Genomic DNA, 56,608 nt, shown 5'->3' on the forward strand with positions numbered 1-56,608 from the left:
GCGCCGACCCGCGCCGAGGCGGAGCTGATCGACCAATACCTGGAGGCGGCCGACCTGCTGGGCCGCGTCAACCCGGGACGGCCCGGAGACACCTGCCGGGCCCTGAGGGCCGCCCAGGCGCTCGCCGGCAGGGCGGTGGAGCTGCGCGACGCCCTGGCGCTGGTGCACCGGCGGGACGAGACCGAGCTGCACACGGACGTTCTGGCCCGGGCCCTGCGGGTGCTGGACGGCGAGCGGCGCACGGCCCGTGTCACCCTTCCCCCCGACTGCGGAAGTTGACGTCGTCCACAGCCGCGGCCTTGGCGGGTGAAGGGACCCTTCTGTCTGGACACGGGGTGAAATCACCCCGAATGACCGACCGCCTTTCGGTGTAGGTTCAACTCCCTTTTCGAGACCGCCGCAGTCGCCCAACACGCCTCCCCGAATGGCGGAATGAGGTGCTCCGGTGCTGGTCCGGGGGTCGTCGCGGGCGGGGGCAGCCGTTCGATCGCGAGGGTGTCCACCCGAACGGGCGCGTGGTGAGTAACAACACAAACACGCGGTTCCATTGGGATTTTCGGACATCCGTAGGTGAAGATCCCTGTCTGACGACAAGCCCCCGCCACAACGGCGGGGCGGTCCGGGCGGACGCCGAGTCCTGCCGCCGCCAGGATGACCGGTCGACAGAAGTGGATCGGCAGGAGTGGAGGACCCAAGCACGACGGGTCGCCGGAACGGTCACGCCATGGCCGGTCCGAGCAGCCCTTGGGGTGAAGCCGCGACAACGCGGCCGGGCAACTTCGCCAGCCCGAATCCGACAGGTCATCCTTCACAGGCGGCTGACGAAGGGTTGCGCATGACTGCGCTCAATCGTGTCCCGTCGCTGATGGCCCGGGCCGGCACGGCCTCGGCCCTGACCCTGGCCGCCGTGGGCGGCTCGATCGTGGTCCCGGGTGTGGCCTCCGAGGCCTCGGCCGTGACGACCGCGAACACGGCACTGCGGATCGCGGCGTCCAAGCAGGGGTCGCCCTACCAGTGGGGCGCCACGGGGCCGCGGAGGTTCGACTGCTCCGGGCTCACGCTGTACTCGTTCAAGAGGGCGGGCAAGAAGCTCCCCCGCACGGCCGCACAGCAGTACAACAACAGCCGGCACATCTCCGCGAGCAGCCGCCGAGCCGGGGACCTGGTGTTCTTCCACTCGGGCTCGCACGTCTACCACGTGGGCATCTACGCCGGGAAGGGCAAGATCTGGCACGCTCCGAAGACCGGGGACGTGGTGAAGCTCCAGAAGATCTGGACGAAGAGCGTCTGGTACGGCCGGGTCAGCTGACCCGGCCGCAGTGCGGTGCCGTGCGGTGGCGGAGCTTCGACGTCGTCACCGCACGTTCCTACGGTTCCTGACCCGCGGCAGTCACCGGGCGGGCGGGAACCGTCCACGGAAGTTCGATGCAGACCGTCTTGCCGCCCTCCCGCGTCGGCCGCACGGTCAGTCTGCCGCCGCACTCGGCGGTGAGCCACCGGATGATCACCATGCCCCGGCCGTTGTCCTGCTGGACGGCGGCCGGCAGGCGTTTCGGGAACCGGGGGTGGCTGTCGGTGACCCCGATGCGCAGTCGTTCGTCACGCACGAGGACGAGGTCCACCGTGAAGGTGGGTGACTGCCCCAAAGTGTGCTGTACGGCGTTGGTGGCGAGTTCGGACACGATGAGCCGGACCGTCTCGGCGGTGTCCGCGGACGGCGGCAGGCCCCACTCCGCGAGCGTGCCGGCCACATAGGCACGGGCCGCGCAGACCGAGGCGGGATCGCTCGGCAGAGTGACGGATGCTTCCAGATGGTCTGCCATGGCGATGTCGTCCCTTTCCCACGGGGCCGGAGTCCGACACTTGGCGGATGGTTCGAGTACGGTCCCGCACTGGTGCTTCGCCGTCAGACTGCCATCACCTCTCCGGTCTCGGTGGCGATCCACCGAGATATGCATATATCTGTCGCTCGATGCGGTGAACTCTGCGACGGCAGACCGTATCCGGAGCGGGTCGCGTGGAGCGTTCAGAGGGAGCGAGGGAGTAGCCCATGCAGCACGGTCCCGAGGTGCGCCGCCGGAAGCTGGGCGCCGAACTGCGCGCGCTGCGCACCGGCGCGGGTCTCACCAGCGGTGAGGCGGCCCGCCTGGTCGGCTGGCACCAGTCGAAGGTCAGCCGGATCGAGACCGGCACCAGCGGGGTGAAACCGGCCGACGTGCGCTCGCTCCTGGACGCGTACGCGGTCCACGACGCCCAGCTGCGCGAGCTGCTCCTGGTGCTCGCGGGGCTGGACGACGGCGGCGACCGGCACCACTGGTGGCACGCCTATCGCGGAGTGCTGCCGCCGACCTACCGGGACTTCATCAGCCTGGAGTCGCAGGCGAGCGGGATGCGCACCCTGGAGACCTCGGTCGTCCCCGGACTGCTCCAGACACCCGAGTACGCCCGCGCGGTCACCCGGGCCGCCGTGGACGGGCTGGACGAGGACCGGCTGGACGCGCTGGTGGAGGTGCGGCTGGCCCGCCAGGACGTGCTGCGCTCGCGACCGCCGCTGGAGCTGGACGCGGTGCTGGACGAGGCGGTGCTGCGCAGGGAGGTGGGCGGGCCCGAGGTCATGAGGCGGCAGCTGGAGCGGCTGACGGAGGCGGCCCGGCTGCCCCAAGTACGGCTCCAGGTGTTGCCGTTCGCCGCCGGCGCGCACATCGGGATCACCGGCCCTTTCGTTATCTTCTCGTTTTCGAACGCTTCCGATCTGAACGTGGTGGTTCTCGACCACTTGACGAGTAGCCTCCACCTCGAGCGGAAAGAAGACCTAGAGGCCTACGCCGAGGCCTTCGACACCCTGCGGATCCACGCCCTCTCTCCCGAGGACTCGTTGGACTTCATCGCCGGGATACGCCAGACCCCCTGACGGCGCACAACCGCGTACCGCGTAAGGAGGCCCCATGTCCACTCCGCCTCGGCACGTACCTTCCAGTACCGATCTGCACGGCGTGCACTGGCTGCGCAGCAGCTACAGCACGGGAGCCAACAACTGCGTCGAGACGGCCCGGCCCGCCACGGGACCGTGGGCCGGGCTGCTCGCCGTGCGCGACTCCAAGACCCCGGCCGGGCCCGCGCTGCTCTTCTCCCCCGCGAGCTGGGCAGTCTTCACGGCCGCGGCACACCGCACCTGACGGACAATCCAGTCATATCCACACCCGGTGGCGCCCGGCCGTGTCACGCCGACTCATGGTCGTGTTCCACCGATCACCCCTACAGCGTGTTCGATCTGCGCCCCGGAGAGGTCCGCGCGGGCGGTCAGCCGCAGCCGTGAGATGCCGTCGGGCACGGAAGGAGGACGGAAGCAGCCCACGGCCAGCCCGGCCGCCCGGCAGTCGGCCGCCCATCGCACGGCCCGCTCCGGGGACGGAGCGCGCACCGAGACCACCGCGGCGTCCGGACGTACCGCCTCCAGGCCCGCGGCGGTCAGGCGTGCGTGGAGTTCGGCCGCCACCGCACGCGCGCGTGCCGCCCGCTCCGGCTCGCGGCGCAGCAGTCGCAGCGCCACGAGGGCGGCACCCGCGGCCGCGGGCGCGAGACCGGTGTCGAAGATGAACGTCCGGGCCGCGTTGACCAGGTGGTCGATCACCCGCGCGGGCCCGAGGACGACTCCGCCCTGACTGCCGAGCGACTTCGACAGCGTGGCCGTGACGACCACGTCGTCGGCGCCCGCCAGCCCGGCCGCGTGCGCGGCGCCGCGGCCGCCCTCGCCCAGGACGCCCAGCCCGTGGGCGTCGTCGACGACGAGACCGGCGCCGTGCTCCCGGCAGACCGCGGCGAACTCCGCCAGCGGGGCCGCGTCACCGTCGACCGAGAACACCGTGTCCGACACGAGCACGGCCGGGCCCTCGTGCGTTCCGAGGGCCTTGCGCACGGCGTCCGGGTCGGCGTGCGCGACGACCTGTGTCGTGCCCCGGGCCAGCCGGCAGCCGTCGATGAGCGAGGCGTGGTTGCCCGCGTCGGAGACGACGAGCGAGCCGTGCGGCGCGAGCGCGGTGACCGCGGCCAGGTTCGCTGCGTATCCGGAGGAGAAGACCAGCGCAGCCTCGAAGCCGCAGAATCCGGCCAGTTCGCGCTCCAGTTCGGCATGGAGTTCGGTGGTGCCGGTGACCAGCCGGGAGCCGGTGGAGCCGCCGCCCCAGGTACGCGCCGCGGCCGCGGCCCCCTCGGTCACCTCCGGATGGCGGGCCAGCCCCAGGTAGTCGTTGCCCGCGAGGTCGAGCAGCGGTGAGTCGGCGGGGCGGGGCCGCAGGGTCCGTACGAGTCCGGCCCGGCGGCGTGCGTCCACCTGCTCCTCGATCCAGCCGAACGCCATGGGTCCTCCGGGGCTTTTGTAGGCAGTGGACAGACCCTAGCGGCAGGGCCGGCCGCCCATGATGTGGCAATACCCACATGTCGATGCGCCCGTCGTTGTGCGGAGTCTCCTTGGCCGCGGACCGGGCCGTAGGACAGGATCAGCTCTCATGAACCTGCTGAACACGCTGGTGGACAAGGGGCTTCGGCGCGAGTCGCCGACCCGCGAGGAAGCTCTGGCCGTACTGGCCACCTCCGACGACGACCTGCTCGACGTGGTGGCCGCGGCAGGGAAGGTGCGCCGCCACTGGTTCGGCCGGCGGGTGAAACTCAACTATCTCGTCAACCTCAAGTCGGGCCTGTGCCCCGAGGACTGCTCCTACTGCTCCCAGCGCCTCGGCTCGAAGGCGGACATCCTCAAGTACACCTGGCTCAAGCCCGACGACGCCTCCAGGGCCGCCGCGGCGGGGCTGGCGGGCGGCGCGAAGCGGGTCTGCCTGGTGGCCAGCGGGCGCGGTCCGACCGACCGCGACGTGGACCGGGTCTCCGACACCATCAAGGCGATCAAGGAGCAGAACGAGGGCGTCGAGGTGTGCGCCTGCCTCGGTCTGCTCTCCGACGGCCAGGCCGAACGGCTGCGCGAGGCCGGGGCCGACGCCTACAACCACAACCTCAACACCTCCGAGGCGACGTACGGCGACATCACGACCACCCACACCTACGCCGACCGGGTGGACACGGTGCACAAGGCGCACGCGGCCGGGCTGTCCGCCTGCTCCGGGCTCATCGCCGGGATGGGCGAGAGCGACGAGGACCTGGTCGACGTGGTCTTCTCGCTGCGCGAGCTGGACCCGGACTCCGTCCCGGTGAACTTCCTGATCCCGTTCGAGGGCACACCGCTCGCCAAGGAGTGGAACCTGACCCCGCAGCGCTGCCTGCGGATCCTGGCGATGGTCCGGTTCGTCTGCCCCGACGTGGAGGTACGGATCGCGGGCGGCCGCGAGGTGCACCTGCGCACCATGCAGCCCCTCGCGCTGCACCTGGCCAACTCGATCTTCCTCGGCGACTACCTGACCAGCGAGGGACAGGCGGGCAGGGCCGACCTGGAGATGATCGCGGACGCCGGGTTCGAGGTGGAGGGCGCCGACCAGGTGACGCTGCCCGGGCACCGGGTGTCGGCCGGGGGCGGGTGCGGGTCCCACGACGGCACGGGGTGCGGGTCCCACGACGGCTCGGGATGCGGATCGCACGAGGGGACCGGGTGCGGGTCGCACCAGGATGGCGGGGTCTGCGGTTCCGCCGCGGCGCCGGCGGAGGAACCGGCATCAGCACCGGCCGCGACCGCGGCCGGCAACGAGCCGCGCACGGATCTCGTCTCCGTACGCCGCCGGGGCGCCGGAACGGACCTCGCGCCCAATGCCTGAACCGCGCGCCACGCCCGGACCGGGCGTGCCCGAGCTGCTGGAGCTCGACCGGCGGCACGTGTGGCACCCGTACGGGCCCATGCCCGGCCGCCACGAACCGCTCGTCGTGGAGTCGGCGAGCGGGGTACGGCTGCGGCTCGCGGACGGCTCGGGCGAACTCGTCGACGGCATGTCGTCGTGGTGGGCGGCGATCCACGGCTACAACCACCCGGTGCTGAACGAGGCCGCGCGGGAGCAGTTGGAGCGGATGAGCCACGTGATGTTCGGCGGGCTCACGCACGAGCCCGCCGTCCGGCTCGCGAAGCTCCTTGTCGACATGTCGCCAGAGGGCCTCGAGCATGTGTTCCTCGCCGACTCCGGTTCGGTGTCGGTGGAGGTCGCGGTCAAGATGTGCCTCCAGTACTGGCGCTCGCTCGGCCGCCCGGACAAGCGGCGGCTGCTGACCTGGCGGGGCGGCTACCACGGGGACACCTGGCAGCCGATGTCCGTGTGCGACCCCGAGGGCGGGATGCACGAGCTGTGGTCCGGTGTGCTGCCGCGTCAGGTCTTCGCGGACGCGCCACCGGCCGAGTACGAGGAGGCGTACGCCGACCATCTGCGGGAGACGGTCGAACGGCACGCCGGCGAACTGGCCGCCGTGATCGTCGAACCGGTGGTGCAGGGCGCGGGCGGGATGCGCTTCCACTCCCCCGCCTATCTGCGGGTGCTGCGCGAGGTGTGCGACGCGCACGGCGTGCTCCTGGTGTTCGACGAGATCGCGACCGGGTTCGGGCGCACCGGCGCCCTGTTCGCGGCGGAGCACGCCGCCGTCACGCCGGACGTGATGTGCGTGGGCAAGGCGCTGACCGGCGGCTATCTGACGATGGCGGCGACGCTGTGCACCGCTCGGGTGGCCGAGGGGATCTCACGCGGCGAGGTGCCGGTGCTCGCGCACGGCCCGACGTTCATGGCCAACCCGCTGGCGGCGGCCGTGGCCTGCGCGTCGATCGGGCTGCTGCTCGGCCAGGACTGGCGCACGGAGGTCAACCGGATCGAGGCGGGTCTGCGGGACGGGCTGGCTCCGGCCGCGGAGCTGCCGGGGGTGCGGGACGTACGGGTCCTGGGCGCCATCGGCGTGGTCCAGCTCGACCACGCGGTGGACATGGCGGCGGCCACCCGGGCGGCCGTGCGCGAGGGCGTGTGGCTGCGGCCGTTCCGTGACCTGGTGTACACGATGCCGCCGTACGTCACCGGTGACGTGGACGTGGCACGGATCGCGCGCGCGGTGTGCGCGGCGGCGCGGGAGGGTTGAGATGCCGGTACTGGTGATCACGGGCACGGGCACGGAGGTCGGCAAGACGGTGGCCACGGCCGCCGTCGCCGCGGCGGCCGTCGCGGCCGGTCGGTCGGTGGCCGTGCTGAAGCCCGCGCAGACCGGTGTGGGGCCGGACGAACGCGGGGACGCCGACGAGGTCGCTCGGCTGGCCGGTGCGGTGACCGCGCGCGAACTCGCCCGCTATCCCGAGCCGTTGGCGCCCGCGACGGCGGCCCTGCGGGCCGGGCGGGCGCCGGTGAGCCCGCACGAGGTCGCCGAGGCCGCCGCCAAACTGGCCACCGAGCACGATCTGGTGCTGGTGGAAGGCGCGGGCGGGCTGCTCGTCCGCTTCGACGCGGACGGCGGCACTCTGGCGGACGCGGCGAAGCTGCTGGGCGCCCCGGTGCTGGTCGTGGCCACGGCGGGTCTGGGCACGCTGAACACGACGGAGCTGACGGCCCGTGAACTGCGAGCCCGCGACCTGGATCTCCTCGGCGTGGTGATCGGCAGCTGGCCCGCCGAGCCCGACCTCGCCTGCCGCTGCAACGTCACCGACCTCCCCGAAGCGGCCGGCGCCCCCTTGCTCGGCGCCCTCCCCGAGGCCGCGGGCGCCCTGTCCCCGGGCACCTTCCGGTCCATGGCCCCCGAGTGGCTGGCCCCCTGTCTGAGCGGCAGGTGGAACGCGGAGGAGTTCACCACCCGGGAGGCACCCGCGCCGTTCGCACGGGGGGCCTGAGCGGGACGGGGCCCGGCCGCACCCGGGACAGCGGACGTACGGGCACCCGGCCCGGGTGCGCCCGTACGCCGCCCGTGTGCGGCCGGGCCTCGGGCGGGCCCCTACCCCGGCGGCCGGGTGACGGCCGCGGCGGACCCGTGCACGGCGGCCGGGGCTGAGCCGTCGGGCCAACCTGGACGAGCACACGGCCGACGACGCGGGCGAACGCACCGGGGACGGATGCGGCTTACGCCGTCCAACGCGGTCGACCGCGACGCCCACCCAACGCGCATCGGGCGGCCCCGGGCCCCGGCGGCAGCCGAGTGGCAGCCGCAGCCGGCCCGTGCGCGGCAGCCGGGCGCCGGACCATCACCCGTGCCGGCAGGCTCGTCAGGCCAACCCGGACACCCGGAATGTGCGCGCGGGGTTGGGGGTCGGCATCGGTGGGCGTGCGGTGGGTGGGCGCGGGGGACACTCACCGTAGGCCCGTCATGGTCGGGGAGGGTGCCATGTTCTTGCGGTCCGTCGGCTCCGGGAAGACGGCGCGGGATGCCGTGCGGCATCCGGTGTTCGCCCGTTACTACGCCCGCGCCAGCGTGGCCGCGGAGACCAGCATGGGCATGGCCGGGCTGCGCCGGCGGCTGCTGGCCGGGCTGTCCGGGCGGGTGATCGAGATCGGCGCGGGCAACGGGCTGAACTTCGCGCGCTATCCGGGCTCCGTCGCGGAGGTCGTCGCGATCGAACCGGAGCGGCTGCTCCGGCAGCGGGCGGTCGAGGCCGCCGTGCGCGCCGAGGTGCCGGTCGACGTGGTGCCGGGCCGCGCGGAGGCGCTGCCGGTCAAGAGCGAGGCGTTCGACGCGGTGGTGCTCGCGCAGGTGCTGTGCAGCGTGCGCGACGTGCCGCGCGCGCTCGCCGAGGCGCGGCGGGTGCTGAAGCCCGGCGGCGAGGTGCGGTTCTTCGAGCACGGCAGGGGCGGCGGCCGGGCGATGAACCTGACCCAGCGCGCCCTGGACCTCACCGTGTGGCCACTGCTGTGCGGCGGCTGCCACCTGTCCCGCGATCCGGTCTCCGCCCTGCGCGACGCCGGGTTCGAGCTCGGTCCCTATCGGCGGATGCTGGTTCCGGAGCAGGGTCCGGTCCAGCCCTCCTCGTACTGCGCGCTGGGCACCGCCTGGCGACCGGTCTCCACCGGCCTCGGTGACCGGCCGACCACCTGATCGGCCCATCAGGTGGTCACTCGCGCTTCCGCCGCGCGGGCACGGGCACGGCGTGGAGCCCACATGCCTCTGACACGGGCATCGGGGCCCCGTCCTGAAGGCGGAGACCGCTGCTGGGCCCAACGGAGGATACCGACTGTGGGCCCGATCACATTACGCTCGTCCGGGGACAAACCTGTCATGAGCCAGGACGTAACGGGTCGAAGGACCCCCAAGGAGGCCCCCGTGTCCACACCTGCTGCGCCGACGGCCCAGGCGTCGGTCGACGGGATCGCGGCCCGCGCCCGCGGACTGACCAAGACGTACGGATCGGGCGAGACCGCCGTGCTCGCGCTGGACTCGGTGGACGTCGACATCGAGCGCGGCCGTTTCACCACGGTCATGGGCCCCTCCGGCTCCGGGAAGTCCACACTGATGCACTGCCTGGCCGGGCTCGACACCGTCTCGGCCGGTCAGGTCTGGGTCGGCGACACCGAGATCACCGGACTGAAGGACCGCGAACTGACCCGGCTGCGCCGGGACCGGATCGGCTTCATGTTCCAGTCGTTCAACCTCATCCCCACCCTGAACGCGCTGGAGAACATCACCCTGCCGATGGACATCGCGGGCCGGAAACCCGACGAGAAGTGGCTGGACGAGGTCATCGACACGCTGGGGCTGCGCAACCGGCTGGGGCACCGGCCGTCCCAGTTGTCCGGCGGCCAGCAGCAGCGCGTGGCCTGCGCGCGGGCCCTGGCCTCCCGGCCGGAGCTGATCTTCGCCGACGAACCGACCGGCAATCTCGACTCACGGGCCGGTCTGGAGGTGCTCGGCTTCCTGCGCGACGCCGTCGACAGCCTCGGGCAGACCGTCGTCATGGTGACCCACGACCCGAACGCCGCCGCCCACTCCGACCTGGTGCTGTATCTCGCGGACGGCCGGATCGTGGACACGATGGAGCACCCGACCGCGGAGGCCGTGCTGGAGCGCATGCGCCTGTTCGCCGGAGGGATCGTCCCCAGCTCCGGGCCCACCCCCGACCTCACCCCCGGCCCCACCCCCGGCTTCGACATGGTGCACGGCCGGTTCGACGGGAACGGCGTCGCCGTCGAGGAGGCCTGACCCCGTGCTCAAGGCGACACTGCGCAGCTTCCTGGCCCACCGGGGGCGGCTGCTGCTCTCGGCCCTGGCCGTCATCCTGTCCGTGGCCTTCGTCACGGGCAGCCTGATCTTCTCCGACACCGTCGCCCGCACCTTCGACCGGCTCTTCGCCTCCACCGCCGCCGATGTGACGGTGGCCCCGAAGCAGGAGCTGAAGTCCGCCCTGCCCACCGGGGTCGTGCAGACCGTGCCGGCGTCCCTCGCCCAGCGGGTGGCCGCGGTCGACGGCGTCGCGGCGACGCACGTGGACGTGGCCGTCCAGAACGCCATGGTCGTCGACAGCCGCAACGAACCGGTCGGCCCGACCACGGGCGCCCCGACGATCGTCTCCAACTGGCAGGTCACCGACCGCAGCCCGGTGCAGCTGACCTCCGGCCACGCCCCACACGGCGCCGGCGAGGCCCTGCTGGACGCCGACACTGCCCGGCACGACGGCGTACGGATCGGCGACGTGCTCGCAATCCAGGCGCAGCCCGGCTCGTTCCGCGTCCGGGTCGTCGGCATCGCCACGTTCACCACCACCAACCCGGGCGCGGCCAGGCTCTTCCTGGACACCCCCACTGCCCAGGCCAGGCTGCTCGGCTCCACGGACCGCGCGACGAGCATCTCGGTCGACGCGGTCAGGGGTGTCACCGACGCCGAGCTCAAGCAGCGCGTCGGCCGGGCCGTCGGCACCACCGGCTACGACCTCAGGACGGCTGGTGAGCAGGCCAAGTCCGCCGCCGCCCGGCTCGGCGGATTCGTCAAGATCATCAAGTACGTCATGCTCGGATTCGCCGGGATCGCGGTCCTCGTCGGCGTCTTCCTGATCGTCAACACCTTCTCCATGCTGATCGCCCAGCGCACCCGCGAGCTGGGCCTGCTGCGCGCCCTGGGCGCCGACCGGCGGCAGGTTCGCCGCTCGGTGCTGGCCGAGGCGGTGCTGCTCGGCGTGGTCGGCTCCACGGTGGGGCTGGTGGCCGGGATCGGCCTCGCGGCCGGGCTGATCCGGCTGATGAGCGCCTTCGGCATGAACCTGACGACCGCGGCGATGGTCGTGCGGTGGATCACGCCCGTCGCCGCGTACGCCGTCGGTATCGGCGTCACTTTCCTGGCGGCCTACCTGCCGGCCCGTCGCGCCGCGAGCGTCTCACCCATGGCGGCCCTGGCGGACACCGAGGTGGCCGGGACGGGGCGGCCGCTGCGGGTGCGCGCGGTGGCGGGCGCGGGCGCGGGCGCGGCCGGGGCGGCCGCGCTCGCGGGCTGCGCCGCCGCGCACCGGACCGCGACCGCCGCCTCGCTGCTGGGCGTGGGCATCGTCCTCACCCTGGTCGCCGTCGTCGTCGCGGGGCCGCTGCTGGTGCGCCCGCTGATCCGGGTGCTGGGCGGAGCCTTCCCGGCGCTGTTCGGGTCCATCGGACGGATGAGCCAGCGCAACGCGCTGCGCAACCCGCGCCGGACCGGAGCCACGGCGGCCGCGCTGATGGTGGGCCTGGCCCTGGTGGGCGGGCTGTCCGTGGCCAGTGCCTCCATGACCCGCTCCCTGGACCGTCAGATCGACAGGGTGCTGGGCGCCGACTACGTGGTGCAGAACCGCAGCTTCCTGCCGTTCTCCGCGGAGGTCACGGACGCGGTGCGCGGCACCCGGGGCGCCGGCACCGTCGTACGGCAGCGGCTGGCCGCGGTCGCCATGAGACTGCCGGACGGCAAGCGCGTCGAGACCACCGCTTCCGGATACGATCCGCGGTTCGACTCGGTCGTCCGCATGTCGTACGTCCACGGCGACACCGCGGCGGCGCTCGCCGACGGACACCTCGCCATGGACGCCGGCTTCGCCAGGAAGCACGGGGTGCGGCCCGGGGACGTGCTGCCCGTCGAGTTCCAGGGCGGACGGCAGGCCCGGCTGACCGTGGGCGCACTCACCAACCAGAACCCGGCCGAGGGGTTCGGGGTCCAGGGCGGCGTGTACTTCGGGATCGGAACCGTGGAGAAGTACGTGCCGGGCACCCCGGACGCCGCGGTGTATGTGAACGCCGCTCCGGGCACGGGCACCGACCAGTTGCGCTCCCACCTGGAGAAGGCCCTCGCTCCGTACCCGAATGTGCAGGTGCGCGACCAGGCGGACTACAAGAAGCTGGTCCACGACCAGATCGCGGTACTGCTCTACCTCGTCTACGCGCTGCTCGGCCTCGCGATCGTCATCGCGGTTCTGGGCGTGGTCAACACGCTCGCCCTGTCGGTGGTGGAGCGCACCCGGGAGATCGGTCTGCTGCGGGCCATCGGGCTGGCCCGCCGGCAGCTGCGGCGGATGATCCGGCTGGAGTCGGTGGTGATCGCGGTCTTCGGCGCGGTCCTGGGGCTGGCACTGGGCCTGGTGTGGGGCCTGTGCACCCAGCGGGTGCTGGCGCTCCAGGGCATGAAGGTGCTGGCCATCCCCTGGAGCACGATCGTGGCGGTGGTGGTCGGCTCGGCGCTCGTGGGCGTCGTCGCGGCCCTGCTGCCCGCGCTGCGCGCCTCCCGGATGAACGTGCTGGCGGCGATCGCGCACGAGTGACGCGGTCGCGGCGGTGCGCGAGCGTCCGGATGCTGGAATTGGGCCCGGCGGGCGGCGGTGCGTGGTGTGATCACCGCATGAGCGATCTGCACATACGCGCCGCGACCGCCGACGACCTCGACACCGTGCTGGCCTTCTGGACGACGGCCGCGGAGGGCACCAGCATCAGCGACGACCGGGACGGCATGGCCCGCCTGCTCGCCCGCGATCCGGAGGCCCTGCTGCTGGCGGAGCAGGACGGCGAACTGGCCGGCACGGTCATCGCGGGCTTCGACGGCTGGCGCTGCCACCTGTACCGGCTGGCCGTGCACCCGGACCGGCGGCGCCGGGGCATCGGCTCGGCCCTGCTGGCGGCCGCGGAGGAACGGTTCGTGCGGCTCGGCGGGCGACGCGGGGACGCCATGGTGCTCACCCGCAACGAGAGCGCGCACCACGCCTGGCGGGCGGCGGGCTACGCGCCCGAGGAGCGCTGGCGGCGTTGGGTGAAGCCCCTGGCGGACTGAACCATGGGCCCTGACGGACCGGCCTCGAACTCTTCTTTGCCCTTCCTTTACTCTTGGAGGACACCCGGTCCTTCATGAAAGGTTGTGAGCGTCCGCCCATGGGCGAGCCTCCTCGAGCGCGACATAGCGCGCCTGTCCCTGTCCTGCCCGACCATGGGTCGGGGGTGACCCGATGACCGAAGTGCTCCTGTTGCTGGTCGCGGTGCTGCTGAGCCTCGCCTGCGGCGCCTTCGTCGCGGCCGAGTTCTCGCTGACGACCGTCGAGCGCGGTGCCCTGGAGCGGGCGGCCGAGCGCGGTGAGCGCGGCGCGGCCGGCGCGCTGAAGGCCGTACGGAACCTGACCTTCCAGCTCTCCGGCGCGCAGCTCGGCATCACCGTCACCAATCTGGTGGTCGGCATGCTCGCCGAACCGTCGATCGCCAAGCTGATCGCGGGTCCCGTCCAGGCGCTCGGCCTGTCCCGGTCCGCCGCGACCACGGTGGCGCTGGTCCTCGGTACGGCCCTGTCCACCGTGTTCCTGATGGTCGTCGGCGAGCTGGTGCCCAAGAACTGGGCGATCTCCTCGCCGCTCGCCGTGGCCAAGCGGGTGGGCAATCCGCAGCGCTGGTTCAGCGCCGCCTTCCGCCCCTTCATCACCCACCTGAACAACACGGCGAACCACCTGGTGCGCCGGCTCGGCGTGGAGCCCGCCGAGGAACTCGCCTCCGCGCGCGGCCCCCAGGAGCTGGCCGCCCTGGCCCGGCACTCCGCCAGGGAGGGCGCCCTGGAGGCGGACACCGCCGAGCTGTTCGTGCGGACCCTCAACCTGGCCGACCTGACCGCGGAGAACGTGATGACCCCGCGCGTCCAGGTCGTGGCCCTCGATGCCCAGGCGACCTGCGAGGACGTGGCGAACGCGACCCGGGCGACCGGGCTGTCGCGGTTCCCCGTGTACCAGGGCGGTCTCGACTCGGTCGTGGGCACCGCCCACATCAAGGACGTGCTGGCGGTGCCCGCCGAGCGCCGCATCCGCACGCGGGTCTCCGAGATCATGCGCGAGCCGCTCCTGGTCCCCGAGTCGCTGACCGTCGACCGGCTGCTGGACCGGCTCTCCGGCAAACGCACGATGGCGGTCGTCATCGACGAGTACGGCGGCACCGCGGGCGTGGCGACGCTGGAGGACATCGTCGAGGAGGTGGTCGGCGAGGTGCGCGACGAGCACGACCCGCACGAGACGCCCGACCTCGCCCCGGCCGGGACCGACGAGGAGGGCCGAGCCCTGTACTCGGCGGACGGCTCCGCGCGGATGGACCAGCTCGCACGCGTCGGGCTGCGGGTGCCGGAGGGCCCGTACGAGACGCTGGCCGGCCTGATCGCCACCGAGCTCGGCCGGATCCCCGGGACCGGCGACGTCATCCAGGTCGCGGGCTGGCGGCTGGACGTGGTGGACGCGAGCGGCCGCCGGGCCGCGCGCGTGCTGCTGCACGCGCCGCTCGACGACGAGGACGGCGACGGCCGCGAGGGACCCCCACGGCGGGCCGATCATCCGCGCGGTGACGCGCACGACGAGAAGAGGGCCGGCCGGTGACCGCCGTACAGATCCTGATCGGCCTGGCGTCCCTGTTCGTCAACGCCTTCTTCGTGGGCGCCGAGTTCGCGCTGATCTCGGTGCGCCGCAGCCAGGTCGAGCCGTACGCCGAGGAGGGCGACCGGCGCGCCAGGAGCGTGCTGTGGGGCCTGGAGCACGTGTCCGCGCTGCTGGCCGCGGCGCAGCTCGGCATCACCCTGTGCACCCTGGTCCTCGGTGTGGTCGCCGAACCGGCCATCGCGCACCTGCTGGAGCCGGTGTTCCACGCGGTGGGCGTGCCGGCGGGGGCGGGCCACGCGGTGTCGTTCGTGATCGCGCTCGCGCTGGCGACGTATCTGCACATGCTGCTCGGCGAGATGGTGCCGAAGAACGTCGCGCTCGCGGAGCCCGTGCGCAGCGCGCTGCTGCTCGGACCGCCGCTGGTCGCGCTGTCCCGGGCGCTGCGTCCGGTGATCTTCACCGTGAACGCGTTCGCGAACAGCCTGCTCAAGCTGTTGCGGGTGGAGGCCAAGGGCGAGGTCTCGTCGACCTTCACGGACGCGGAGCTGGCCCAGATCGTCAAGGACGCCAGCGCGGCCGGCCTCATCGACGACCGGGCGCAGGAGCGGCTGCACGACGCGCTGGAGCTCGGCAGCCGGCCCGTGCGCGACGTGGTGCTCCCGCTGGAGCGGGTGGTCCACGCGCGTCTGGGAATCACTCCCGAGCAGTTGGAGCGGCTGTCGGCCGAGTCCGGTTTCTCGCGCTTCCCCGTGGTCGACGATGAGCGCCACATCGTCGGCTACCTGCATGTGAAGGACGCCCTGGACGCCTCGCCGCGAGGAGAGCCGTTCCGGCTGCGGGACATGCGCGCGATCGCCCGGGTCCGCGAGGGCACTCCGCTGGACGACGTGCTGACCGCGATGCGCGGCAGCCGTACGCATCTGGCGGCGGTCCTGGGTGCTGACGGCCGGCTGGCGGGCCTGGTGACGATGGAGGACGTGCTGCGGGAGCTGTTCGGACCGGCGGGAGTGACCGGGATGGCCTGACCGCGCGGACCGACCGCTTGGTATGGCGCCGGGTCGCGGGGATACCATCGCTCACGCCATGCAGACGAATCCCACGTACACCAGCCTGGTCGCGGTCGGCGACTCCTTCACCGAGGGCATGTCGGACCGGCTTCCCGACGGTTCGTACCGCGGCTGGGCGGACCTCCTCGCGGCGCGGATGGCCGCCCGCACGCCCGGCTTCCGGTACGCCAACCTCGCCGTACGCGGCAAGCTCATCGGACAGATCGTCGACGAGCAGGTGGAGACGGCGGCGGCCATGCGGGCCGATGTCGTGACGCTGGTGGGCGGCCTCAACGACACACTGCGGCCCAAGTGCGACATGGGCAGGGTCAAGGGGCTGCTCACGGAGGCCGTGGAGCGGCTGGCACCGTCGTGCGAGCGGCTGGTGCTGATGCGCAGCCCCGGCCGCCAGGGCCCCGTCCTGGAGCGCTTCCGGCCCCGCATGGAGGAGCTGTTCGCCTGCGTCGACGAGCTCGCCGAACGGCACGGCGCGCTCGTCGTCGACCTGTACGGCGCACCGTCGCTCGCCGACCCCAGGCTGTGGGACGTGGACCGGCTGCACCTGACCGCCGAGGGCCACCGCCGGGTCGCGGAGGCGGTGTGGCAGACGCTCGGCCACGCGCCCGAGGACGCCGAGTGGCGTACGCCCATGCCGCCGACCGCGCGTCCGGACTGGCGCACCCGCAGGGTGGCGGACGCCCGCTTCGCCCGGCAGCATCTCCTGCCGTGGATAGGACGGCGCGTGACCGGCCGTTCCTCGGGCGACGGCCGCCCCGCGAAGCGGCCCGAACTGCTGCCCTACGAGGGCCCGGCGCAGCCGCCGACGGCGGCCGACGCGGAGCTCTCGTAGCTTCCCACGAACACCCCCGCGGCGCTGGCCTGCACGAATCGCCAGTAGAATCCGTTTACGTGACTTCAGCGCCCGCCAAGCCCCGCATCCCGAACGTCCTCGCCGGACGTTACGCCTCCGCCGAGCTCGCCACGCTCTGGTCGCCCGAGCAGAAGGTGAGGCTGGAGCGGCAGCTCTGGCTCGCCGTGCTGCGCGCCCAGAAGGACCTCGGCATCGAGGTGCCGGACGAGGCGATCGCCGACTACGAGCGGGTCCTCGACCAGGTCGACCTGGCCTCGATCGCGGAGCGCGAGAAGGTCACCCGGCACGACGTGAAGGCGCGGATCGAGGAGTTCAACGACCTCGCCGGGCACGAGCACGTGCACAAGGGCATGACCTCCCGCGACCTGACCGAGAACGTCGAGCAGCTGCAGATCCGGCTCTCGCTGGAGCTGATGCGGGACCGTACGGTCGCCGTCCTCGCCCGGCTGGGCAGGCTGGCCGCCGAGTACGGCGAGCTGGTCATGGCCGGCCGCTCGCACAACGTCGCCGCGCAGGCGACCACCCTCGGCAAGCGTTTCGCGACCGCGGCGGACGAGCTGCTGGTGGCGCACGGACGGGTCGAGGAACTGCTGGGACGCTACCCGCTGCGCGGTGTCAAGGGCCCGGTGGGCACGGCCCAGGACATGCTGGACCTGCTCGGGGGCGACGCCTCGAAGCTCGCGGAGCTGGAGCGGCGCGTCGCCGGGCACCTCGGGTTCTCGCGTGCGTTCACCTCGGTCGGCCAGGTCTACCCGCGCTCGCTGGACTACGAGGTCGTCACCGCGCTGGTGCAGCTGGCGGCGGCGCCCTCCTCGCTGGCGAAGACGATCCGGCTGATGGCCGGGCACGAGCTGGTCACCGAGGGCTTCAAGCCGGGCCAGGTCGGCTCCTCGGCGATGCCGCACAAGATGAACACCCGCTCCTGCGAGCGCGTCAACGGCCTGATGGTGATCCTGCGCGGCTACGCCTCGATGACCGGCGAGCTGGCGGGCGACCAGTGGAACGAGGGCGACGTGTCCTGCTCGGTGGTGCGCCGGGTCGCGCTGCCGGACGCGTTCTTCGCGCTGGACGGCCTGCTGGAGACGTTCCTGACGGTGCTCGACGAGTTCGGCGCCTTCCCCGCGGTGATCGCCCGCGAGCTGGACCGCTACCTGCCGTTCCTGGCCACGACCAAGGTGCTGATGGGCGCCGTGCGGGCCGGGGTCGGCCGCGAGGTCGCCCATGAGGCGATCAAGGAGAACGCCGTCGCGACCGCGCTCGCCATGCGCGAGCAGGGCGCCGAGCGCAACGACCTGCTCGACAAGCTGGCCGACGACGACCGCCTCCCGCTCGACCGCGCGGGGCTGGACGCGCTGATGGCCGACAAGCTGTCCTTCACCGGTGCGGCGGCCGACCAGGTCGGCGCGGTCGTGGGCCGGATCGAGGAGATCGTGAAGCAGCACCCGGAGGCCGCGGCCTACGCGCCGGGGGCGATCCTCTGACCCGTTTCACCCCGGCGGAGCTCCAGGCCGCCCGCGACCGTCCGGTCCCGGATGTCGTCGCGGACGGCCTGAGGGTTCTGTTCTGCGGCATCAACCCCGGTCTGATGACGGCCGCGACCGGCCACCACTTCGCGCGGCCGGGCAACCGGTTCTGGCCGGTGCTGCACCGGTCGGGGTTCACCCCGAGGCTGATGAAGCCCGCGGAGCAGGGCGAGTTGCTGTCGTACGGGCTGGGCATCACGAACGTCGTGGCGCGGCCGACGGCCCGGGCGCAGGAGCTGACGCCCCTGGAGTACCGGGAGGGCGGACGGCTCCTGGCGCTGAAGGTGGCGCGGCTGCGGCCGAGGTGGCTGGCCGTGGTGGGCGTCACCGCCTACCGGGCGGCGTTCGGCGACCGCACGGCCCAAGTGGGGCGGCAGGAACGGACGTTCGGCGAGACGCGGGTGTGGGTGCTGCCCAATCCGAGCGGGCTGAACGCGCATTGGACGGCCGAGACGATGGCTGAGGAGTTCGCGCGGTTGAGGGTGGCCGCGGAGACGTCGTAGCGGACGGGTCACGGCGGATCGACGTCGGTGACGACCGCAAGGAGCTGGAACGGCAACTCCCGGCCCCACTGGGAGACCCCGAGCGCTATCCACCGGCCGCTCTCCTGCGCCCTCCACAGCTGGACGTCCGGTACGTGCCCGCTGAGCGAGGCCCACGGCTCGGGCACGTCCTCACCCGCCAGGGTCCGTTCGAGCACGCTGTACAGGCTGAACGCCTGCGGCGGGCCCCAGCGTCCGGTGAGCCGCTCCCCCAGTCCGTCCCGGTCGAGTTCGTACTGCCCCGCCGTCGCCTCCCGCCGGCTGCCGTCGTCCTCCCAGAAGTCGTCGCTCGTCTCCAACTCGGCCATCCGGTAACCGGGGCCGGCCGTGCCGAGGTCCGTCCGGGTGCGCTGAGCGGGATACTCCCCGCAGCGCAGCCGGTCGATGACGGCGAGAGCCTTCGCGATGTCCATGCGCTCCAGTAAAGCGGCCCCCACTGACAGCTGGCGGGGCGTCAGCGACCGCACCCCGGGCGGGCGGCGCTCCGCCGGGCGCGCGCTCGTGCCGTCCCCGGCGCTCGCTGCCCCGGCCCGTGCCGAGTACGATCCGCCCAACACGCGCACGAGCTGGGAGGACGGACGGTGGGGCGGCTGACCGGCGGGGATCCCTCGCTGCTGCGAAGGATCAACTCCGCGGTGGTGCTGCACGCGCTGCGTGCCACGGACTGTGCCACGCTCACGGAGATCACCCGGGTGACGGGGCTGTCCCGGCCGACGGTCGAGGGCGTCGTGGAGGGCCTGATCGAGGCGGGACTCGTCGTCGAGACGGCGGCCGAGGAGGGTGCCGCACGACGGCAGGGACGGCCCGCGCGCCGGTTCCGGTTCCGGGCCGAGGCCGGGCACCTGCTGGGCCTGGAGATCGGCGCGCACCGGGTCGCCGCGCTGCTGGCCGACCTGGACGGCCGTGTGGTGGGCGCTCAGGCCAAGGACGTGGAGGAGACCGCCGAGGCGGACGAGCGGCTGGAGCGGCTGCGCGGCGCGGTCGCCGAACTGCTGCGCAGGGCCGGTGTCCCGCGCAGTTCGCTGCGGGCCGTCGGGGTCGGCACGCCCGGGATCGTCGAGGCGGACGGCACGGTACGACTGGGCACCGCGCTGCCCGGGTGGACGGGCCTGCGCCTGGGCGAACGGCTGAGCCGTTCGTTCAAGTGCCCGGTGCTCGTCGAGAACGACGCCAACGCGGCGGCGGTGGCCGAGCACTGGAAGGGGGCCGCCACCGAGTCCGACGACATGGTCTTCGTACTGGCGGGGCTGAGCCCGGGCGCCGGTTCGCTCATCGGCGGGCGGCTGCACCGCGGGTTCGGCGGGGCCGCCGGGGAGATCGGCGCGCTCCACCTGCTGGGCCGGGAGGCGACCCCCGAGACGCTGCTGTCGACGACGGACCAGCCGCTGCACCCGCTGGACGAGCGGGCGGTGGCCGAGGTCTTCGCGCTGGCCCGCCGGGGTGACCGGCGGGCCGGCGCGGCCGTCGAGCGGTTCATTCAGCGGCTCGTCCACGATGTGGCGGCGCTGGTGCTGGCCCTGGACCCGGAACTGGTCGTCATCGGCGGCTGGGCGGCCGGGCTGGACGGCGTGCTGGAGCCGTTGCGGCGCGAACTGGACCGCTACTGCCTGCGGCCGCCCAAGGTCACCCTGTCGATGCTCGGCGAGGCGGCCGTGGCGACGGGCGCGCTCCGGCTGGCCCTCGACCACGTCGAGGAGCAGCTGTTCGCGGTGGAGGGCACGGTGACGGCGCGCCGGTCCCCGTGAGGGCCGCCGTAGGGGGGTGTGGCCCGGCTTCTTCCGGCGCCGGGCCGCCGGACCCGGTGACGGGCCGCCGGTCCCGGTGACGGGCCGCCGGACCCGGTGACGCGCCGCCGGACCCGGTGACGCGCCGCCGGACCCGGTGACGCGCCGCCGGACCCGGTGACGCGCCGCCGGACCCGGTGACGGGCCGCCGGACCAGGTGACGGGACACCGGACCCGGTCACGGCCGACCTGCTGGTCCGCGTGAGGGGTCGCCGTGAAGAGGCCGCCGTGAGTCGTCGCCGGGGGTCCGCTCCTCCGGGCGACGACTGACCGTTCCCGATGACGAGCCGTCGCCGTCAGTGTCCCCGCGGTGAGGGGTCCGGGGGGCCACTCTCCCGGTGATGACCAACCCGTCCCGGTGCCGACCCGCCCCTCCCAGTGACGACAGGCCGTCCACCGTGACGGCCTGCCGCCGAGGGCGGGTAACGCCGGCCAGGGGACCTGCCGGTCGGAGGACCGGCGGGCTAGGAGGCCTGCTGGTGGGGACCGTGGTGTATCTCCACGCCGCCCGAGTCCCCGAAGGTCAGCCGGCAGGTGTCGGCGCGGTAGGTGGCGACGGAGATCGCGGCCGTGCGTCCCCGGACGACGAAGCGGGTGGTGACGACGAGCACGGGGGCGCCGGGCAGCCGGTCCAGTTCCTTGGCGTCGTCCGCGCGGGCCGAGCCCAGTTCGACCGAGCGGTCCTGGCCCTCCAGCTCGAGGCGGTGCAGCTCACGCAGCACGGCACGCGCGCGTGCCGGCCCGGACGGCGCGTCTATCGCGCTCAGGTCGGGCACCGATCCGTCCGGAACGTAGAGCAGTTCGGCGGCGACCGGCTGACCGTGGCTCATCCGGGACCGGCGCACCATGTGCACGGACTCCTCGTGGCCGGTCTCCAGGGCGTCGGCGATCGCGGCCGGCGGGACGGCCAGGGTGCAGTCGACGCTCTGCCAGGCGTCACCGGCCGCTCCCGGCCAGGCGTGCTGCTCGGTGCCGACGGCCACGCCCACGCGTGGCGGCGCGACGGTCGTACCCACGCCGCGGCGGCGCTGCAGCCGTCCCTCCAGCTCCAGCTGCTCCAGCGCCTGGCGCAGCGTGGCGCGGGCCACGCCGAAGCGGGCGGCGAGCTCCCGTTCGTTGGGCAGGATCTCGCCCACCGAGAACTCGGAGTCCAGTGCCTCGCTGAGCACGGTCTTGAGATGCCAGTACTTCGGCTCCGGCACCGATTCCAGCTGCGTGGTCCCCACCCTGTCCTCCGCAATCGCCGTGATCCGGCCGCATTTTAGCGCCCTTGTTTATTAAAGGTTGTTGTACTTATCTGCGACGATAAGGCGGCCCCCACCCTTGGTCAAGACCAATCCTCGTTCCCTCGGACGGCGCACAGACGCCTGTCGCACGGTGTTCACGACCCGTTCGCACGGGGCCGGATTTCCGGGCACCACGCCGCGGCCCCCGCCGTCCGGAACGGGGCCGCGGCGGCCGCGCAGACGCCTGGGACCGGGGGCCGCGGCAGCCGTGCGGGCGTCGGGGCCGGGAGGCTCAGCCGGCCAGGGACCGCAGCTTGTCGGGGTTGCGGACGATGTAGACGGTCTGGACACGCCCGTCGGTCACGTCCAGCTGGAAGACGCTGTCGGGCTCGCCTCCGGACAGGATCAGCACGGCCGGGCCGCCGTTGACCTCCAGGAAGCGGACGGACGGATCCGGGATGCCCTTGTGCGCCACGCCGACCAGGAAGCGGCCCACCTTGTCGGCGCTCTCCAGGACCCGCAGCGGCGCCCGGGCCTTGCCGCCGCTGTCGCCCACCAGGCGGGCGTCGGGCGCGAGCAGCGACATCAACCCGTCCAGGTCGCCGCCCGCCGCGGCGGCCAGGAACCGCTCGGTGAGGTCGCGCCGCTGGTCGGGGTCGACCTCGTAGCGCGGCCGCCGTTCGCCCACGTGTCTGCGGGCCCGGCCGGCCAGTTGGCGCACCGCGGGCTCGCCTCGGTCGAGCAGGACGGCGATCTCCGCGTACGGATAACCGAAGGCCTCTCTCAGCACGAACACCGCGCGTTCGAGCGGTGACAGCGTCTCCAGGACGACCAGCACCGCGAGCGACACGGAGTCGGCGAGGACGGCCCGCTCCTCCGTGTCCGGGACGGTCTGCGCTAGGTCAGTGACCAGCGGTTCCGGCAGCCAGGGGCCGACGTACGACTCGCCGCGCGCCTTGATCCGGCGGAGCCGGTCGATGGCGAGCCGGGTGGTCACCCGCACCAGGTAGCCGCGCGGTTCGCGCACGGCGCCCCGGTCGGCGGTGGACCAGCGCAACCAGGCTTCCTGGAGCACGTCCTCGGCGTCCGTCACGCGCCCGAGCATGCGGTAGGCGACACCCATGAGGGCGGGGCGGTGCTCTTCGAAGACTTCGGTCCCGGTATCGGTGGTCACGCCCTCATCCCAGCCGACGTCCGGCGTCCGTGTCCAGGCGCACCGGGCCGGGGCGCCGTGACCGCGGAGGGGCGCCGGCGTTTCGGGGTTCGCCTCAGACCCGGGGGCTACCCGTCGGTAGCAATTGCTGACAGTCTGTCTACCGTCGTTGTCGGCGATTCCCCACGAGGAGCATCCATGTCCGCCACCGTCTCCTTCGAGGTCCCCTCCGCGCACGGCCCGCGGACCGTGACCCTCTCCTACGCGCGCGTGGGCGGCGGCGAGCCGCTGCTCCTGCTGCACGGCATCGGACACCACCGCCAGGCCTGGGATCCGGTGGTCCACCTGCTCGCGGCCGAACGCGAGGTGATCACCGTGGACCTGCCGGGCTTCGGGGCCTCCCCCGCGCTGCCGGAAGGGCTCCGGCACGACCTGCCCACGATGAACGTGGTGCTGGGCGCCCTGTGCGAGGCGCTGGAGATAGAACGGCCCCATGTGGCCGGCAACTCCCTGGGCGGCCTGCTGGCCCTGGAACTGGGCCGCGAGAAGCTCGTACGGTCCGTCACCGCCCTGGCCCCGGCGGGGTTCTGGACGCGGGCCGAGCGCCGTTACGCCTTCGGCGTGCTGCGGACGATGCGCACGCTCGCCCGGCGGATGCCGCTCCCGCTGGTCGAGCGGCTCTCACGGACGGCGGCCGGCCGCACCGTCCTGACCAGCACCATCTACGCCCGCCCGGCCCGCCGTTCGCCCGAGGCCGTGGTGGCCGAGACGCTCGCCCTGGCAGGGGCGGACGGATTCGAGGAGACCCTCCGGGCGGGCGTCGGCGTCCACTTCACCGACGTCCTGCCCGGTATCCCGGTCACCGTCGCCTGGGGCACCAAGGACCGGCTGCTGGTGCGGCGTCAGGGAGTGCGCGCCAAGCGGATCATCCCCAAGGCCCGGCTCGTGCGCCTGCCCGGCTGCGGGCACGTCCCCATGAACGACGACCCGGCCCTGGTCGCGCGCGTCCTCCTGGACGGCAGCCGCTGACCGCCGCCGGCGTCCGGCCGGCCTCAACGCCCCCGCCCCCAGGGCGACTCCCGCGCCCACCAGGGCGCTGCCCAGGGCCTGGACCGCCCCGTACGAGCCGGCGCCGGCGATCGGCGCGGTGCAGGCGGCCGCGACGGGGATGAGACCGGAGAAGAGCGTGGCGCGCTCGGCGCCGATCCGCTGCACGCCCATGTACCAGCACACGAAGCCGACGACGGTGACGACGGCCGCCTGCCACAGCAACGCGGCGGCCTCGGCCGCGTCCGGACGCCTGAGCCAGTCGCCGCCGAGGACGGCCCCGGCCACCGCCGACTCCAGGGCCGCCAGCCCGCACACGACGGCGGACAGCAGCCGGGGCCCGAGCGGACGCAGCACGGGCACCGCGAGGACCGCGAAGCCGACCTCGCCGGCCAGCGCGCAGGCGGAGAAGGTGATTCCGGTGCCGTCGGTCCGCCCCCAGCCCTGCACGGTGAAGGCCCCGGCGGCGACCAGAAGGGCGCCGTGGAGGACCGTCCGCCGGGGCCGGCGTCCCTCCAGTACGGGAACGACGACCGCCACCACCACGGGAGCGCAGCCCACGAAGACCCCCGGTACCGCCGGCTCGGCGCTGCGTTCGGCGGCGAGCACGGCCAGGTTGAAGCCGACCATGCCGACCGCCGCGAGCAGCGCGAGCCTGAGCCACCGGCGGGGTGTGAGCCTCCGCAGCCGGGCCGGGGCGTCCCGCCCAACGAGCGGCAGGAGCAGCAGGCAGGCCAGTCCGTAGCGCAGGAACTGGCCGCCCGCGTACGGGTAGTGGCCGAGGACGCTGTTGGCGGTGAAGGACGCCCCGACGAGGACGCAGGCGAGCGCGGCGAGCAGGGTGCCGCGCGAGGTGGTGGCGTTCATGGCAGCGACGCTAGGAAGCACGGCGGTCCGGTTTAAGGTCCACTTCCATGACGTCATCGGGGACCAATCCGGGCGGACTCACCGGCTCGGCCGCCTGGGAACTGCTCCTTCCGGCCGCCTCCGCCCCGGCACGCGCGCGTGGCCGCTCCTTGCGGGCCGCGCTGCGCGAGGCGGTCCGCTCGGGGCGGCTCGCGGCGGGCACACGGCTGCCCTCCAGCCGGGACCTCGCCGCGGACCTGGGGGTCTCGCGTGGGCTGGTCACGGAGGCATACGAGCAGTTGACTGCGGAGGGCTACCTCCGCAGCGGCCGGGGTGCGGGGACCTGGGTGGGCGACGCCGTCCGGGGCGCACGCACGCGTGCGCGTGACCTCGCTCCCCGCTCCCCCGGCGCCCGCGCGGACTTCGTGCCCGGCACGCCGGACCTGTCGCTGTTCCCGCGGACCGCCTGGGCGGCCACGCACCGCTCCGTGCTGACGGACCTGCCGCACCACGACCTCGGCTACCCCGACCCGCGCGGACTGCCCCGGCTGCGCACGGCACTGGCCGAACTGCTGACACGGCGCCGGGGCGTGGTCGCGGACCCGGAGCGGATCGTGGTCGTCTCGGGGGTGGCCCAGGCGAGCGCTCTGGTCGGCTCGGCGCTGCACGCGCGCGGGATACGCACCGTGGGCGTCGAGGATCCCGGCAGCCCAGAGCACAGCGCCCTGTACGCCTCGGCCGGAGTCGGCACCGTCCCCCTGCCCCTGGACGCGCAGGGTCCGGCCGTCGGCCCGCTGTTCCGGTCCGGGGTACGGGCCGTGGTGACGACACCGGCCCATCAGTTCCCGACCGGCATCGCCTGCTCCGCCCGGCGCCGCGCCGAACTCCTCGACTGGGCGCGGGCGGTGGACGGCATCGTCTTCGAGGACGACTACGACGGCGACTTCCGCTACGACCGCGCCCCGGTGGGCGCCCTCCAGGGTCTGGATCCCGAGCGCGTCGCCTATGCCGGGTCGGTCAGCAAGTCCCTCGCCCCGGGTCTGCGGCTGGGCTGGCTGCTCCTGCCCGACTCGCTGGCCGACGAGGTCGTCGAGCGCAAGCGGACCATGGACCTCGGCCATCCGACGGTCGACCAGGCGGTGTTCGCGCGGTTCGTCGAGCGCGGCGACTACGACCGGCAGTTGCGCCGGTGCCAGCGCGCCTACCGCGAACGACGCGACGCGCTCGTCGCCGCCCTGGACGAGCACTTTCCCGGGGCACGCCTGTCCGGGATCGCCGCGGGCCTGCACCTCATCGCCGCGCTGCCCGGCCAGTACGGCCCCGAGGAGCGCTTCCTCGCCCGCATGGCCGAGGCCCACGTCGCGGTGCGCGCCCTGTCGGCGTACCGGCACGCGGATGCCGCCGGCTCCGGCCACGACGGCGTGCGCCTCGTTCTCGGCTACTCCCACCTCTCCCCCGCCCGGATCCGGGCGGGGGTGCGGCTGATGGCGGAGGCGGCCGGCGCCTGACCTCCTCCGGACCGGGAGGCGCGTGCCGGGCCCGGCGGGCGAGCCCCGCCACGGCGGCCCGCGGCCCGCTGTGGAAATGGGCGCCGCGGCCAGGTCGCAACTCCCCGTTCGCGAAGGGTGTTTCCGCGGGCCACGGCCGGTTGTCAGTGGTCGCCCCTACGGTTTTTCCATGACGCGATCCTTGCAGGCCGTGGCCTATTCCCGACCCTCCGTGCTGGAGCCCGCCACGGGCGGACAGCGCCTGGGACTCGAGACGTCCCGGGGTGCGACGCCCTCGGGAATCCAGGACCATCCGCGGTTCTTCTCGGGCTTCCTGACGTCCCCTCAAGTAGCGTCCGCCGGGCTGCTGGCGGTGGCGGACGTGGCGGCCGCCCGCTACTACCAGCCGCAGTTGCGCGCCTCCCTCGACCCGGTGGTGACGGGGAACGGCGACCGGCTGCGCTTCGAGTCCTTCTCCGGCTGCTGCGGGGTGTACGCGCGCCTGGACGTGCTGCGCCCGGGCCTGGACGGCGGCGAGGTGGGGCACGGCACGACGAACGTCGACGTCAACAACCCGCTGCGCGAGGCGCTGTCCCGGATCAGCTCGGACGATCCGCTCCATATGCGGGTGGGTCCGGAGGAGCTGGCCGTGACCACGGTGGACGGACCCGTGGTGGAGAAGAAGGTGCCGCTGCCGGACCGTTGGCTGCGCGGGTTCGCGGAGGCCCAGGTCATAGCCTCCGGGTTCGATCTGCGGGCCGAGCTGCCGGCGGCCGAGGCCGTGCGGTTCCTGCGGTCGCTGCCGCGGAGCGGGCCGCGGGGTGCCGGGGGCGGTCCGCGGTGGGTGGTTCCGGCGGGTCGTGCGCTGCGGCCGACCACCCGGCCCGTGCCGGGCGCGGTCTGCCTGCCCGGGCCCGAGCGGCTCGCCGCGCTCCAGCGGGTGCTGCGGCACGCGACCGCCCTGCGCGTCTACGGCCCGGCGGTCGCGGGCGCCGCCGCCACGGCCAGTGCCTGGGAGGCGGTCCTGCCGGGCATGCGGCTCACACTGACGCTGTCGCCCGACGCCTCGCGCGGGTTCTCCGGCGAGGGAGGGGTGCTGGACGCGCTCGCCACCGACGAGGCGGCCGAGGACGCGGAGCTGATCGCGGTGCTGCTGGCCTGGGAGCCCCGCGTCGACGTCACCGACCTCGCCGCCGCCTCCGGGCTCGCCCCGGAACGGGTCCGCGCGGCGCTGGTCCGGCTCGGCACCTCGGGCCGGGTCGGATACGACACCGCGGAGGCGGCGTACTTCCACCGGGAGCTGCCCTACGACGCGGATCGCGCCGAGCGGCACAACCCGCGCCTGCGGGCCGCCCGCGCCCTCGTCGCCGCGGGAGCGGTCGCCCTGGACGGTGCCCTGGCGACGGTGACGGCCGAGGACGGCCACGCGCACCGGGTGCGCGAGGAGAAGGGCGTGCTCAGTTGCAGTTGCCAGTGGTGGGCGAAGTACCGGGGCGGGCGCGGGCCGTGCAAGCACGCGCTGGCGGTGCGGATGGCGCGGCGGGGCGCCCCCGTGGTGGAGCGGGACCTGGCACGAGTCGACGGGGGTGCGCGATGACAACGCTGACGGGGGCGGTGCGAGCCGGGCGGACGGCCGAGGTGGTCGGTCTGCTGGACGCGATGAACGACGCCGAACGCCGGTCTCTCTTTACGGAGTTGAAGGCGCTGCGCAAGGAACTGAGGGCGACGCGCTGGGACGCGCCGTCCCGCCGCGCGTATCCGGCGCTGTACGTGGCCGGGGTGGCGTGCCAGACGGGCGCGGCAGGCGTGGCGAGCTGGATCGCGGCCGCCGACATGCGCTGGTCCGGGGTCTCCCCCGCGGTGCTGCTCCGCGTCCTCGCCGACCGGGAGACCGACTGGCTCGCCGATCTGGCGAACCGGCTCGCCCAGCGGCCCGCCACCGCGCAGGTGCCCTACGAGCTGATGTCCGCCCTGGTACGTCTGGCGGGCTGCCCGGTGCCGACGACCGACGCCTATGTGCGGGGCTGGGTGCAGCAGGTCGGCGGCAACTGGCGGCGCGGCAACACCTTGCTGGAGAGGCTGCGTACGGACCCGCACCTCGCGCCGCTCGTGGCCGCGCTCTTCGAGGTGAACGACATCGGCGGCCTGCTGGAATGGGCGGCCGACGAGGGGCCCGCCGGCTGGCACGGCGCCCTCGCACAGCTCACCGCGGAGGGACCGCTCGACCGGAGGGCCACGGTCGACGCGTGCGTGGCCCGCCTGCTGCGCGGTGGAACGAACGCCGACCACCGGGCGTTCCTCCGGGTACTGACATCCCTGGCGCTCACGCGCGAGGAGCAGCGGGAGCGGGTGGCCGACTGGGCGGCGCTGGCCTCGGACGCGGTCTCTCCGGTGGCGTCGCACGCCCAGTCGGTGCTCGGGGCGCTGGCCCTGGAAGGCCAGTTGACGCACCGTCGCCTGGCGGACGTGTCGCAGGCGGTGCTGTTCCGGCCGGAGCGCAAGCTGGTGCGGGCGCAGCTCGTGCTGCTGGGCAAGGTGCTCGCCCGGGACGCCGCGGCGGCGGACGAGCTGCTGCCCGCCGTCGCGCAGGCCTTCGGGCACGAGGACGCCGGTGTGCAGGAGCGGGCGCTCAAGCTCGCCCAGCGGCATGTGAAGAAGGTCCGCTCCGCCGAAGTGAACGCCGAACTCGCTTCGGCAGCCGGTGAGTTGATTCCGCCGCTGCGCGCTCAGGCGGTCGGGTCGCTGGGCGCGGCACCGGCGGAGGCGGCCGCGGCGTACGAGGAGGTGCTCCCCCTGGTTCCCGAGCCGACACGTCTCGCGCCCGCGGCGGCCTCGGCCGTCGAGCTCGCCGAGGAGGTGGGGGCCGCACTGGCGTCCGACACCGACGTGACCGGCTTTGAACGCGCCCTGGACGGGCTGGTGCGCCACGCCCACCGGGACCGGGACGCCCTGCTGGAGGCGCTGGAACCGGTGGTCTCCCGCCGATGGTGGGACGGCGCCGATCCGTTCCACGACCTGCGGCTGGAACATCAATTCGGCGACGCCCGGGGCGGCTTCGACGGGTTCACGGGCCTGGATCTGCTGCTCATCACGCTGCGGGGAAAGCTGAGCACCGCGAGGCTGCACGCCGCGATCCGGCCGGGGGCACCGCACCGGACCTGCGTGCACGGCGCACTCTCCCGGGCCTTCGACGCCCGCCTGTGGGAGGTGGCGTACCGGATCCGCACGGATCCCCTGCCGTTCCTGCTCTCGACGCCCACCTGGAGCACGGGCCTGCTGGAGCCGGACGAGCTGGTGGACCGGCTCGACGCGTACCGTCGTCTGGGGGCGCGCGTGTCGGCGGCCGACTTCGCGCAGGCGCTGCTGCGGGTGCGGCGCGAGGACCGTCCGGCGGCAGCGGCCGCGGCGGAGCGGGCGGCGGCCCTCGGTACGACGGAGGGGAGGCGACTCGCCCACTGGCTGACCGCCGGCGCTCCCGCGCTGCCGGCGATCCGGCGCCGCTCATCGGGGCCGCACATACTGACGGAGTCCGGTGAGCTTCCCACGCTGCAAGCGGACTTCCCCGACGCCTTCCGCGCACTGGGCACGCCGTCCAGCGCCTTCGCGCAAAGGCGGTACTGCGCCCACTGGAGCGGCTCCGCGCACCCCCACTGGCTGGCGGTGCTGCCCGAACTGCGTGAACTGGTGGCCGTGCGGATCCTGCGGGACCTGTCCGCCGTGGCCGTGGACGACAGCCGGGGCGCGGCCTCCGTCCTTCCGCTGCTCGCCGAGTCCGGCGGCGAGGCGGGCGAGGCGACGCACCTGTGCGTGGCGTACGGACTGGGTGCCCGGCACTCCGAGGACCGGCTGGCCGCAGTGGACGCGCTGCTCGTCCTCGCCGCGCGCGGACAGCTGGACGCCGCCCGCCTCGGCGCGGACCTCGGTGAGCTGGTGCGGCACGGTGCGGTGAAGCCGATACGGCTGGCGGAGTCGCTGCGCACGGCCGCATCCACCGGGGCGTACGCCACCGTGTGGAGCCTGCTCGGCCACGCGTCGCCGCCGCTGCTCTCCGACCTCGTCGCCGACGGACCGGCCGGTCCGGTGCGAGGGCTCGGTGATCTGCTGGCCGTCGCGGCCGAGTGCGCCGAGCGGTCCGGTGCTCGGGGCGACCTGCCGCACCTGGCACGGGCGGCGGACCGGCGCGGCTCTTCGCGCCTGGTCGTGGAGGCCCGCCGGCTGCGCGGCGCCCTGGCCACGGAAGTCGCCGCCTGACCCGGCGCCCGTCGGGCTCACTCCCGGGAAGGGCCGCCGGACACAACCGCGAAAAACAGCTACGAAAGGTGCGAATATTGCTTTACTCATCGGTCACAGCGCGTTCGTGATCACGCAACACCGTTCCGTCACAGTGGCCGTATGACTCGAGAAGTGTCGAACATGACGTGGGCGAAGCACGGTCGCCGGGCGCATCACTGGCGGCGGGACCTGGTCGAACTGGCCGCGCTCTTCACGGCTGTCGCCGTGGCCGACGGGGTGGCGAACCTGATCGGTCACGGCCCCGACGGTCCGGCCCTGCTGGTGATCTCGGCGATCGCACTGGTGGCCACGGCGGCCTTCCACACCTGGTGGGCACGGCGCCACGGTCACGCACCGCCCGCGGACGACACCGGCGCCCGGCCACTCGCAGCCCAGCAGGCCGGGCCGTCCGCCGCCGGCCCCGCGGCGGCCGAAGCGGCGCCGGGCGACCGCACGCTGTGGCGGATGCGGACGACCGTGCGGGACGCGCCCGGTTCGCTGGCCTCGCTCTGCGCGGCGCTGGCGGCCCGGCACGTGGACATCCTGAGCCTGCAGACGCATCCGCTGGCCGAGGGCACGGTGGACGAGTTCCTGCTGCGCGCTCCCGGCGGGCTCGAGGCGTCGGGCATCACCCGGGCGGTCGCACTGGCCGGCGGTGCCGAGACATGGATCGAGCGGGCGGACGCGCACGACCTGGTGGACGCGCCGACACGGGTACTGGGCCTGGCAGCGCGCACGGCGCTCGACGCAGCGGAACTCCCGCTGGCGCTGCGGCAGTTGCTGGGCCGGTGCACCATCCGTTCACTGCCGCACCGGCCGGCGGCGGCCGGAGACCCGCAGGAGGTGCCGGCCGAGGGGATGCTCGAGGACACCGTGATGCGGCTGCGGGCGCCGGAGGGCGGGACGATCACCGTGGAGCGGCCGTATCTGCCCTTCACGCCCACCGAGTTCGCGCGGGCGCGCGCCCTGGTGGAGCTGGACGCCCGGCTCGGACCGCGCATTCCGCGCGGCCAGGACGTGCTGACGCTGCCCGAGGGCGAGGCGATCACCGTGCACAGGGCCGACACCGGCGACCTCGCGGCGGCCAGGGCGATGCAGGCGCGCTGCTCGGCGCGCACCCTCGGCCTGCGCTACCACGGGCCGGCCGGCGACGCCGACCGCTATCTCGACCACCTGCTGAGCCCGCGGTTCGGCCGCACACTGGCCGCGCGGACCGCCTCCGGGCGGATCGTCGGCCTCGGTCATCTGCTGTGGGACGGCGACGAGACGGAGGTCGCGCTGCTCGTCGAGGACGCCTGGCAGCGCCGCGGTGTCGGCGGCGAACTGCTGGGCCGGCTGGTGGCGATGGCCGTCGAGGCGGGCTGCGCGACCGTGTACGCCGTGACGCAGGCGGCCAACACCGGCATGGTCGCCGCCATGCGGGGCCTGGGCCTGCCGCTCGACTTCCAGATCGAGGAGGGCACCCTGGTCATCACGGCCCGGCTGGACGCGACCCCGGTGGCCTCCCGGCTGCCGTACGACGCCGAGCGGGCACAGGCCGAGCAGGCACAGTACGAGCAGACACAGTACGAGTGGGCCCGCCCGCTGGACTGAACGCGGCCCCGGAGGGTCCGCGGCCAGGCACAGGGTCCGGCCGCGCGCCCTCCGGGCCGGCCCCACTCAGCTCATCGCCTGGTGCAGCCCCTTCACTTGCGGCTGGCCCGGCCGCGCCCCCAGCGCCCGGTCCAGGTCCGCCCACAGGTCCTCGACGTCCTCCAGGCCCACCGACATCCGCAGCAGCCGGTCGCCGACCCCGGCGCCCCGCCGGTCGTCCGCGTCGACGATGCGGTGGCTGATGGACGCCGGGTGCTGGATCAGGGTGTCGACGCTGCCGAGGCTCACGGCCGGCGTGATCAGGCCGACGCCGCCGATGACGGCGTGCGGGTCGCCGTGCACCTCGAAGGAGACCATGGCACCGCCGATGGACGGGTAGTGCACCCGGGCGACGCGGGGGTCGTCCGCCAGGCGGGCGGCCAGTTCCGCCGCGGTGGCGGAGGCGGCCCGCACCCGGACCGGAAGCGTGGACAGCCCGCGCAGCAGCAGATAGCCGGCGAGCGGGTGGAGCACCCCGCCGGTGGCGAACCGCACCTGCCGCAGCCGTCCGGCCAGTTCCTCGTCGCAGGCCACCACGCCCGCCATCACGTCGCCGTGGCCACCCAGGTACTTGGTGGCGCTGTGCAGCACCAGTCGGGCGCCCTGCTCGGCCGGGCGCTGCAGGACGGGGGTGGCGAAGGTGTTGTCGACGAGGAGCGGCACGGAGCCGCAGGCGTGGGCGACGGCCCGCAGGTCCACCTCGGCGAGCGTCGGGTTCGCCGGTGTCTCGACCATGACGAGGCCTGTGTCCGGGCGCAGCGCGTCGGTGATCCCGGCCGGGTCGGTCCAGGTCACCTCGGTACCGAGCAGCCCGGCGGTGAGCAGGTGGTCGCTGCAGCCGTACAGCGGGCGCACGGCGACGACGTGCCGCAGGCCCATGGCGGACCGGACGAGGAGCACCGCGCTCAGCGCGGCCATGCCGCTGGCGAACGCCACCGCGGCCTCGGTGCCCTCCAGCCGGGCCAGGGCGGTCTCGAAGCGGGCGACGGTGGGGTTGCCGAGCCGTCCGTAGACCGGGTTGCCGTCGAGTTCGGCGCCGTCGGCGGCGAAGGCGTCGATGCGGGCGGCCTCGGCGCGGCTGTCGTAGGAGGGGTAGGTGGTGGACAGGTCGATCGGCGGGGCGTGCAGTCCCTGCCGGGCGAGGTCGTCACGGCCGGCGTGCACCGCCTCGGTGGCCAGTGCTCTGGGTGCGGTGCGCACGTCGTCGTACGCGGGCGTGCTCGCGGAGTCCAAGGGCGTGTCCATGACCGAAGGGTGAACAGCGGCCGGGATCGCGGGGCCGACGGCCGTGCTACGTTCGCCACATGGCCGAATCCGTCGTACTGGATCCGGTGGATCTGCATCTGCTGCGGCTGTTGCAGAACGACGCCCGGACCACCTACCGCGACCTCGCCGCGCAGGTCGGGGTCGCTCCGTCGACCTGCCTGGACCGGGTGACCCGGCTGCGCCGCTCGGGGCTCATTCTCGGCCACCGGCTGCGGCTCGACCCCGCCAAGCTGGGCAGAGGTCTTCAGGCGCTGCTGTCGGTGCAGGTCAGGCCGCACCGGCGGGAGCTGGTGGGGCCGTTCGTGGAGCGGATCCGGGCCCTGCCGGAGTCGCTGACCGTGTTCCATCTGACCGGTCCGGACGACTACCTGGTCCATGTCGCGGTCGCGGACATGGCCGATCTCCAGCGCCTGGTCCTGGACGAGTTCACGGCCCGGCGGGAAGTGGCCCGGGTGGAGACGCGGCTGATCTTCCAGCAGTGGGACTGCGGCCCCCTGCTGCCGCCCGGCGCGCAGCCGGGCACGCCCTCGGCGAAATCGGACTGAATACGGTCCGATCCCCGGTAAACCGGGCTGACGCGAGCCGCCCTTCCGTACGAGGATGGTCGGCATGTCACAGACCAAGAGCCCGCTGCCCCGTCAGGTCGCCGACGCCTACGTCGACGAACTCATCGCCCTCGACCCGATCACCGGTACCTATCTCGGCGTGAAGGAGAGTTCGAGCAGGCTGCCCGACACCTCCCCCGCCGGCCAGCAGGCGCTCGCCGACCTCGCGCGCACCACCCTCGCCCGGCTGGACGAGGCCGAGCGGCAGCCCGGCGCGGACAGTGACATCGAGCGCCGCTGCGGCCGCCTGCTGCGCGAGCGCCTGACCGCGGAACTGGCGGTGCACGACGCCGACGAGGGCCTGCGCACGGTGAGCAACATCCACAGCCCGGTGCACTCGGTGCGCGAGGTGTTCACGATCACCCCGAGCGACACCGACGAGGACTGGGCCGCGATCGCCGAGCGCCTGCGGGCCGTGCCGGACGCGCTGCGCGGCTACCGCGAGTCCCTCGCCCTCGGCCTGGACCGCAAGCTGTACGGCGGCCCGCAGCCGACGGCGATCTTCATCGAGCAGCTCACCGAGTGGTCGGACACCGACGGCAACGGTCGCGGCTGGTTCGAGGACTTCGTCTCGGAGGGCCCCGAGTCCCTGCGCGCGGAGCTGGACGACGCCGCCCGCGCGGCGACCGCGGCCGTCGTGGAGCTGCGGGACTGGATGCGCGACGTGTACGCGCCGACGATCGGCGACGCACCGGACACGGTCGGCCGTGAGCGCTACGCCCGCTTCTCGCGCTACTTCAACGGCACGGACCTGGACCTCGACGAGGCGTACGCGTACGGCTGGTCGGAGTTCCACCGCCTGCTCGGCGAGATGAGGCAGGAGGCCGAGAAGGTCCTGCCCGGCGCCGGGAGCCCGTGGGCGGCCCTCGCGCACCTCGACGAGCACGGCACGCACATCGAGGGCGTCGACGAGGTCCGCCAGTGGCTGCAGGACCTGATGGACGAGGCGATCGAGGCGCTCGACGGCACCCACTTCGAACTGGCCGAGCGGGTGCGGAAGGTGGAGTCGTGCATCGCGCCGCCCGGAGGCGCCGCGGCCCCCTACTACACGGCGCCGTCCGCCGACTTCTCCCGGCCGGGCCGGACCTGGCTGCCGACCATGGGACAGACCCGCTTCCCGGTCTACGACCTGGTCTCGACCTGGTACCACGAGGGTGTCCCCGGCCACCACCTCCAGCTCGCCCAGTGGGTGCACGTGGCCGAGAACCTCTCGCGCTACCAGGCCACCGTCGGCGGGGTCAGCGCCAACGCCGAGGGCTGGGCGCTGTACGCGGAACGTCTGATGGACGAACTCGGCTTCCTCACCGACCCGGAGCGGCGGCTCGGCTATCTGGACGCGCAGATGATGCGCGCGGTCCGCGTCATCATCGACATCGGCATGCACCTGGAGCTGGAGATTCCGGCGGACTCGCCGTTCCACCCGGGTGAGCGCTGGACGCCGGAGCTGGGGCGGGAGTTCTTCGGCGCGCACAGCAGCCGTCCGAGGGACTTCGTGGCGAGCGAGCTGATCCGCTATCTGTCGATGCCCGGCCAGGCGATCGGCTACAAGCTGGGCGAGCGGGCCTGGCTGCTGGGCCGGGAGAAGGCCAGGCAGCGCCATGGTGCCGCGTTCGACGCGAAGGCCTGGCACATGGCGGCCCTGTCGCAGGGCTCGCTGGGCCTGGACGACCTGGTGGACGAACTCTCCCAGCTGTGAGCCCCTGGGGCGGCCGGCCTCCGGCCGCCCCCGCCGACCCTGCGCCCACGCTGGTCCCGCGTCCCGCGCTGGTTCCGCGTCTCCCGCCAACCCCGCGTCCCGCGCCGATCCCTCGCCCTAAGCCTGCCCCACGTCCCACGCCGGTTTCGCTCTGCCGTCTGACCCACGCCCCCGCCGATCCCACGTCCCCCGCCAGTCCCGCGTCCCGCGCTGGACCCGCTCCCCCGCCTGTGCCGCTCCCCCGCCGATCCCACGTCCCCCGCCGATCCCGCTCCCCCGCCAGTCCCGCTCCCCCGCCGATCCCACGTCCCCCGCCGATCCCGCTCCCCCGCCAGTCCCGCGTCCCGCGCTGGACCCGCTCCCCCGCCGATCCAACGTCCCGCGCCAATCCCTCGCCCCACGCCTGACCCACGTCCCACGCCGGTTTCGCTCACCCTCCTGACCCGCTCCCCCGCTGGTTCCGCGTCTCCGCCGGATTTGCGTCCCGCGCCGGTCCCACGTCTCCCGCCAACCCCGCGTCCCGCGCTGGACCCGCTCCCCCACCAGTCCCGCGTCCCGCGCCGAACCCTCGCCCCACGCCTGACCCTCGCCCCGCGCCGCTTTCGCTCTGCCGTCTGACCCGCGCCCCCGTCGATCCCACGTCCCCCGCCAGTCCCGCATCCCGCGCTGGACCCGCTCCCCACGCCTGACCCTCGCCCCGCGCCGCTTTCGCTCTGCCGTCTGACCCGCGCCCCCGCCGGTCCCACGTCCCCCGCTGGTCCCGGCGGCTCCCGGCGGCTCCCGGCGGCTCCCAGCGGCTCCCAGCGGCTCCCAGCGGCTCCCAGCGGCTCCCAGCGGCTCCCAGCGGCTCCCAGCGGCTCCCAGCGGCTCCCAGCCGAGCCGTCCCACGTCTCCCGCCCGTCCCGGGTGCGAGCGCCGTCCCCGCGGTTCTGAACCGCCGCTCCGGGACGCTCAGCCAGCTCCGTGCAGCCGCACGGTCGATCCCGACCTGCCCTTGACGACCTCGAGTTGGGCGTGGACGCGGCGCCGCAGGTCGGCGACATGGCTGACGATCCCGACGCTGCGGTCGCGTTCGCGCAGGGCGTCGAGGACGTCGAGGACCTCGTCCAGGGTCTGGTCGTCGAGGCTGCCGAAGCCCTCGTCGATGAAGAGCGTGTCCAGGCGCACCCCTCCGGCCTCGTCCGTGACGACGTCCGCGAGGCCGAGGGCGAGGGCGAGAGAGGCGAAGAACGTCTCGCCGCCCGACAGGGTCGCCGTGTCCCGCTCCCGGCCCGTCCAGGCGTCGACGACGTGCAGTCCCAGACCGCTGCGGCCGCGGCCGGCCCGGTCGTCGGAGTGGACGAGGGTGTACCGGCCGGACGACATGCGCCGCAGGCGTGCGGTCGCGGCGGCGGCCACCTGTTCCAGGCGGGCCGCGAGGACATAGGACTCCAGGCGCATCTTGCGCCCGTTGTCGGCCGAGGTGCCCGCGGTGAGGGAGGCCAGTCGGGCCACGCGGTCGTACTCCTCGCGCAGCGGAGCCAGCCGGCGCATGCCGGTCGCGGCGCGCGCGGAGAGCCGGTCGAGTTCGGCGCAGCGGCGGTCGGCGGCGTCCCGCGCGGACGAGGCCTCCCGCAACCGCCGGCCGGCGGCGGCCTCGGCCGCCTCCGCGGCGGTGAGGTCGGCGGGCGGCAGCCCGGCGGCGGCCACAGTGTCGGCCTCGGCGAGGACCGCGCGCACGGCGGCCTCCTCGGTGTGCCAGACGTCCAGGCGCCGTTGCAGCTCACGGTGGGCGGCGTCGTCGAGGAGGGCGGCGGACGCGGCCTCGGGGGTGTCGAAGCCGGCCCGGAAGGCGGCCTCGGCGAGCCGTCCGTCGGCGTCCTTGAGCCGCTCGGCGCTGTCCTCGGCGGTGCGTGCGGCGTCGGCCGCCTCGGTGAGCAGTGCGGCCCGCCGCTCCAGTTGAGCGGCGCGCGCGGCGACGGTCTCGGCGGCTCCCCGGGCTTGGGCCAACTCCGTCTCCAGGGCCGCCTTCTCGCGCTCCAGCCCGTCCCGCTGGGCCAGCCGGGAGGTGGCTCGGAGTTCGGCCTGCCTGCGTTCGGTCAGCCGCCGCTCGCGCTCCTGCTCGGCGCGGTGCAGCTCCTGCTGTGCCGCGTGCAGGGGGGAGGCGTCCCGGCGGGCCCGGGCAAGCTCGGCCTCCAGTTCCCCGGCCTCATCGGCGAGTTGTGCCGTGGGGGTGTCGCCCGCCTCGGCGGTGGCGGCGGCCAGCTCCTCGCGTACGGCGCCGAGGCGGCGCTCGTCCCGGGTGCGCCGCTCCTCGGCGGCCTGGTGGTCGCCGAGCGCGCGCTCCTCCGCCTCGCGGTCGACGTGCCCGGCGACCTTGCGCGCGGGCGCGGGGTGTTCGGTGGCGCCGCAGACGGCGCAGGGCTCTCCGTCGGCGAGGCTCGCGGCCAGTTCGGCCGCGATGTCGTTCAGGCGCTGCTCCTTCAGGTCCAGCCAGTGGTCCTTGGCGCGTGCGGCGGCTTCGGCGGAGGCGAGCGCCCGCCGCCGCGCCTCTTCGGTGTCCGCGGCCAGTGAGTCGCGCACCCGGGCGGCGGCGAGCCGCTGTCGCGCGGGTCCCAGCCGCAGGGCGAGCCGTTCGGCCAGGCCTGCCGCCTCCTGGGCGGTGTCGATGCGCGTCTGCAACGCGGGCCGGGTCGTCTCCCATCCGGCGAGCCAGGCCTCGGCCTCCTGGAGGACGTCGTCGTCGACGCGTTCCTGCCGGTCCGCCGCGGCGCGCTCGGCGACGACGTCGGCCAGGCGCCGCTCGGCGCGGCGGGCCGACTCGAGTCCGCCCAGCTCCTCGACGGCGCGGCGCGCGGCGGCGGCCAGTCCGGCGGCGCCGGCGTCGGCGTACTCCGCCGGGAGCACCGCACGCGCGCGTGCCTCGGCGGCTGCCGCACGGCGGTGCGCGGCGTCGGCGGCCTCGCGCAGTTCCAGGGCCGGTGCCACCGTCCCGGCCTTGCGCCCCCGCTCCATCCGCGCCTGTGCCTCCCGGTGGGCGCCGGCCCGCTCCGCCAGGCGCTCGGCGCGCTCCCGGGCCTCGGCGGACCGCCGTTGCAACCGGGCCACTTCGCGTACCCGGTGCAGCGACGCCTCGGCGGCGGCGTGGGCGGACTCGGCGGACATGAGCCGGCAGCGTGCGACGGTCAGTTGCTCGCGCGCGGTGGTACGGGCGACGGCGGCCGCGGTCAGGACGGCCTGCGCAAGGCCGGGCTCGCCGGGTGCGAGTTCCGGCAGCTCCATGGCGTCGCCCGCCGCCTGCTGCATACGGTGCGCGTCGGCCAGCAGCGCGGCGTCGCCCTCGCGCACCCGGGCCTCGGTGGCGCGCCTGCGCTCGGCGAGGCGCTTCTCCACCTCGGCGAAACGGTGCGTGTCGAACAGCCGGCCGAGCAGCTTGCCCCGGGCCTCGGCGTCGGCGCGCAGGAACCGCGCGAAGTCGCCCTGCGGCAGCAGCACGACCTGGCAGAACTGCTCGCGGCTCATTCCGAGCAGCTGGGTGATCTCCTCGCCTATCTCCTGGTGGGAGCGGCTGAGGTCCTTCCAGGCACCGGCCGTCGCGTCGTACTCGCGCAGCAGGCTCTGGGCCTTGTCGAGCGTCGTGCCCGTGCCGCGCTTCTTGGGGCGCTCCCAGGGCGGCAGGCGGGTGACCTCAAGCCGGCGTCCGGCGACGGTGAGATCGAGGGTGACCTGGGTGCGGGTGCCCGCGGCGGCGTGGTCGCTGCGCAGGGTCGTGCCCTGCCCGCTCTGCCGGGCGCCGGGGACCGCCCCGTACAGCGCGTAGCACACGGCGTCCAGCACGGAGGTCTTGCCGGCGCCGGTGGGACCGTGCAGCAGGAACAGCCCGGCGGCCGACAGCGCGCCGAAGTCGACCGTCTGCGAGCCGCCGAAGGGGCCGAAGGCGGTGATGTCGAGCCGGTGCAGCCTCACCGCGCCACCTCCCGTACCGCCTCGTCCGCGCGCGCCGCGTCGAACGTCTCGCGCAGCACGGTCCGTTCGTGCTCGTCGGGTGCGGCACCGCGTACGTGGGCCACGAAGTCCTCCGCGATCTGCTGGTCGCCGCGGCCGGCGAGCCGGCGGGCGTAGGACACCTCCGGCTCGCCGGGGGCGCGTTCGGGCTCGAAGACGAGGCTGAGGGTGTGCGGGAAGCGCTCGGTGAGGCGGGCCATGGGTTCGGCGGGGCGGACCGGGTCGGTGAGTGTCGCCTCGACCCACGCCTCGCGGTGGCGGGCGAGGTCCGGGTCGGCGAGCAGGTCCTCCAGCGTGCCCCGGATCCGGGCCAGCGCGCGCGGGACCGGGCAGTCGACCCGCTCGGCGCCGGCGAAGCCGTCGGCGTCCAGGTCGATCAGCCACATGCTCTTGCGATGGGCGGCCTCGGAGAAGGAGTACGGCAGTGGGGAGCCGGAGTAGCGCACGCGCTCGGTGATGGTCTGGCAGCCGTGCAGATGGCCCAGGGCGGTGTAGTCGACGCCGGCGAAGACGCCCGCGGGGACGGCGGCGACCCCGCCGACGGTGATGTCCCGTTCGCTGTCGCTGGGCCGGCCGCCGGTGACGAAGGCGTGCGCGAGGACGACGGAACGGGTGCCGTGCGCCCGTGTGCCGAGGTCGGCGCGGACCCGGTCCATGGCGGCGGCCAGTACTGCCTCGTGGCCGGCGCCGTCGACCCCGAACTCGTCCTTGACCAGGGCCGGTTCAAGGTAGGGCAGACCGTAGAGGGCCACTTCGCCGTGCGCGTCCGCGAGGACCACCGGGGTCCCGCACGCCGACGGCTCGGTGCGCAGGTGGATGCCCGCGCGGTCGATGAGCCCCGCGCCGACGCCGAGGCGGCGGGCCGAGTCGTGGTTCCCGGAGATCATCACCGTGGGCACGCCGAGGCCGGCGAGCCGGTGCAGCGCGTCGTCGAAGAGCTCGACCGCGGCCAGCGGGGGCACCGCGCGGTCGTACACGTCCCCCGACACGACCACCGCGTCGACGTCGCGCTCGCGCACCGTCGTGACAAGGTGCCCGATGAACTCGGCCTGGGCGTCGAGCATGTTCACGCGGTGGAACGCCCGGCCCAGATGCCAGTCGGAAGTGTGCAGGAGCCTCATGATCCCCGAAGACTAACGGCCGGGTCTGACATCACGGGCGGTTACTCCCGTATCGACCGTCATGCACGGCACCGGGCAGGCCAAATGGCACGAGATGCCCGATATGTCATGCATCTCCGTAGGCCTCGCCGCCCAGTTCGAACCCCGCGGTCCCGGCCGTGACGTCCGCGAGCCATCCCCGGAAGGCGTCCACGTCGGCGTCCGGGAGGCCGATCTCGATGGTGACGGCCTCGCCGTAGCGCACGTCCCGCACCTCGCGCCCGGTGGACCTGAGGTCGTTCTGCACCTTGCCGGCCCGCTGGTGGTCCACGGTCACGGTGGCGATGCGGAACCTGCGGCGGGTGCGGGTCCCGAGCGTGTCCAGCGCCTCGCCGACGGCTCCGCCGTAGGCCCGGATGAGCCCGCCCGCGCCGAGCTTGACGCCACCGTAGTAACGGGTGACGACGGCGACGACGTACCGCATGTCGCGGCGCAGCAGCATCTGGAGCATGGGGACGCCGGCGGTACCGCCCGGCTCGCCGTCGTCGCTCGCCTTCTGGATCCCGGCGTCGGCGCCGATGACGTAGGCCCAGCAGTTGTGCGTGGCGTCGGCGTGCTCCTTGCGGACGGCGGCGACGAAGTCCTGGGCCTCCCGCTCGTTGGCCGCGGGGGCGAGAGCGCACAGGAAGCGCGAGCGGTTGACCTCGGTCTCGTGCACGCCCGCGCGTGCGACTGTGCGGTACTCGTCCTGCATCGGTCCAGCCTATGCGGCGCCGACGCGCGTGCCGCACGAGGGTTCGCCCCGGCCGGCCGGAGGGAGAACCGGCCGCCGGGCACGCGCCCGGTTCACCGCCGTTTCTTGGCGCCCCTCGGCACGGTCAGGTCCGTCAGGAGGGCGGCGCCCGGGGCGAGGGACGGCCAGCCGGGGCCGTGCCAGGACAGGATGGCGATCGCGGAGGTCGGGAACTTCGTCCGGAGCCGGTCCAGCGCGTCGTCCAGACCGTCCCCGGCCAGTTCCAGGACCAGTTCCTCCAGGCCCGGGTTGTGGCCGAGCAGGAGCAGCGTCCCGACCTCGGGCGGCGCCTCGCGCACGGCGGCGAGCAGATCGGGGGCGTCGGCGGCGTACAGCCGGCGGTCGTAGCGCACCGGCGGTGGGGTGCCCCACTGGGCCGAGGCCAGTTCCCAGGTCTGCCGGGCGCGCAGCGCGGTGGAGCACAGCGCGAAGTCGGGGAGGCAGTCGGCCTCGGCGAGGGCGCGGCCCGCCGCGGGCGCGTCCCGGCGGCCGCGGGGCGCGAGCGGGCGGTCGTGGTCGGCGACGCCCTCGGGCCAGGCGGACTTGGCGTGCCGCAGGACCACCAGGCGGCGCAGCGGGCCGGCTCCCGCGCGGGCGATCACGCCGCACGCCCCAGGTCGCGCGTGAGGTCGAGGCCGAGCAGCCGGTCCGCGTACGCGTACGTCTCGAAGCGCGCGCCGTCCGCCAGGTCCGGATCGGTCCCGGCCCCCTCCAGCACCCGCAGGACCGCCGGCACGTCCAGGTCGTCCTCCCAGGCGCCGCGCAGCCGTCCGCGCACCTCGTCGGGGACCGGCCGCGAGGGCCGCCGCGCCCAGTCGGCGACCGCCGCGCGCCAACGCGCCAGGTTCCGGCGGGCGTCGTCCAGCGCGGCCTCGTCCAGCCGTACGGGCCGGGTGTGGCGGCGGGCGAGCAGTGCCAGGCGCCAGGCGGCGGGGTCGTCGTCGCGCGCGGGGACGGCGGGCACCGTCGCGTCGACGGACGCGACGGCGATCCGGACGCCCCCGGCCGCGGTATCGGCGCCCTCGACGGCCACATGGACGATCTGGGCCTCGCCCAGGGCGGTGCCGGCGCCGCGGCCGTCCTCGAAGGGCCGGATGCCGAGGTCGGCGGCCGCCGCCCGCAGTTCCTGCGCCTGTTCCCGGCCGCCGGACAGCAGCGACCACACGGGCGTGCCGCTCAGTTCGAGGGCGCGGACGAGGATGTCGGCGACCAGCAGCACGCGCAGGCCCGACGCGTCGCAGCCCGACGCGTGCGCCTCGACACGGGTCAGCCCGCGGCGGGCGGGGGCGGCGTCCACGGGCTCGCCGGTTCGGGCGTCGATGATGCGCAGCACGGCCCGAGCGTAGGCCGCCGGACGGCCGCGCGCAGGCCGAGGCCGCAGGTTCCGGACAGGTCGGCGGGTTCCGTACCGGCCGGGAATCGCCGGGCGGCGCCCGTCGTTGCCCGGACGGCAACCCTTCCCGAGACGAGGAGACCCCTGGTGCACGGCGACGCAGCGACCATCCGGAAGATCCTGACCGAACACGGTGACACCTGGGCGGTCGTGGGCCTGTCCTCGAACCGCGGCCGGGCCGCGTACGGCGTCGCGGAGGTGCTGCGGCGCTTCGGCAAGCGTGTCGTCCCGGTCCACCCGAAGGCGGAGACGGTGCACGGCGAACAGGGGTACCCCTCCCTCGCGGACATCCCGTTCGACGTGGACGTGGTCGACGTGTTCGTCAACAGCGATCTCGCCGGCGAGGTCGCCGACGAGGCGGTCGCCAAGGGCGCGAGGGCCGTCTGGTTCCAGCTGGGGGTGGTCGACGAGGCCGCCTTCGAGCGCACCCGTGCGGCGGGACTCGACATGGTCATGAACCACTGCCCGGCCATCGAGATCCCCCGTCTGGGCTGACCTTCGCCGCCTCTTTCCGGGACCGGCCGCCCTCACCCGTCGGGGGCGCCTCAGTCGTGGAGGGGCCGGTCGCCGAGCCGGTGGTCGGCGACGTTCAGCGCCTCGTCCACCAGCCGGCGCAGGTGGCCGTCGCGCAGGGAGTAGACGACCCGGCGGCCCTCCTTGCGCGTGTTCACCAGCCCGGCCAGCCGCAGCCTGGCCAGGTGCTGGCTGACCGCCGGACGGGCCGCCCCGCACGCCTCGGTGAGCGTGGTGACGTCGGCCTCGCCGGACGTCAGCGCGTGCAGCAGGGCGAGCCGGGTGCGGTCGCCGAGCAGGGCGAGGAGTTCGGCGGCCAGCGCCAGCTGCTCCTCGCCCGGGGTGCGCGGGTGCGCATCGTGCGCAGATGACAGGTGCATGCGTGCGCTCATACGCACATAATGGCGTCGTGGGCGGCACGCGTCCACCTCCGCGCGCACGGAAGGGGAAACACGTGACCGACCGGCACCACCGCGGGCACCACCACGGACCCGAGCACGAGCCCGCGCACGGACCCTCTCTCCGCCACCGCCTCGCGCACCTCCTCGCACCCCACTCCCACGACTCCGCCGACCGGCTGGACCGCGCGCTGGAGTCCTCCGCCCGCGGTATGCGGGCGCTGTGGGTCTCGCTGGCCGTGCTCGGCGCCACCGCGCTCGCCCAGGCGGTGGTGGTGGTCGCGTCCGGCTCCGTCGCGCTGCTCGGCGACACGGTGCACAACACGGCGGACGCCCTGACCGCCGTACCGCTGGGAATCGCCTTCGTGCTGGGCCGCCGCGCGGCGACCCGGCGCTTCACCTACGGCTACGGACGCGCCGAGGACCTGGCGGGCCTGGTGATCGTGGTGACCATCGCCGCGTCCGCCGCCTTCTCCGCCTGGGCCGCCGTCCAGCGGCTTCTCGATCCGCGCCCCGTCGAGCACCTGCCCGCGGTCGCGCTGGCGGCCCTCGTCGGGTTCGCGGGCAACGAGTGGGTGGCCCGCCACCGGATCCGTGTGGGCCGCGCCATCGGCTCGGCCGCGCTGGTCGCCGACGGACTGCACGCGCGCACGGACGGCTTCACCTCACTGGCCGTCCTGCTGGGCGCCGCCGGCTCGGCCCTGGGGCTGCGGGCCGCCGACCCGATCGTGGGGCTGGCGATCACGGCGGCCATCGCCCTGGTGCTGCGCGACGCGGCCCGCGAGGTGTTCCGGCGGATGATGGACGCCGTCGACCCGGCCCTGGTGGACCGCGCCGAACGGGCACTGACCGAGGTGCCGGGCGTGCGGGCGGTCGGCGAGCTCCGGCTGCGCTGGATCGGCCACCGGCTGCGCGCGGAGGTCGCGGTGGTCGTGGACGGCGAGGCGACCGTGCGCCAGGCCCACACCACCGCCGTGGAGGCCGAACACGCCCTGCTCCACGCCGTACCCGGCCTCATCGCGGCCCTGGTCCACGCCGACCCGGCCCCGGCCCCCGGCGAGGCCGACCCGCATCTGCGCCTCGCCCACCACGCGCCGGCCTGAGCGCCGCGGACGGGATCAGACCCCGAGCCCGTCCAGCACCACCGCGCCGGGCAGCTGCGCGAACGCCTTGCCCGGCACCAGGAGCTTGCCGCGACGCCGGCCGCTGCCGACCAGGACGTAGGGCAGGTCGACGACGCGGGAGTCGACCAGGAGGGGCCAGTCGGCGGGGAGTCCGATGGGCGTGATGCCGCCGTACTCCATGCCGGTCTCCCCGGTCGCCACCTCCATCGGCGCGAAGGAGGCCTTGCGGGCTTCGAGTTGGCGGCGCACGACGCCGTTGACGTCGACGCGGGTGGTGGACAGGGCCAGGCAGGCGGCCAGCCGGGTCTCGCCGCCGCGCCGGCCCGCCACGACCACGCAGTTCGCGGAGGTCTCCAGCAGGTCCCGGCCGTAGTGCTCGACGAAGACGGCGGTGTCGGCCCACTCCGGGTCCGTCTCGACGTAGACGATCTCGTCGGCCGGGACACCGCCGTGCCAGTGGCGTACGGCGTCGGCGACCGGGCGGGTCAGCTCGTCGAGGCAGTCGGGGGCGGGTGTGGCCTGGTCGAAGTTCCCGATGGGTGCGCGCATGACCGCACGCTAACAGCCGCGCCGGGCTGTGCGGCGGGGCGTCTCAGTGCACGGGCGGGACCGACACGGCCATCACCATGTCCATAGGCTCGGCACCGTCGTTGGCGTACGTGTGCGGGGTGTTGGCCTCGAAGGAGGCGCTCGCGCCGGCCGGCACGCGGTACTCCACCGCGTCGACGGTGAGCGTCAGCTCCCCCGCGGTGACGTGGACCAGCTCGACGGTGCCGGCGGGGTGCGGGTCGGAGGGGCTGCCCTCGCCGGGCATCAGGCGCCACTCCCACATCTCCAGCGGACCGGGCGCCTCGACTCCCGCCAGGAGCCGGTTGTAGCTGCCGGCGTCGGTGTGCCACAGGCGGACGGCCTGGTCGGCCGGGACGACGCGGACCCGGGGCCCCTGCTCGTAGTCGAGCAGGCTGGTGATGCTGACGCCGAGCGCGTCACCGATCTTGACGACGGTGCCGAGGCTGGGGTTGGTGCGGGCCTGCTCGATCTGGATGAGCATGCCGCGGCTGACTCCCGCGCGTGCGGCGAGCGTGTCCAGGGTGAAGCCCCGCTCGGTACGCCAGCGTTTGACGTTGCGCGCCAGGGACTGGGTCAGCAGTTCGAGGTCCGACACATTCCGTCCAATATTCTGGATGACAGAGTTTACTTCGCTGAACTACGGTGGGTTGCACCCGATCGTTCACCGAACTGTACTGCGAGGCACGCCGTGACAGCATTCTTCGCCCTGGCCACCAGCCTCCTGTGGGGGCTGGCCGACTTCGGCGGCGGACTGCTCACCCGGCGCATGCCCGCGCTTACCGTCGTCGTGGTCTCCCAGTCCGTCGCGGCGGCGGTGCTGGGCGTGGTCGTCGTCGCCACCGGCGGCTGGAGCGAGGCCGGACCGCGGCTGTGGTTCGCGTTCGCCGCGGGCCTGGTCGGCCCGGTCGCGATGTTCTCCTTCTACAAGGCGCTCGCCCTCGGCCCGATGGGCGTGGTCTCACCGCTGGCCTCGCTCGGCGTGGCCGTGCCGATCTCCGTCGGACTGGTGCTCGGCGAGCGGCCGGGACTGCTCCAGGTCGCGGGGATCGCGGTCGCCGTCACCGGTGTCGTGCTCGCGGGCGGGCCGCGCCTGGGAGGCGCCGCCGTGCAGCGGCGGGCGATCGGGCTGACCCTGGTCGCGGCCCTCGGCTTCGGCACGGTGTTCGCACTGATCGCCGAGGCCTCCACCACCGTCACCGGCCTGTTCCTCGCGCTCTTCGTGCAGCGCGTGACCAACGTGGCGGCGGGCGGCGCCGCGCTGTACGCCTCCGCACGGCGGGGCGGGTCCGTACTGCCCGAGGCCGGATTCCCCTGGCGCTCACTGCCCGCGCTCGGCTTCGTCGGACTCGCGGACGTCGCGGCCAACGGCACGTACTGCGTCGCCGCCCAGCACGGCCCGGTCACGGTGGCCGCCGTGCTCGCCTCCCTCTACCCGGTGGTGACCGCGCTCGCCGCCCGCGGCTTCCTCAGCGAACGGCTGCGGGCCGTCCAGGCGGCCGGGGCGGGTCTGGCGCTCGTGGGGACCCTGCTGCTGGCGACGGGCTGAGCGCTGGACCGGCCGGCGGACGACCGGGAGCGGATCAGCCGCCCTCGGTCTCCATCCCGGCCAGCCGGGAACCGGACTCCTTGTCCCACTCGGCCGGCCGGGCAGCGCTCTCCTCGTCGAGCTCCGCCAGCGCCAGCAGCTGCTCCGGGGTGATGCCCTGCGGTATCGGCACCGGGGCCGGGGTCCGCAGCGGCGGCTGCCAGCCCTCCGCGGCGGTCCAGCGGCGTACGACCCGGGCGGGCGCCCCCGCGACCACCGCGTGGTCGGGGACCTCGCCGCGGACCACCGCGCCGGCCGCCACCACGACGTTCCGCCCGATCCGCGCGCCCGGCAGGATCACCGCGCCGGTGCCGATCCAGCAGCCGGGACCGATCTCCACCGGCTCCATCCTGGGCCACTGCTTGCCGATGGGCTGGTGCGGGTCGTCGTAGGAGTGGTTGGTGGACATGATCCATCACTCACGTACGATGCCCCCGTGATCAAGCAACCGAGAGCCCTCATCGCCGTCCGCCTGTCCATCGACACCGACGCCACCACCAGCCCAGAGCGTCAGCTAGAGCACTGCCTCACCTTCTGTCAGCAGAGGGGAATGGAAGTGGTGGGCATAGCCAAAGACCTTGACGTGTCGGCAACCCGCTATGCCCCTTGGGAGAGACCCGAACTCTCCAAGTGGCTCGACAGGGCACCTGAGTTTGATGTGATCGTGTTTTGGAGGCTTGACAGGTTCGTTCGTAAGGTCGGTGACCTGCACGAAATGATCAAGTGGGCCAAGGAACACGGAGACAAGGGAATCGTCTCTGCCACGGAACCATTCGACCTCAACTCTCCCATGGGTGAGGTAATGGCAACGATGATCGCTGCCTTTGCCAGGATGGAAGCTCAGGCAATCTCAGAGCGTGTCACTTCCATGAGGCAACACCTGCTGAGTTCAGAGCGTTGGGCAGGTGGTCACCCTCCCTACGGTTACCGGACCTATGAGAGGGACGGAGGCCGCTATCTGGAGATAAGCCCTGAGCATTCCGAGATCATCCATGAGGCCCGTAAAAGAGTCCTCACAGGGGAATCCCTGGCCTCTGTGTGCAAGGACTTCACCGAGAGGGAGATTCCTACCCCTGGGGCTCTCTGGAAGCGTCCTGAGGCATGGGGAACCCCTGTGTGGAGAACAACCAACCTAAAGCAGATTCTCACCTCTGAAGCTCTCCTAGGCTGGAAGCTGAGGAGCGAGAGGGTGCCAGGAAAGAAGTACAGCCGGAAGGTTCCCATCTACAACGGCCAAGGCGAGAAAGTACGTGTGGCAGAGCCAATCCTCACAGAGGCAGAATTCAAGCAACTTCAGTCAGCCTTGGCCCAACCCTCACCTACCGCCAATCGGCAGGAGGATAAGACCCCTCTCCTTGGCGTACTGAAGTGCGGAGGGTGCGGAAAGAACCTGCTCCTACACACCACACGTAAGAAGCGTAAGGATGGAACCTATTGGGAGGGCTCTCGGTACCGGTGCCTGTCTACTCCAGGCTCTCCAGGATGCAAGGGGTATTCATTCGTCCCTGAGACAGAGATTGTCGGGCCATTCATGGCAGCAGTGACGGAGGCTGTAGGGAACGAACCCGTAACCCGCAGGGTTTACGTAAAGGGCGATGACACTGCGGAACGTCTCACAGAGCTAGAGGAGTCCATCACTCAGCATGTGGAGTACCTGAAGCCTGGAGGGCTCTACGCCACAGGCCTACTCCGTAAGAAGGGTGAGGAAGCCCTAGCGTCTCTCAACAAGCAATACGAGGAACTATCAGCCCTTGGCCACAAGGCAAAGGACAGGTGGGAATACCAGGAACTAGGCATGACCTTTGCTCAGAGATGGGAAGGTAAGCCCCTGGCCACAGTCACGGAGGATCTCATAGCGGCCGGCATTTCCATGGAATGCCACCCCATGGAAAAGGGAGGACACAAGCTCTCTGTGCCACGTGACCTCCAACAGCGATTCGCTAAGCACATCAAACACAAGTCGTAACAACGTTCGATGCCTTGGCAGACAGTATCTAACCTGACTAGCCTTGGCTCAGGAGGTGACCCTATGCCGGGTAGATACGTCCCCACCATGACCCCTGACCGTAGGAAGTGGGTGATCCTGGACAGAGAGCTTTACGGCTACTGCACCTTGCCAGACAACGGAGACCCCTCAAGCCTGCTCCCTCTCGAATGGAACAACAGGGCCGGGGCAGAAGCATGGTTGCGACGCTGCTACAGGACGTGGCAGACCTGGGAAGGTAACGGGAAGCCAGTACCCCAGGGCTGGAGACCGTTCAAGGACACACCCAATCCCTTTGAAGGGTTCAGGCCTTACCAAGAACCCTGACAGGGAGCACAAACAAAGATAGCCCCCCGGCTCAATACCGGGGGGCTTTCTCATGCTCTCTAAATCTCTCCCACGTAGTTCCCGCCTTCCCAAGGCTCCTTGCTGTAGTGCTGTGCCGGAACGTACTCCACTTCCTCAGCAACAGGGGCAGGAGGATTCGGGTCTGGCTCAATAAGCCCCTCAACCTTCACCAGGGAAGTAAGGTATGCCTCGGTATGCTGGTAATCCAATGCCAGGGACGACTCATACGTAAGGCGTCCATCCCCAGCGAGTTCCCAGGCTTCCAGATTCTCCCCGTGATAGTGACCCTTCCGGGGGAAGTCCTCCATACCACCAGCAGTCACACACCAAGTGAACAGATCAGCATGGCGGTCCAAAGTGGCCTTGGCAGCAAGCATAGCCGCGTAAGCCTTCTCCCATTCAAGGCGTGCCGTATAAGCCTTCTCAGCTTCCTTAAGCCCCATTGACTTCAGCTCACCGAGCAGAGCATTTGAATACTCCCGCTTAGCCTTGGCGGCCAAGACCTTCAGAGCCTCTACCGTCCGCTTATACTCATCCATTTTCGCCTTGGTGCGAGCCAGGAACTTATCCGCATCAGGGAGCGGCTTCCCAGCCCCTACAGCGGCAATCTCGGCATCCCTAAGCTCCCTCTTAGCCTCTTCCAAGGCAAGGGAGCTATACCGTCGCTTGGACTCCCACAGCTCCGAAACATCCATGGTGCGCTATCGAGAGTTCTCCTGGACATACTTCTCGTGAGACTCCTTGGCATCCTCGTACACCTTGCGAAGGCTCTTGACCTTGGTGGAGAGGGGGAGATCCTTTGGAGGTTCGATCTCAAAGTTTGCGTCATAGTGCTGAGGCATAGTGATACTCCTTGATAGGTGACTGTGGAGATGAGAAAAGGCCCCGGTTGTTACACCGGGGCCTATCTCTTCTCTCATGGGAGGTCTAGACCCACCTACACACTGAGAGAACTAAAAAGGCATCCCTCTTGAGGGGATGCCTGTAGAGAACTACATCTCTAAGAGACAGTCTTAAGTAACTCACAAGAGGACAACGGCTAGAGAAGACACTGCCCCCCTACCCCCCACAGTGAAACTAGCTAAGCAAGGGGTAGGGAGGAGTGTTTCTCTACGCTGTCCCTGTCACAGGGAGGTATCCGTGTAGAGCCCCATAACGACTTGGGAACTGCCTGGCCTACTGGCCACACCAGAGGCACACCGCCGAGTGTGCATGGTCCCCGAGATTTACTCTCACCCTGTATGTACGTGTCACTTTGAGCAAAACAGGACGCGATCCCCAGAAAGTGAGAGGCAGGTCACACGAAGAGGTACCGTCAGGGCAGAGATTCACCAGCCAAGGCGAATCCCGTAGGGAGCCAACACCCCAGGATGCCCCTAGAAAGCTCTGTACGCCGTTCTAACGGCCTAACACCCCTTCCCTGGCCTCTCTGTCCATCCAGAGCCTCAAAGGCTCTCAGAGCGCCTTACAGAGCCTTCAAACCCGTACAGCGTCGAAGGATGGTGCCCCTGCGGTCCCCAGGAGAGGTCTTTTCATGCATTACCCCCGGGGGTGCACGCCATGAGGGCACAGGGGGGGGTGTCTCATGACCGTCTCAGAAACGATGGTTTGCGAGACAGGGCATGGCAGAGCCCACAGAGGCCCTGAGGGGTGTTCAAAACCCGTCTCACAACCCCTCTGGATCACTTGAGGTTCTGAGACGAGTTATGAGACACTGAGGGCATGACGACGAACACCACCAACACCGGTCACCTCATCGGCTACAAGCGAGTCAGCACCAAGGCTCAGGACGCACAGCTTCAGACTGACGCCCTGTCAGAGGCAGGGTGCAGCAAGGTCTTTGAAGACAAGCTCTCTGGCAAGAACACCGAGCGTCCTGGACTCCTTGCAGCCCTGGACTACATGAGAGAGGGAGACACCCTCTGCGTCTGGAAGCTGGACAGGCTTGGGAGGTCCACAAAGGACGTGCTCACCATCGCTGAGGAGCTGCACAGCAGAGGGATTGCTCTCCGCATCCTCACTGGCACTCTCGCAGGTAGCTACTCCCCCAAGGGAGAGGGAAAGTTCTTCTTCACGATGATGGTTGCATTTGCTGAGCTTGAGAGAGACATGATCGTTGAGAGGACCCGGGCCGGATTGGACGCTGCCAAGGCTCAGGGGCGTACCGGAGGACGTCCCACTGTCATCACTGATGATCTCCTCACCGTGGCCAAGGCAAGGAAAGCCAAGGGCGAGAGTGTCACTGCCATAGCCAAGGCTCTCGGAGTCTCCAGAGCCACCCTGTACCGCCACCTGACCGACTGACCCTGAGAGCCCCTGAGAGACCCCCTGGCAACCTTGCCGGGGGGTCTTCTCATGTCTCGTTTCCCCAGGTCAGAGGGTGTTACGTGACTCATGGTCTAGTGAGGTGACGTAGACGTAGGGGCCGAAGTAGCAGTCGCTGCCGATGGTCACCGTGGTGTCGGCGATGACGTGACTGCCGCGGCCGAGCACCACCCCGTCCCCGATGCGCAGGATCGGCTGCGGGCCGAGGTCCAGGTCGGGCATCAGACCGGCGGTCAGCGTGACCTGCTCGCCGACGATGCAGTGCGCGCCGAGGTGGATCCACGGTTCGCCGAAGACCGTGCCGAGCGGGAAGGCCAGCCTGGTACCTGTTCCCATCGCGCCGAAGCGGAGGCGTCCGGGCCGCTCGGCCGTGACGGAGCCCGTGCGCTGCACCCAGGCCCAGCCCGCGTGGACGGCGCGCTGCGCGAGGCGGCGCCACCATGATGAGAACGTGTTCCTACGCGTGGGCACCCGCTCACCGTACTCAGCCCGGGCCACGCCCATGGCGCCGCACGTCTGTGATCTTCGCCCTACCGGATGACGTACGGTGCCGTCGGACCCACGCGGTGAAAGGGAGGACGAGGATGACGGACAAGGCGCTGATCGCGGGCATCGGGGGCCGCGAGCCGCAGGTGGACGAGGGGGCGTTCGTGGCGCCCACGGCCACCGTGATCGGTGACGTGGCACTGGGCGCGGGCGCGAGCGTCTGGTACGGCGCGGTGCTGCGCGGCGACGTCGAGCGGATCGCCGTCGGCGCGGGCAGCAACGTCCAGGACAACTGCACGCTGCACGCCGACCCCGGCTTCCCGGTCGGCGTCGGCGAGCGCGTCTCGATCGGGCACAACGCCGTGGTGCACGGCGCGACCGTCGAGGACGACTGCCTGATCGGCATGGGGGCGACCGTGCTGAACGGCGCGGTGATCGGCGCGGGATCCCTGGTGGCGGCGCAGGCGCTGGTGCCGCAGGGCATGCGGGTGCCGCCGGGATCGCTGGTCGCGGGCGTCCCCGCGAAGGTCAGGCGGGAGCTGACGCAGGAGGAGCGCCAGGGGATCACCCTGAACGGCACGATGTACACGCAGCTCGCGCAGGCGCACCGGGAGGTGCACGCGTAGGACCCGGGACCCGCGCCCCTTCGGGGGCGCCCGGCTACTCCGCGGCGGGAACCGGCTCCGGCTCCTCGGTCTCGCTCTGCGTGCCCGCCTGCGCCTTCTTCGCCCTGCGCTTGAGCACCAGCATCGAGCCGAGCCCGAAGAGCACGGCCGCCACCAGGCCGAGCCAGGAGAACTTCTTCAGCCAGGACTCTGCCACGACACCCACGTAGTAGATGACCGCCGTGGTGCCGCCCGCCCAGCAGATGCCGCCGAGGACGTTGGCGACCAGGAACCTCCAGTACGGCATGTGCAGCACGCCCGCCAGGGGGCCGGCGAAGATGCGCAGCAGGGCGACGAAGCGGCCGAAGAACACCGCCCACATGCCCCACTTCTCGAAGGAGCGCTCGGCGGTCGCGATGTGTCCCTCGCTGAAGTGCTTGGGGAACTTCTTCCCCAGCCAGGCGAGCAGCGGCCTGCCGCCCTTGCGGCCGATGGCGTAGCCGATGGAGTCGCCGACGACCGCGCCGACTGTGGCGCACACGCCGAGGACGACCGGGTTGATGCCCGCGTGCTGCGAGGACAGCAGCGCCGCGGAGACCAGGACGATCTCGCCGGGCAGCGGGATGCCCAGGCTCTCCAGACCGATGACCAGGCCGACCACGGCGTAGACGGCGGCCGCGGGTACCGTGTCGAGCCATTCCTGGACGTGCACCGCCGGTTCCTCCCCGTTTCGCGTGCATGTGCTGCGGAGCGCCACGAAGACGCACCCCCCGGGAAGCCTACCGGTTCGGCCCGGCCGGGCCGATCCCGCGGATCGCGCCCGCGTTCCCGTCCGCGACCTGGGCGGACGGGAACGCAGGCTCGGGGGGCTCGCCCGAGGCCCGGGGATCGCCGGATGTCCGCCTGGTGCTCCGCGGCCGCGTGGAGGGCGGGCGGCAGCCGCTCAGCCGTTGGGCCGCAGGGTCCAGACGACGGTCATCTCTCCCGTGACGGCCCCGTCCGCGCGCCGGATCTCGACCGGCACCGGGAACTCCGGCCGCTGTCCCGCGTCCAGTTCCGCGACGACGTCGGCGGCGGGACGGCCCAGGGTCGCGGTGGCGGTGACGGCTCCCATGGCCAGCTTCCGGTAGGCGATCTCGGCCCGCACGGCGAGCGGTACGGCACGGGAGAGCTGGTCGCCGAACGCGGCCAGCACGACGGCCCCGCTCGCGGACTCCCCCAGCGTGAACATCGCGCCGGCGTGCGGCCCGCCCACGTGGTTGTGGTAGTCGGCCTGGTCCGGCAGGGTCACCACCGCCTTCTCCGGCGTGGTCTGAAGGAATTCGAGGTTCAGGGTCCGGGCCATCGGCACGGTCGCGGCGAGCATCTCGCCGATCGACATCTGGTCAGCGCTCATACCAGAATGTTACTCACCAGTAGGCCGTTCGGGCCAGACGGGGCGGGCCGGTATCTGCACCCGTCACTGGTACGTCCCTGACAAAAGGCGGTGACCGAATCGTGTCCCTGGCGCCACTAGGGTTACTGGCCATGTGGCCAGGACAGCAGCCGCCCGGGGGCGAGCAGAACCCGCAGAACAACCCGTACCAGCAGCCGGGATACCAACAGCCCAATCCCTATCAGCAGCCCGGCTACCAGCAGCCCAACCCATATGCCCAGCAACCGCAGTGGGGTGCGCCCACACAGATGGGCGGTCCCCAGTCGCCGAAGCAGCCGGGCGGGGGCGCCAACCGGACGAAGCTCGTCGCGATCCTCTGCGTCACGGCCGTGGCCCTGACCGCCGGTGTGACCGGCTTCCTGGTTCTCGGCGGGAACAAGGACGACGAGGCCGACGCCAAGTCGAGCCCGTCGCCCACCGCTTCGGCCTCCGCCGACCCGAGCGCCCCGGACTCGGGCTCGGACGACAACCCGCGCGGCACGGAGACCGAGAAGCCGACGATCCCCGGCTGGAAGGTCGTCGTGAACCCCAAGCGGGGCGTCGCCTTCGACGTCCCGGCCGACTGGGAGGTCCAGTCGGCGGGGGTGAGCATCGGCTTCGAGGAGCACAAGGACGGCAAGCTGATCACCATCATGTCCGGCGTGGCCGAGTACAAGTCGAAGTGGTGCACGTCCGACGACGACAAGGACGGCCGCGAGGAGGACACGTCGCTCGCCGCGGTGGGCACCAAGGGTGCCGACGGCGCCAAAGACACCAACGAGGTGGCCGTGAACACCGTGGGCTGGTGGGTCTACGGCGGCTACACCCAGCCCGACAAGAAGAGCCTGACGTTCGACCAGAAGGCCAAGCCCTACACGACCACGTCGGGCATCAACGGCAGCATCGCCTGGGCCCAGTCGAACAACACGCCCCAGAAGGGCAAGTGCGCGAGCGACGGCAAGGCGCTCTCCTTCGGCTTCAAGAACTCCGCCGGGGACTTCGTGTCCTGGAACTTCTACGGCGCCAAGGGCGTCGGCGAGGAGGTCCCCACCGCGACCATCATGAAGATCCTCAGCACGGTCCGGCTGCACGGAACCCCGACCGGCGGCTGAGCGGCACCCGCGGCGGCGCCGGTCAGCCGATGCCGAACGCGCCGTCCGGAGGCTCGGGCGACGGTACGGCCCCGTCGTCCCGCACCGGCCCGGCATCTCCGGTGAACTCCCTTAGTGCGGCGCCGTGTTCGACGCGGGCGGGGAACGCGTCGGAGGCGGTCCGCCGGGTCAGCGCGGCCACGTCGAGCGGGCGGTGCGCGGCGATCAGCACCGCGTTGCCGAAACGGCGGCCGCGCAGCACCGCGGGTTCGGCGATCAGCGCGATCTCCTCGAACACCTCGGCGAGGGTGACGAGTTGGGAACGCAGGAAGGCGAACGGGGCGGCGTCGGCGAGGTTGGCGAGGTAGACCCCGTCGGGGCGCAGCACGCGCTCCGCCTCGCGGACGTAGCCGAGGGACGTGAGGTGGGCCGGGACGCGGGAGCCGCCGAAGACGTCCGCGATCAGGACGTCCGCCGAGTCGTCGGGGGCGGCCTCCAGCCAGGCGCGGGCGTCGGCGGCGTGCAGCGAGACGTCGGCGCCGTCGGGCAGCGGAAGGTGGGCGACGACCATCTCCAGCAGGCCGCGGTCGGCCTCGACTACGTCCTGCCGGGAGCCGGGCCGGGTCGCGGCCACGTACCGCGGCAGGGTGAGGGCACCCCCGCCGAGGTGCAGCACGTCCAGCGGCGAGCCCGGCCGCGCGACCGTGTCCAGGGCGTGGCCGAGCCGCCGCGCGTACTCGAACTCCAGGTGGGCGGGCGCGTCCAGGTCGACGTACGACTGCGGCGCACCGTCCACGGTCAGCAGCCAGGCCCGCTCGCGGTCGACGTCGGGCATCAGCTTGGCGGTCCCGTGATCGACGGCTCGGGTCACGGGTATCGGCTCGTTCACGCGTCCATTGTGCCGGGCCGTCACACCCCGGACGGCCCCGTCACGCACCGGACCCCTCCGTCACGCGAGAGGCGGCGAGGGGACCCGCCGGCCGGCAGGCACCGGCCGGCGGGTCCCCGGACTCAGCGGTTCCCTTCACACGACGGCGGTCACGGTCCCCGCGCCGACGGTGCGGCCGCCCTCACGGATGGCGAACCCCAGCCCCGGCTCCAGGGGCATCTCGCGCCCCAGCTCCACCGTCATCGTGACCGTGTCGCCGGGCCGCGCGACGGCCGCCTCGCC

General features: G+C 72.7%; 50 protein-coding genes, 3 pseudogenes and 1 riboswitch (2 of these 54 cut by a window edge). Of the genes and pseudogenes, 31 read left to right on the plus strand and 22 right to left on the minus strand.

Features of this window, described 5'->3' with window-relative positions:
* A protein-coding gene (locus tag ACWC91_RS23040; RefSeq protein WP_225079073.1) for a hypothetical protein crosses the window boundary here: on the plus strand, window positions 1–279 show its 3' portion. Its footprint begins 30 nt before the window's first position; only the last 279 of its 309 coding nucleotides appear in the window; its start codon lies off the left edge, out of view; it ends in the stop codon at window positions 277–279.
* Between the two features lie 371 nt (window positions 280–650).
* Window positions 651–832: riboswitch (cyclic di-AMP (ydaO/yuaA leader) on the plus strand.
* 3 nt (window positions 833–835) lie between these two features.
* Window positions 836–1,309 carry a C40 family peptidase gene (locus ACWC91_RS23045; protein WP_225079074.1) on the plus strand — a complete coding sequence of 158 codons (474 nt, stop codon included), beginning with the start codon at window positions 836–838 and terminating at the stop codon, window positions 1,307–1,309.
* A gap of 58 nt (window positions 1,310–1,367) precedes the next feature.
* Here the strand turns inward: ACWC91_RS23045 and ACWC91_RS23050 are convergent, their stop codons facing one another.
* Complete coding sequence (locus tag ACWC91_RS23050; RefSeq protein ID WP_225079075.1) at window positions 1,368–1,823, minus strand: ATP-binding protein; 456 nt, start codon at window positions 1,821–1,823, stop codon at window positions 1,368–1,370.
* Window positions 1,824–2,050: 227 nt separating this feature from the next.
* Here ACWC91_RS23050 and ACWC91_RS23055 point away from each other — a divergent pair, with 227 nt between their 5' ends.
* Entirely contained in the window at window positions 2,051–2,911 is an 861-nt protein-coding gene (locus tag ACWC91_RS23055; RefSeq protein WP_225079076.1) for a helix-turn-helix domain-containing protein, read from the plus strand.
* 34 nt (window positions 2,912–2,945) lie between these two features.
* Complete coding sequence (locus tag ACWC91_RS23060; protein WP_450643558.1) at window positions 2,946–3,176, plus strand: DUF397 domain-containing protein; 231 nt, start codon at window positions 2,946–2,948, stop codon at window positions 3,174–3,176.
* A 53-nt stretch (window positions 3,177–3,229) separates the two neighbouring features.
* On the opposite strand, the gene ACWC91_RS23065 is transcribed toward ACWC91_RS23060, so the two are convergent.
* Entirely contained in the window at window positions 3,230–4,357 is a 1,128-nt protein-coding gene (locus tag ACWC91_RS23065; RefSeq protein WP_225079078.1) for an 8-amino-7-oxononanoate synthase, read from the minus strand.
* 148 nt (window positions 4,358–4,505) lie between these two features.
* Between ACWC91_RS23065 and bioB the strand changes: the two genes are divergently transcribed.
* The 12 genes from bioB to mug all read left to right on the plus strand — a co-directional run bounded on the left by bioB (window position 4,506) and on the right by mug (window position 18,671).
* On the plus strand, window positions 4,506–5,759 hold the full coding sequence (bioB, locus tag ACWC91_RS23070) for a biotin synthase BioB (protein ID WP_450643557.1): 1,254 nt from the start codon (window positions 4,506–4,508) through the stop codon (window positions 5,757–5,759).
* Window positions 5,752–7,050 carry an adenosylmethionine--8-amino-7-oxononanoate transaminase gene (locus tag ACWC91_RS23075; RefSeq protein ID WP_281155479.1) on the plus strand — a complete coding sequence of 433 codons (1,299 nt, stop codon included), beginning with the start codon at window positions 5,752–5,754 and terminating at the stop codon, window positions 7,048–7,050. Before bioB ends, ACWC91_RS23075 begins: the two co-directional genes overlap by 8 nt.
* Window position 7,051: 1 nt before the next feature.
* Window positions 7,052–7,789 (plus strand): dethiobiotin synthase, encoded by a 738-nt coding sequence (gene bioD, locus ACWC91_RS23080; protein WP_225079081.1) that lies wholly within the window; start codon window positions 7,052–7,054, stop codon window positions 7,787–7,789.
* A 488-nt stretch (window positions 7,790–8,277) separates the two neighbouring features.
* Window positions 8,278–8,985 carry a class I SAM-dependent methyltransferase gene (locus ACWC91_RS23085; RefSeq protein WP_450643647.1) on the plus strand — a complete coding sequence of 236 codons (708 nt, stop codon included), beginning with the start codon at window positions 8,278–8,280 and terminating at the stop codon, window positions 8,983–8,985.
* 225 nt (window positions 8,986–9,210) lie between these two features.
* Window positions 9,211–10,086, plus strand: a complete 876-nt coding sequence (locus tag ACWC91_RS23090; protein WP_225079083.1) for an ABC transporter ATP-binding protein — start codon at window positions 9,211–9,213, stop codon at window positions 10,084–10,086.
* Between the two features lie 4 nt (window positions 10,087–10,090).
* Entirely contained in the window at window positions 10,091–12,658 is a 2,568-nt protein-coding gene (locus ACWC91_RS23095) for an ABC transporter permease (RefSeq protein WP_225079084.1), read from the plus strand.
* Window positions 12,659–12,735: 77 nt separating this feature from the next.
* Window positions 12,736–13,161 carry a GNAT family N-acetyltransferase gene (locus tag ACWC91_RS23100; protein ID WP_141363127.1) on the plus strand — a complete coding sequence of 142 codons (426 nt, stop codon included), beginning with the start codon at window positions 12,736–12,738 and terminating at the stop codon, window positions 13,159–13,161.
* A gap of 172 nt (window positions 13,162–13,333) precedes the next feature.
* A complete protein-coding gene (locus tag ACWC91_RS23105; RefSeq protein WP_450643648.1) occupies window positions 13,334–14,728 on the plus strand; it encodes a hemolysin family protein in 1,395 nt (464 codons plus the stop codon).
* Window positions 14,725–15,753 carry a hemolysin family protein gene (locus tag ACWC91_RS23110; protein WP_225079086.1) on the plus strand — a complete coding sequence of 343 codons (1,029 nt, stop codon included), beginning with the start codon at window positions 14,725–14,727 and terminating at the stop codon, window positions 15,751–15,753. The genes ACWC91_RS23105 and ACWC91_RS23110 overlap by 4 nt, the downstream gene beginning before the upstream one ends.
* Before the next feature lie 58 nt (window positions 15,754–15,811).
* A complete protein-coding gene (locus ACWC91_RS23115; RefSeq protein ID WP_225079087.1) occupies window positions 15,812–16,624 on the plus strand; it encodes an SGNH/GDSL hydrolase family protein in 813 nt (270 codons plus the stop codon).
* A 59-nt stretch (window positions 16,625–16,683) separates the two neighbouring features.
* Window positions 16,684–18,126, plus strand: coding sequence for an adenylosuccinate lyase (gene purB, locus ACWC91_RS23120; RefSeq protein ID WP_225079088.1), 1,443 nt, complete (start codon window positions 16,684–16,686; stop codon window positions 18,124–18,126).
* Window positions 18,123–18,671 carry a G/U mismatch-specific DNA glycosylase gene (gene mug, locus ACWC91_RS23125; protein WP_225079168.1) on the plus strand — a complete coding sequence of 183 codons (549 nt, stop codon included), beginning with the start codon at window positions 18,123–18,125 and terminating at the stop codon, window positions 18,669–18,671. Before purB ends, mug begins: the two co-directional genes overlap by 4 nt.
* 8 nt (window positions 18,672–18,679) lie before the next feature.
* Here the strand turns inward: mug and ACWC91_RS23130 are convergent, their stop codons facing one another.
* Window positions 18,680–19,123, minus strand: coding sequence for a hypothetical protein (locus ACWC91_RS23130; protein WP_376505994.1), 444 nt, complete (start codon window positions 19,121–19,123; stop codon window positions 18,680–18,682).
* A 168-nt stretch (window positions 19,124–19,291) separates the two neighbouring features.
* Between ACWC91_RS23130 and ACWC91_RS23135 the strand changes: the two genes are divergently transcribed.
* Window positions 19,292–20,455 carry an ROK family transcriptional regulator gene (locus ACWC91_RS23135; protein WP_450643649.1) on the plus strand — a complete coding sequence of 388 codons (1,164 nt, stop codon included), beginning with the start codon at window positions 19,292–19,294 and terminating at the stop codon, window positions 20,453–20,455.
* A 503-nt stretch (window positions 20,456–20,958) separates the two neighbouring features.
* Here ACWC91_RS23135 and ACWC91_RS23140 read toward each other — a convergent pair.
* Together ACWC91_RS23140 and ACWC91_RS23145 are read right to left on the minus strand one after the other, a co-directional pair.
* Complete coding sequence (locus ACWC91_RS23140; RefSeq protein ID WP_225079091.1) at window positions 20,959–21,720, minus strand: GntR family transcriptional regulator; 762 nt, start codon at window positions 21,718–21,720, stop codon at window positions 20,959–20,961.
* A gap of 292 nt (window positions 21,721–22,012) precedes the next feature.
* Window positions 22,013–22,894 carry an RNA polymerase sigma-70 factor gene (locus tag ACWC91_RS23145; protein WP_225079092.1) on the minus strand — a complete coding sequence of 294 codons (882 nt, stop codon included), beginning with the start codon at window positions 22,892–22,894 and terminating at the stop codon, window positions 22,013–22,015.
* A 177-nt stretch (window positions 22,895–23,071) separates the two neighbouring features.
* Between ACWC91_RS23145 and ACWC91_RS23150 the strand changes: the two genes are divergently transcribed.
* On the plus strand, window positions 23,072–23,902 hold the full coding sequence (locus tag ACWC91_RS23150) for an alpha/beta fold hydrolase (RefSeq protein WP_450643650.1): 831 nt from the start codon (window positions 23,072–23,074) through the stop codon (window positions 23,900–23,902).
* Between the two features lie 99 nt (window positions 23,903–24,001).
* Here ACWC91_RS23150 and ACWC91_RS23155 read toward each other — a convergent pair.
* Window positions 24,002–24,844, minus strand: a pseudogene (locus ACWC91_RS23155) (DMT family transporter); the annotation flags it as partial.
* Here ACWC91_RS23155 and pdxR point away from each other — a divergent pair.
* From pdxR to ACWC91_RS23175, 4 genes are all read left to right on the plus strand, one after another.
* On the plus strand, window positions 24,835–26,274 hold the full coding sequence (gene pdxR, locus ACWC91_RS23160; protein WP_225079094.1) for a MocR-like pyridoxine biosynthesis transcription factor PdxR: 1,440 nt from the start codon (window positions 24,835–24,837) through the stop codon (window positions 26,272–26,274). The pseudogene ACWC91_RS23155 and the gene pdxR sit on opposite strands and share 10 nt — an antisense overlap.
* 169 nt (window positions 26,275–26,443) lie before the next feature.
* Complete coding sequence (locus tag ACWC91_RS23165) at window positions 26,444–27,850, plus strand: SWIM zinc finger family protein (RefSeq protein ID WP_450643651.1); 1,407 nt, start codon at window positions 26,444–26,446, stop codon at window positions 27,848–27,850.
* On the plus strand, window positions 27,847–30,504 hold the full coding sequence (locus ACWC91_RS23170; RefSeq protein WP_450726019.1) for a DUF7824 domain-containing protein: 2,658 nt from the start codon (window positions 27,847–27,849) through the stop codon (window positions 30,502–30,504). Before ACWC91_RS23165 ends, ACWC91_RS23170 begins: the two co-directional genes overlap by 4 nt.
* A 141-nt stretch (window positions 30,505–30,645) precedes the next feature.
* Complete coding sequence (locus tag ACWC91_RS23175) at window positions 30,646–32,118, plus strand: GNAT family N-acetyltransferase (protein WP_376505983.1); 1,473 nt, start codon at window positions 30,646–30,648, stop codon at window positions 32,116–32,118.
* 66 nt (window positions 32,119–32,184) lie between these two features.
* Here the strand turns inward: ACWC91_RS23175 and ACWC91_RS23180 are convergent, their stop codons facing one another.
* Window positions 32,185–33,402 carry a trans-sulfuration enzyme family protein gene (locus tag ACWC91_RS23180; RefSeq protein WP_225079098.1) on the minus strand — a complete coding sequence of 406 codons (1,218 nt, stop codon included), beginning with the start codon at window positions 33,400–33,402 and terminating at the stop codon, window positions 32,185–32,187.
* A gap of 59 nt (window positions 33,403–33,461) precedes the next feature.
* On the opposite strand from ACWC91_RS23180, the gene ACWC91_RS23185 reads away from it, so the two are divergent.
* Both ACWC91_RS23185 and ACWC91_RS23190 read left to right on the plus strand, forming a co-directional pair.
* Window positions 33,462–33,968: an Lrp/AsnC family transcriptional regulator gene (locus ACWC91_RS23185; RefSeq protein WP_141363100.1), complete on the plus strand. Its 507-nt coding sequence runs from the start codon at window positions 33,462–33,464 to the stop codon at window positions 33,966–33,968.
* 64 nt (window positions 33,969–34,032) lie between these two features.
* The gene (locus ACWC91_RS23190; RefSeq protein ID WP_450644725.1) at window positions 34,033–35,724 is read left to right on the plus strand and encodes a DUF885 domain-containing protein; all 1,692 of its coding nucleotides are present in this window, start codon (window positions 34,033–34,035) and stop codon (window positions 35,722–35,724) included.
* Between the two features lie 951 nt (window positions 35,725–36,675).
* Here the strand turns inward: ACWC91_RS23190 and ACWC91_RS23195 are convergent.
* The 5 genes from ACWC91_RS23195 to ACWC91_RS23215 form a co-directional block, all read right to left on the minus strand.
* Entirely contained in the window at window positions 36,676–39,669 is a 2,994-nt protein-coding gene (locus ACWC91_RS23195; protein ID WP_450644817.1) for an AAA family ATPase, read from the minus strand.
* Window positions 39,666–40,829 (minus strand): exonuclease SbcCD subunit D, encoded by a 1,164-nt coding sequence (locus ACWC91_RS23200; protein ID WP_450644819.1) that lies wholly within the window; start codon window positions 40,827–40,829, stop codon window positions 39,666–39,668. Before ACWC91_RS23200 ends, ACWC91_RS23195 begins: the two co-directional genes overlap by 4 nt.
* A 106-nt stretch (window positions 40,830–40,935) precedes the next feature.
* Window positions 40,936–41,562, minus strand: coding sequence for a YigZ family protein (locus ACWC91_RS23205; protein ID WP_225079102.1), 627 nt, complete (start codon window positions 41,560–41,562; stop codon window positions 40,936–40,938).
* 92 nt (window positions 41,563–41,654) lie between these two features.
* Complete coding sequence (locus tag ACWC91_RS23210; RefSeq protein WP_141363090.1) at window positions 41,655–42,203, minus strand: SixA phosphatase family protein; 549 nt, start codon at window positions 42,201–42,203, stop codon at window positions 41,655–41,657.
* Window positions 42,200–42,934: a hypothetical protein gene (locus ACWC91_RS23215; RefSeq protein ID WP_450643985.1), complete on the minus strand. Its 735-nt coding sequence runs from the start codon at window positions 42,932–42,934 to the stop codon at window positions 42,200–42,202. The genes ACWC91_RS23210 and ACWC91_RS23215 overlap by 4 nt, the downstream gene beginning before the upstream one ends.
* Window positions 42,935–43,081: 147 nt before the next feature.
* Between ACWC91_RS23215 and ACWC91_RS23220 the strand changes: the two genes are divergently transcribed.
* Complete coding sequence (locus ACWC91_RS23220) at window positions 43,082–43,489, plus strand: CoA-binding protein (protein ID WP_281155075.1); 408 nt, start codon at window positions 43,082–43,084, stop codon at window positions 43,487–43,489.
* A gap of 50 nt (window positions 43,490–43,539) precedes the next feature.
* Here ACWC91_RS23220 and ACWC91_RS23225 read toward each other — a convergent pair whose 3' ends face one another.
* Entirely contained in the window at window positions 43,540–43,899 is a 360-nt protein-coding gene (locus ACWC91_RS23225; RefSeq protein WP_172633041.1) for an ArsR/SmtB family transcription factor, read from the minus strand.
* Window positions 43,900–43,961: 62 nt separating this feature from the next.
* Between ACWC91_RS23225 and ACWC91_RS23230 the strand changes: the two genes are divergently transcribed.
* A complete protein-coding gene (locus ACWC91_RS23230; protein WP_281155076.1) occupies window positions 43,962–45,008 on the plus strand; it encodes a cation diffusion facilitator family transporter in 1,047 nt (348 codons plus the stop codon).
* Between the two features lie 15 nt (window positions 45,009–45,023).
* On the opposite strand, the gene ACWC91_RS23235 is transcribed toward ACWC91_RS23230, so the two are convergent.
* Window positions 45,024–45,578, minus strand: coding sequence for a YbaK/EbsC family protein (locus ACWC91_RS23235; RefSeq protein ID WP_225079107.1), 555 nt, complete (start codon window positions 45,576–45,578; stop codon window positions 45,024–45,026).
* Between the two features lie 43 nt (window positions 45,579–45,621).
* Window positions 45,622–46,194 carry a helix-turn-helix domain-containing protein gene (locus ACWC91_RS23240; RefSeq protein WP_141363080.1) on the minus strand — a complete coding sequence of 191 codons (573 nt, stop codon included), beginning with the start codon at window positions 46,192–46,194 and terminating at the stop codon, window positions 45,622–45,624.
* 93 nt (window positions 46,195–46,287) lie between these two features.
* Between ACWC91_RS23240 and ACWC91_RS23245 the strand changes: the two genes are divergently transcribed.
* A complete protein-coding gene (locus ACWC91_RS23245; protein WP_450643986.1) occupies window positions 46,288–47,145 on the plus strand; it encodes an EamA family transporter in 858 nt (285 codons plus the stop codon).
* 34 nt (window positions 47,146–47,179) lie between these two features.
* Here the strand turns inward: ACWC91_RS23245 and ACWC91_RS23250 are convergent.
* A pseudogene (locus tag ACWC91_RS23250) lies at window positions 47,180–47,599 on the minus strand (DapH/DapD/GlmU-related protein); the annotation flags it as partial.
* Window positions 47,600–47,620: 21 nt separating this feature from the next.
* On the opposite strand from ACWC91_RS23250, the gene ACWC91_RS23255 reads away from it, so the two are divergent.
* Window positions 47,621–49,150: a recombinase family protein gene (locus ACWC91_RS23255; RefSeq protein ID WP_225079109.1), complete on the plus strand. Its 1,530-nt coding sequence runs from the start codon at window positions 47,621–47,623 to the stop codon at window positions 49,148–49,150.
* A 404-nt stretch (window positions 49,151–49,554) separates the two neighbouring features.
* On the opposite strand, the gene ACWC91_RS23260 is transcribed toward ACWC91_RS23255, so the two are convergent.
* Window positions 49,555–50,211: a hypothetical protein gene (locus tag ACWC91_RS23260; RefSeq protein WP_450643987.1), complete on the minus strand. Its 657-nt coding sequence runs from the start codon at window positions 50,209–50,211 to the stop codon at window positions 49,555–49,557.
* A 1,027-nt stretch (window positions 50,212–51,238) separates the two neighbouring features.
* On the opposite strand from ACWC91_RS23260, the gene ACWC91_RS23265 reads away from it, so the two are divergent.
* Window positions 51,239–51,820 carry a recombinase family protein gene (locus tag ACWC91_RS23265; RefSeq protein WP_225079111.1) on the plus strand — a complete coding sequence of 194 codons (582 nt, stop codon included), beginning with the start codon at window positions 51,239–51,241 and terminating at the stop codon, window positions 51,818–51,820.
* 90 nt (window positions 51,821–51,910) lie between these two features.
* Here the strand turns inward: ACWC91_RS23265 and ACWC91_RS23270 are convergent.
* Window positions 51,911–52,345 (minus strand): annotated as a pseudogene (locus ACWC91_RS23270) (acyltransferase); the annotation flags it as partial.
* Window positions 52,346–52,425: 80 nt separating this feature from the next.
* Here ACWC91_RS23270 and ACWC91_RS23275 point away from each other — a divergent pair.
* Window positions 52,426–52,953, plus strand: a complete 528-nt coding sequence (locus ACWC91_RS23275; RefSeq protein WP_376504454.1) for a gamma carbonic anhydrase family protein — start codon at window positions 52,426–52,428, stop codon at window positions 52,951–52,953.
* 34 nt (window positions 52,954–52,987) lie between these two features.
* Here ACWC91_RS23275 and ACWC91_RS23280 read toward each other — a convergent pair whose 3' ends face one another.
* Window positions 52,988–53,644 (minus strand): DedA family protein, encoded by a 657-nt coding sequence (locus tag ACWC91_RS23280; RefSeq protein ID WP_225079113.1) that lies wholly within the window; start codon window positions 53,642–53,644, stop codon window positions 52,988–52,990.
* Window positions 53,645–53,875: 231 nt separating this feature from the next.
* A complete protein-coding gene (locus ACWC91_RS23285) occupies window positions 53,876–54,313 on the minus strand; it encodes a DUF4442 domain-containing protein (RefSeq protein WP_225079169.1) in 438 nt (145 codons plus the stop codon).
* 146 nt (window positions 54,314–54,459) lie between these two features.
* Here ACWC91_RS23285 and ACWC91_RS23290 point away from each other — a divergent pair, with 146 nt between their 5' ends.
* Window positions 54,460–55,458, plus strand: a complete 999-nt coding sequence (locus tag ACWC91_RS23290) for a hypothetical protein (protein ID WP_450643988.1) — start codon at window positions 54,460–54,462, stop codon at window positions 55,456–55,458.
* A gap of 22 nt (window positions 55,459–55,480) precedes the next feature.
* Here ACWC91_RS23290 and ACWC91_RS23295 read toward each other — a convergent pair whose 3' ends face one another.
* Window positions 55,481–56,326, minus strand: coding sequence for a spermidine synthase (locus ACWC91_RS23295; protein ID WP_450643989.1), 846 nt, complete (start codon window positions 56,324–56,326; stop codon window positions 55,481–55,483).
* Between the two features lie 135 nt (window positions 56,327–56,461).
* Window positions 56,462–56,608 carry the 3' end of an elongation factor Tu gene (gene tuf / locus ACWC91_RS23300; protein WP_225079116.1) on the minus strand. Its footprint extends 1,023 nt past the window's final position, so 147 of the gene's 1,170 nt are visible here — the last part of the coding sequence; its start codon lies off the right edge, out of view; it ends in the stop codon at window positions 56,462–56,464.

Source organism: Streptomyces sp. NPDC001204, assembly GCF_053598035.1.

Excerpts from the sequence above, each read along its gene's own strand:
- ACWC91_RS23045 (WP_225079074.1), top strand. The coding sequence starts at position 836 with ATGACTGCGCTCAATCGTGTCCCGTCGCTGATGGCCCGGGCCGGCACG.
- ACWC91_RS23050 (WP_225079075.1), bottom strand. The coding sequence starts at position 1,823 with ATGGCAGACCATCTGGAAGCATCCGTCACTCTGCCGAGCGATCCCGCC.
- ACWC91_RS23055 (WP_225079076.1), top strand. The coding sequence starts at position 2,051 with ATGCAGCACGGTCCCGAGGTGCGCCGCCGGAAGCTGGGCGCCGAACTG.
- ACWC91_RS23060 (WP_450643558.1), top strand. The coding sequence starts at position 2,946 with ATGTCCACTCCGCCTCGGCACGTACCTTCCAGTACCGATCTGCACGGC.
- ACWC91_RS23065 (WP_225079078.1), bottom strand. The coding sequence starts at position 4,357 with ATGGCGTTCGGCTGGATCGAGGAGCAGGTGGACGCACGCCGCCGGGCC.
- bioB (WP_450643557.1), top strand. The coding sequence starts at position 4,506 with ATGAACCTGCTGAACACGCTGGTGGACAAGGGGCTTCGGCGCGAGTCG.
- ACWC91_RS23075 (WP_281155479.1), top strand. The coding sequence starts at position 5,752 with ATGCCTGAACCGCGCGCCACGCCCGGACCGGGCGTGCCCGAGCTGCTG.
- bioD (WP_225079081.1), top strand. The coding sequence starts at position 7,052 with ATGCCGGTACTGGTGATCACGGGCACGGGCACGGAGGTCGGCAAGACG.
- ACWC91_RS23085 (WP_450643647.1), top strand. The coding sequence starts at position 8,278 with ATGTTCTTGCGGTCCGTCGGCTCCGGGAAGACGGCGCGGGATGCCGTG.
- ACWC91_RS23100 (WP_141363127.1), top strand. The coding sequence starts at position 12,736 with ATGAGCGATCTGCACATACGCGCCGCGACCGCCGACGACCTCGACACC.
- ACWC91_RS23105 (WP_450643648.1), top strand. The coding sequence starts at position 13,334 with ATGACCGAAGTGCTCCTGTTGCTGGTCGCGGTGCTGCTGAGCCTCGCC.
- ACWC91_RS23115 (WP_225079087.1), top strand. The coding sequence starts at position 15,812 with ATGCAGACGAATCCCACGTACACCAGCCTGGTCGCGGTCGGCGACTCC.
- ACWC91_RS23130 (WP_376505994.1), bottom strand. The coding sequence starts at position 19,123 with ATGGACATCGCGAAGGCTCTCGCCGTCATCGACCGGCTGCGCTGCGGG.
- ACWC91_RS23150 (WP_450643650.1), top strand. The coding sequence starts at position 23,072 with ATGTCCGCCACCGTCTCCTTCGAGGTCCCCTCCGCGCACGGCCCGCGG.
- pdxR (WP_225079094.1), top strand. The coding sequence starts at position 24,835 with ATGACGTCATCGGGGACCAATCCGGGCGGACTCACCGGCTCGGCCGCC.
- ACWC91_RS23165 (WP_450643651.1), top strand. The coding sequence starts at position 26,444 with ATGACGCGATCCTTGCAGGCCGTGGCCTATTCCCGACCCTCCGTGCTG.
- ACWC91_RS23170 (WP_450726019.1), top strand. The coding sequence starts at position 27,847 with ATGACAACGCTGACGGGGGCGGTGCGAGCCGGGCGGACGGCCGAGGTG.
- ACWC91_RS23175 (WP_376505983.1), top strand. The coding sequence starts at position 30,646 with ATGACTCGAGAAGTGTCGAACATGACGTGGGCGAAGCACGGTCGCCGG.
- ACWC91_RS23180 (WP_225079098.1), bottom strand. The coding sequence starts at position 33,402 with ATGGACACGCCCTTGGACTCCGCGAGCACGCCCGCGTACGACGACGTG.
- ACWC91_RS23185 (WP_141363100.1), top strand. The coding sequence starts at position 33,462 with ATGGCCGAATCCGTCGTACTGGATCCGGTGGATCTGCATCTGCTGCGG.
- ACWC91_RS23190 (WP_450644725.1), top strand. The coding sequence starts at position 34,033 with ATGTCACAGACCAAGAGCCCGCTGCCCCGTCAGGTCGCCGACGCCTAC.
- ACWC91_RS23200 (WP_450644819.1), bottom strand. The coding sequence starts at position 40,829 with ATGAGGCTCCTGCACACTTCCGACTGGCATCTGGGCCGGGCGTTCCAC.
- ACWC91_RS23205 (WP_225079102.1), bottom strand. The coding sequence starts at position 41,562 with ATGCAGGACGAGTACCGCACAGTCGCACGCGCGGGCGTGCACGAGACC.
- ACWC91_RS23225 (WP_172633041.1), bottom strand. The coding sequence starts at position 43,899 with ATGAGCGCACGCATGCACCTGTCATCTGCGCACGATGCGCACCCGCGC.
- ACWC91_RS23235 (WP_225079107.1), bottom strand. The coding sequence starts at position 45,578 with ATGCGCGCACCCATCGGGAACTTCGACCAGGCCACACCCGCCCCCGAC.
- ACWC91_RS23260 (WP_450643987.1), bottom strand. The coding sequence starts at position 50,211 with ATGGATGTTTCGGAGCTGTGGGAGTCCAAGCGACGGTATAGCTCCCTT.
- ACWC91_RS23265 (WP_225079111.1), top strand. The coding sequence starts at position 51,239 with ATGACGACGAACACCACCAACACCGGTCACCTCATCGGCTACAAGCGA.
- ACWC91_RS23275 (WP_376504454.1), top strand. The coding sequence starts at position 52,426 with ATGACGGACAAGGCGCTGATCGCGGGCATCGGGGGCCGCGAGCCGCAG.
- ACWC91_RS23285 (WP_225079169.1), bottom strand. The coding sequence starts at position 54,313 with ATGTCGATCGGCGAGATGCTCGCCGCGACCGTGCCGATGGCCCGGACC.
- ACWC91_RS23290 (WP_450643988.1), top strand. The coding sequence starts at position 54,460 with ATGTGGCCAGGACAGCAGCCGCCCGGGGGCGAGCAGAACCCGCAGAAC.